The organism is Pirellulales bacterium (assembly GCA_035546535.1).
GTDB lineage: Bacteria > Planctomycetota > Planctomycetia > Pirellulales > JACPPG01 > JACPPG01.
In genome coordinates, this window is the sequence record DASZWQ010000022.1 from 1 (window position 1) to 57,671 (window position 57,671).

41 protein-coding genes and 1 tRNA gene (1 of these 42 running past the window's edge) are annotated in these 57,671 nt (G+C 62.0%); 17 read left to right on the forward strand and 25 right to left on the reverse strand.

The window, feature by feature from the left end:
* Positions 1 to 98: 98 nt before the first annotated feature.
* Positions 99 to 1,076, forward strand: coding sequence for an alpha/beta hydrolase family protein (locus VHD36_02190; protein HVU86101.1), 978 nt, complete (start codon positions 99 to 101; stop codon positions 1,074 to 1,076).
* Positions 1,077 to 1,228: 152 nt separating this feature from the next.
* On the opposite strand, the gene VHD36_02195 is transcribed toward VHD36_02190, so the two are convergent.
* Complete coding sequence (locus VHD36_02195; protein ID HVU86102.1) at positions 1,229 to 2,749, reverse strand: hypothetical protein; 1,521 nt, start codon at positions 2,747 to 2,749, stop codon at positions 1,229 to 1,231.
* Positions 2,750 to 3,118: 369 nt separating this feature from the next.
* Between VHD36_02195 and VHD36_02200 the strand changes: the two genes are divergently transcribed.
* Positions 3,119 to 3,805 carry a dienelactone hydrolase family protein gene (locus VHD36_02200; protein ID HVU86103.1) on the forward strand — a complete coding sequence of 229 codons (687 nt, stop codon included), beginning with the start codon at positions 3,119 to 3,121 and terminating at the stop codon, positions 3,803 to 3,805.
* Between the two features lie 13 nt (positions 3,806 to 3,818).
* Here the strand turns inward: VHD36_02200 and VHD36_02205 are convergent, their stop codons facing one another.
* From VHD36_02205 to VHD36_02255, 11 genes are all read right to left on the reverse strand, one after another.
* Entirely contained in the window at positions 3,819 to 4,937 is a 1,119-nt protein-coding gene (locus VHD36_02205) for a dockerin type I domain-containing protein (protein HVU86104.1), read from the reverse strand.
* Between the two features lie 540 nt (positions 4,938 to 5,477).
* Complete coding sequence (locus VHD36_02210; GenBank protein HVU86105.1) at positions 5,478 to 8,339, reverse strand: PVC-type heme-binding CxxCH protein; 2,862 nt, start codon at positions 8,337 to 8,339, stop codon at positions 5,478 to 5,480.
* A 74-nt stretch (positions 8,340 to 8,413) separates the two neighbouring features.
* Positions 8,414 to 9,088 carry a uracil-DNA glycosylase gene (locus VHD36_02215; protein ID HVU86106.1) on the reverse strand — a complete coding sequence of 225 codons (675 nt, stop codon included), beginning with the start codon at positions 9,086 to 9,088 and terminating at the stop codon, positions 8,414 to 8,416.
* Positions 9,089 to 9,154: 66 nt separating this feature from the next.
* Positions 9,155 to 10,195: a serine protease gene (locus VHD36_02220; GenBank protein ID HVU86107.1), complete on the reverse strand. Its 1,041-nt coding sequence runs from the start codon at positions 10,193 to 10,195 to the stop codon at positions 9,155 to 9,157.
* Positions 10,196 to 10,330: 135 nt separating this feature from the next.
* Complete coding sequence (locus VHD36_02225; protein HVU86108.1) at positions 10,331 to 10,465, reverse strand: hypothetical protein; 135 nt, start codon at positions 10,463 to 10,465, stop codon at positions 10,331 to 10,333.
* Between the two features lie 10 nt (positions 10,466 to 10,475).
* On the reverse strand, positions 10,476 to 10,727 hold the full coding sequence (locus VHD36_02230) for a hypothetical protein (protein HVU86109.1): 252 nt from the start codon (positions 10,725 to 10,727) through the stop codon (positions 10,476 to 10,478).
* A gap of 344 nt (positions 10,728 to 11,071) precedes the next feature.
* The gene (locus VHD36_02235) at positions 11,072 to 11,344 is read right to left on the reverse strand and encodes a DUF4242 domain-containing protein (protein ID HVU86110.1); all 273 of its coding nucleotides are present in this window, start codon (positions 11,342 to 11,344) and stop codon (positions 11,072 to 11,074) included.
* A gap of 134 nt (positions 11,345 to 11,478) precedes the next feature.
* Positions 11,479 to 11,829, reverse strand: a complete 351-nt coding sequence (locus tag VHD36_02240; GenBank protein HVU86111.1) for a hypothetical protein — start codon at positions 11,827 to 11,829, stop codon at positions 11,479 to 11,481.
* A gap of 400 nt (positions 11,830 to 12,229) precedes the next feature.
* Positions 12,230 to 14,821: a DNA mismatch repair protein MutS gene (mutS, locus tag VHD36_02245; GenBank protein HVU86112.1), complete on the reverse strand. Its 2,592-nt coding sequence runs from the start codon at positions 14,819 to 14,821 to the stop codon at positions 12,230 to 12,232.
* 196 nt (positions 14,822 to 15,017) lie between these two features.
* Positions 15,018 to 15,926, reverse strand: coding sequence for a FliG C-terminal domain-containing protein (locus tag VHD36_02250; protein ID HVU86113.1), 909 nt, complete (start codon positions 15,924 to 15,926; stop codon positions 15,018 to 15,020).
* 107 nt (positions 15,927 to 16,033) lie between these two features.
* Complete coding sequence (locus tag VHD36_02255; GenBank protein ID HVU86114.1) at positions 16,034 to 16,669, reverse strand: DUF1080 domain-containing protein; 636 nt, start codon at positions 16,667 to 16,669, stop codon at positions 16,034 to 16,036.
* A gap of 389 nt (positions 16,670 to 17,058) precedes the next feature.
* Here VHD36_02255 and VHD36_02260 point away from each other — a divergent pair, with 389 nt between their 5' ends.
* Positions 17,059 to 17,373 (forward strand): hypothetical protein, encoded by a 315-nt coding sequence (locus tag VHD36_02260; protein ID HVU86115.1) that lies wholly within the window; start codon positions 17,059 to 17,061, stop codon positions 17,371 to 17,373.
* Between the two features lie 262 nt (positions 17,374 to 17,635).
* The gene (locus tag VHD36_02265) at positions 17,636 to 18,610 is read left to right on the forward strand and encodes an energy-coupling factor ABC transporter permease (protein HVU86116.1); all 975 of its coding nucleotides are present in this window, start codon (positions 17,636 to 17,638) and stop codon (positions 18,608 to 18,610) included.
* Here the strand turns inward: VHD36_02265 and VHD36_02270 are convergent.
* A complete protein-coding gene (locus VHD36_02270; protein ID HVU86117.1) occupies positions 18,577 to 19,017 on the reverse strand; it encodes a VanZ family protein in 441 nt (146 codons plus the stop codon). The genes VHD36_02265 and VHD36_02270 overlap by 34 nt on opposite strands.
* A 697-nt stretch (positions 19,018 to 19,714) precedes the next feature.
* On the opposite strand from VHD36_02270, the gene VHD36_02275 reads away from it, so the two are divergent.
* Together VHD36_02275 and VHD36_02280 are read left to right on the forward strand one after the other, a co-directional pair.
* Entirely contained in the window at positions 19,715 to 20,479 is a 765-nt protein-coding gene (locus VHD36_02275; protein ID HVU86118.1) for a PEP-CTERM sorting domain-containing protein, read from the forward strand.
* A gap of 699 nt (positions 20,480 to 21,178) precedes the next feature.
* Entirely contained in the window at positions 21,179 to 22,516 is a 1,338-nt protein-coding gene (locus tag VHD36_02280) for an Lpg1974 family pore-forming outer membrane protein (protein ID HVU86119.1), read from the forward strand.
* 78 nt (positions 22,517 to 22,594) lie between these two features.
* On the opposite strand, the gene VHD36_02285 is transcribed toward VHD36_02280, so the two are convergent.
* Together VHD36_02285 and VHD36_02290 are read right to left on the reverse strand one after the other, a co-directional pair.
* Positions 22,595 to 24,604 (reverse strand): thioredoxin domain-containing protein, encoded by a 2,010-nt coding sequence (locus VHD36_02285; protein HVU86120.1) that lies wholly within the window; start codon positions 24,602 to 24,604, stop codon positions 22,595 to 22,597.
* Between the two features lie 7 nt (positions 24,605 to 24,611).
* Positions 24,612 to 25,841 carry an FHA domain-containing protein gene (locus VHD36_02290; protein ID HVU86121.1) on the reverse strand — a complete coding sequence of 410 codons (1,230 nt, stop codon included), beginning with the start codon at positions 25,839 to 25,841 and terminating at the stop codon, positions 24,612 to 24,614.
* Positions 25,842 to 26,231: 390 nt separating this feature from the next.
* Here VHD36_02290 and VHD36_02295 point away from each other — a divergent pair.
* From VHD36_02295 to VHD36_02315, 5 genes are all read left to right on the forward strand, one after another.
* Positions 26,232 to 26,304: transfer RNA gene (locus VHD36_02295), tRNA-Gly, on the forward strand.
* 128 nt (positions 26,305 to 26,432) lie between these two features.
* Positions 26,433 to 27,941: a trigger factor gene (gene tig / locus VHD36_02300; GenBank protein ID HVU86122.1), complete on the forward strand. Its 1,509-nt coding sequence runs from the start codon at positions 26,433 to 26,435 to the stop codon at positions 27,939 to 27,941.
* A gap of 321 nt (positions 27,942 to 28,262) precedes the next feature.
* Positions 28,263 to 28,898, forward strand: coding sequence for an ATP-dependent Clp protease proteolytic subunit (locus tag VHD36_02305; protein ID HVU86123.1), 636 nt, complete (start codon positions 28,263 to 28,265; stop codon positions 28,896 to 28,898).
* A gap of 62 nt (positions 28,899 to 28,960) precedes the next feature.
* Positions 28,961 to 29,563 (forward strand): ATP-dependent Clp endopeptidase proteolytic subunit ClpP, encoded by a 603-nt coding sequence (gene clpP, locus VHD36_02310; GenBank protein HVU86124.1) that lies wholly within the window; start codon positions 28,961 to 28,963, stop codon positions 29,561 to 29,563.
* Between the two features lie 355 nt (positions 29,564 to 29,918).
* Positions 29,919 to 31,262, forward strand: a complete 1,344-nt coding sequence (locus VHD36_02315; GenBank protein ID HVU86125.1) for a hypothetical protein — start codon at positions 29,919 to 29,921, stop codon at positions 31,260 to 31,262.
* Between the two features lie 58 nt (positions 31,263 to 31,320).
* Here the strand turns inward: VHD36_02315 and VHD36_02320 are convergent, their stop codons facing one another.
* From VHD36_02320 to VHD36_02330, 3 genes are all read right to left on the reverse strand, one after another.
* A complete protein-coding gene (locus VHD36_02320; protein HVU86126.1) occupies positions 31,321 to 31,668 on the reverse strand; it encodes a P-II family nitrogen regulator in 348 nt (115 codons plus the stop codon).
* Between the two features lie 933 nt (positions 31,669 to 32,601).
* Positions 32,602 to 34,071 carry an outer membrane beta-barrel protein gene (locus VHD36_02325; protein ID HVU86127.1) on the reverse strand — a complete coding sequence of 490 codons (1,470 nt, stop codon included), beginning with the start codon at positions 34,069 to 34,071 and terminating at the stop codon, positions 32,602 to 32,604.
* A 476-nt stretch (positions 34,072 to 34,547) separates the two neighbouring features.
* Entirely contained in the window at positions 34,548 to 36,980 is a 2,433-nt protein-coding gene (locus tag VHD36_02330) for a ComEC/Rec2 family competence protein (GenBank protein ID HVU86128.1), read from the reverse strand.
* Positions 36,981 to 37,315: 335 nt separating this feature from the next.
* Here VHD36_02330 and VHD36_02335 point away from each other — a divergent pair, with 335 nt between their 5' ends.
* Entirely contained in the window at positions 37,316 to 39,577 is a 2,262-nt protein-coding gene (locus tag VHD36_02335; protein HVU86129.1) for a S9 family peptidase, read from the forward strand.
* A 48-nt stretch (positions 39,578 to 39,625) separates the two neighbouring features.
* Entirely contained in the window at positions 39,626 to 40,201 is a 576-nt protein-coding gene (locus VHD36_02340; GenBank protein ID HVU86130.1) for a hypothetical protein, read from the forward strand.
* Positions 40,202 to 40,303: 102 nt separating this feature from the next.
* Here VHD36_02340 and VHD36_02345 read toward each other — a convergent pair whose 3' ends face one another.
* The 3 genes from VHD36_02345 to panB all read right to left on the reverse strand — a co-directional run bounded on the left by VHD36_02345 (position 40,304) and on the right by panB (position 46,456).
* The gene (locus VHD36_02345) at positions 40,304 to 42,676 is read right to left on the reverse strand and encodes a PEP-CTERM sorting domain-containing protein (protein HVU86131.1); all 2,373 of its coding nucleotides are present in this window, start codon (positions 42,674 to 42,676) and stop codon (positions 40,304 to 40,306) included.
* A gap of 770 nt (positions 42,677 to 43,446) precedes the next feature.
* Positions 43,447 to 45,525, reverse strand: a complete 2,079-nt coding sequence (locus VHD36_02350) for a thioredoxin domain-containing protein (protein HVU86132.1) — start codon at positions 45,523 to 45,525, stop codon at positions 43,447 to 43,449.
* A gap of 130 nt (positions 45,526 to 45,655) precedes the next feature.
* The gene (gene panB / locus VHD36_02355) at positions 45,656 to 46,456 is read right to left on the reverse strand and encodes a 3-methyl-2-oxobutanoate hydroxymethyltransferase (GenBank protein ID HVU86133.1); all 801 of its coding nucleotides are present in this window, start codon (positions 46,454 to 46,456) and stop codon (positions 45,656 to 45,658) included.
* Between the two features lie 415 nt (positions 46,457 to 46,871).
* Here panB and VHD36_02360 point away from each other — a divergent pair, with 415 nt between their 5' ends.
* Positions 46,872 to 47,687, forward strand: a complete 816-nt coding sequence (locus tag VHD36_02360; GenBank protein HVU86134.1) for a hypothetical protein — start codon at positions 46,872 to 46,874, stop codon at positions 47,685 to 47,687.
* Positions 47,688 to 47,708: 21 nt separating this feature from the next.
* Here VHD36_02360 and VHD36_02365 read toward each other — a convergent pair whose 3' ends face one another.
* A complete protein-coding gene (locus tag VHD36_02365; GenBank protein ID HVU86135.1) occupies positions 47,709 to 48,014 on the reverse strand; it encodes a DUF4404 family protein in 306 nt (101 codons plus the stop codon).
* Positions 48,015 to 48,324: 310 nt separating this feature from the next.
* Between VHD36_02365 and VHD36_02370 the strand changes: the two genes are divergently transcribed.
* A complete protein-coding gene (locus VHD36_02370) occupies positions 48,325 to 48,924 on the forward strand; it encodes a DUF4254 domain-containing protein (protein HVU86136.1) in 600 nt (199 codons plus the stop codon).
* A 4-nt stretch (positions 48,925 to 48,928) separates the two neighbouring features.
* Here VHD36_02370 and VHD36_02375 read toward each other — a convergent pair whose 3' ends face one another.
* Complete coding sequence (locus VHD36_02375) at positions 48,929 to 49,960, reverse strand: glycosyltransferase family 9 protein (GenBank protein ID HVU86137.1); 1,032 nt, start codon at positions 49,958 to 49,960, stop codon at positions 48,929 to 48,931.
* 283 nt (positions 49,961 to 50,243) lie between these two features.
* On the opposite strand from VHD36_02375, the gene VHD36_02380 reads away from it, so the two are divergent.
* Positions 50,244 to 51,248: an alpha/beta hydrolase family protein gene (locus tag VHD36_02380; protein ID HVU86138.1), complete on the forward strand. Its 1,005-nt coding sequence runs from the start codon at positions 50,244 to 50,246 to the stop codon at positions 51,246 to 51,248.
* A gap of 117 nt (positions 51,249 to 51,365) precedes the next feature.
* On the opposite strand, the gene ppc is transcribed toward VHD36_02380, so the two are convergent.
* Both ppc and VHD36_02390 read right to left on the reverse strand, forming a co-directional pair.
* Positions 51,366 to 54,200 carry a phosphoenolpyruvate carboxylase gene (gene ppc, locus VHD36_02385; protein ID HVU86139.1) on the reverse strand — a complete coding sequence of 945 codons (2,835 nt, stop codon included), beginning with the start codon at positions 54,198 to 54,200 and terminating at the stop codon, positions 51,366 to 51,368.
* A gap of 15 nt (positions 54,201 to 54,215) precedes the next feature.
* On the reverse strand, positions 54,216 to 55,595 hold the full coding sequence (locus VHD36_02390) for a 6-phosphofructokinase (GenBank protein HVU86140.1): 1,380 nt from the start codon (positions 55,593 to 55,595) through the stop codon (positions 54,216 to 54,218).
* Between the two features lie 463 nt (positions 55,596 to 56,058).
* Here VHD36_02390 and glgP point away from each other — a divergent pair, with 463 nt between their 5' ends.
* Positions 56,059 to 57,671, forward strand: the 5' portion of a protein-coding gene (gene glgP, locus VHD36_02395; protein HVU86141.1) for an alpha-glucan family phosphorylase. Its footprint extends 1,057 nt past the window's final position; the window shows 1,613 of its 2,670 coding nt (coding positions 1-1,613); its start codon is at positions 56,059 to 56,061; its stop codon lies beyond the right edge, outside the window.

Consider the following 57,671-nt stretch of genomic DNA (forward strand, 5'->3'; position numbering starts at 1 on the left):
TTCCGTTGCTTGACTGACCCTAGTCGCGGGCTAGGATAAGTCGCAGTTGGCCAGGAAATCGCTCGCATTCGCCCCCTATTTCTCGCGAGGAATCGACCATGCGCCGCTCCCTCTTTCGTGCCTTGGCCCTGTGCGTGACGCTCTGTGCCGCGGCGGCCACTGCCGCGGAACCGTTGCCGGTCCAGACCATCGAGCACGACGCACCTTCGGTCGGGCGGAAGATGAAATTCAATCTGGTTCTGCCTGCCGGCTACGACAGCTCGCAGGATCGCTACCCGGTGCTGTATTTGCTGCACGGCTTGACGAGCAATTACACGCTGTGGGCGGCGATGAACGTGCCGCAGTTCGCGGCCAACTACAAGCTAATCGTGGTCATGCCCGACGTCGGAAACTCGTGGTATGTCAACTGGGCCGAGAGCGACGCGAGCCAGAAGAACAATTGGGAAGATTACATCATCAAGGATTTGATCGGCTACATCGATGGCCATTACCGGACGATCGCCAGCCGCGCTGGCCGCGCGATCAACGGTCTGTCGATGGGCGGATACGGGGCCATGACGCTCGGTCTGCGCCATCCCGACATGTTCTGCACGATTGGCAGCCATTCGGGCGCGCTGGCCTTCGCCGAGCGCTCGGCCGAGAACGTAGCCAAGGGGGAACAGCCGGAGTTCCTGCGCCGCGAATGGTCGAAAGAATTGAACCCGAAGATCAAGATCGATGGCTTCAGCACGCCGGCCGAACGGACGCCGAAAGGAAAGATCTTTTCCAACACCGAACAATGCGACGCCCACGATCCGTTCAAGCTGGTGCTGAAAGTTGATCGCGCCGAGCTGCCATTTATCTACGTCGATTGCGGCACCGACGACGGCTTGATCACCAGCAACCAGCGCTTCTGCGAGCTCTTGATGAAGAACAATATCCCGTTCACGTACGGGCAATCGAAAGGGGGGCACGTGCCGCCCTATTGGGCGCGCGAGGTGGGCCAATCAATGGCCGTGCAGCATTTAATCATCCAACGGGCGCTAGCGGCGGCGGCGAAAGCTGAGAAGGCCGCCGGGAACGCCGGTGGCAATTAGCTTTCAGATATTGCTCTGTGATTTAGCTCTATGATCGCAGGCGAGACCGCATGCTTATTCGCTGCCGCGAAAATGCATGGTACGTGCGGCTATCTGTTCTTGGCTGGTAGCCCCGCAGCGCGAGCACGGCGCTTCGGTTGTCGGACGGTTGATTACACCTTCAGGGCCGCTCGCGACCGTTCGGCCAGGGCCGTATCGGGCGCTTGCGAGCCGCGTAAATTGTAAACACTTGCGGCCAGGTACTTGTCGCGCCATCCGGGCGATACGTGGTAGTAATCTTCGAGCACGGCCGAGCTGAACTTGTAGTCGTGCGAATCTTTCCCCTTCAGGAACACAAGGGCCCGCGCCGTGTTGATGAACCGCTCGGGGCTGGGATGCTGTCGCGCGTAGGCCAAAGTCTTGCGAGCCGCTCGCAGCCGATCCTCGCTGACGTCGACGAAAATATCTTCGACGCCGCCGTCGCCCGATGCCGGGGCCAGTGGCTCGAGCGTGTCGAGCTTGATATCGGCCAACTCGCCGCCGCGGCGCTTGACCGCTTCGCGGAACAGCGGCACAAACGCCGCGTTTTGCAGGAGCATCATGCGACGCGTATCGTCGTTGTCGCTGGCTTCATAGGCGAAACGCAATGCGTTGCTGCTCGTCACGGCGTGTAGCGCCACGATGCCCGGCGCCCGGGCCAGCAACTCGCCGGCCCCGACCAGCAGCGCATCCCAGATCGATTGCGGCGCTACGCCACGATTCAAGAGCGCCACGACCTGCCGGGGCACCTCGGTTTCGCTGGCGGTGCGCAGGGCAGTGAGCAGTTCGAGCGTCGCCGAGTCTTCCAGCTTGCCTTCCTGCCATTCGGCACGAATCTGCTTGGCTAGCTCGCTGTTTTGCTTCCAAGGACGATCGGCCGCGGCGTCGCTGTCGGGTGGACCGTCGCCGCCGCGATCCTGCAGCGCATAGGCGAGCGATCGCAGCACTGGCTCGGCGTACTGCCAGCCCATGCAGGAAAGAGCGCGCCAACTGTTGGCGACGAAGATCGCCTTGTGCCCAATGTCGCGGAAATCGCGCGCGCCGTAGCGGGCAAAGAGTTCAAAGATCTCGTTCGCGCCCGCCGAGCGCGCCAATCCCGCCACCGCGGGGTCGACCGCCTGTTCGTCCCAGCGGTCCATGGCCTCGATGAATGCCTGGCGCGCGTGGTTGCCATGCGGCACTGCCGCTTCGGCCACGGCTTGCATCGTCCAATTCCCTTCGCGGACGTCGGCGGCCTGCGCCACTTTGAAATAATCGAGCGCCCAAAAAATCGGCAACCAGCGTATTTCTTCGGGAGATGAGAGGCTAGCCAGGTGGGCCGAATTCACGACCAAGACGGCGTGAAATTTGAAGCCCACCGGGCGCGGCTGCACGTTGCGCACACCGGCCAGGAGCAGGGCCGTGAGGATTTCGCGATACGTGGTGCCGCTCTTGATGCGCGCCGCGACCTCTTCCAGCAGCCGCTCGCGAGGCGTGTCCTCCAGTAAGCGAACCAGGGGTTCGATCTCGGGTTGGAAGCGGACGATCTTGGGATCGACCTGCGCATCTTCGGCCGATACGACCGGCAAGCCGCGCAAAAACGTCAGGTCAGCCAGCGCGGCTAAGGCCCCGGTGGTGCCCTGCAGAAAGCGTCGACGCGAGGATCCGCCAAACATGGTCGCCTCCGTGTGCTAAGGACGTGGGCGGGCGAGGACCGACTTCGTTATCGCGCGCGGGGCGGCCTTTCGCAAGCTTGCCCAGGGAAATCATGCGGCGATTCGCCCGTCCGCGAGCCGTGCTACGGCACTTACCGAACTATAATTCTACGGACACTGCCATCGGCCCAATGGGGTTAGAGGCGCTAAAGAGAATCGCTCGCCAATCATCAACGTACGAATCACAAGATCATGGGACAGCGTATGTCAGTTGGCCAACTCACTTGCAAATGCCGCTTCGTGGCGGTGCTCTCCATTTTCCTTAGCGGCGTTATGATTCCTCGCCCCGTTACGGCGCAAGGAACCGCTCGAGCCCAGCAATCGGACTGGGTGCAGATCGCCTCCGCCTCGGGACGGACGCTGCGGACTTATGTGGCGCGGCCTATCGAAGGAAACGCCTCGCGCGCCGTCCTTGTTCTGCACGAGAACCGTGGTCTGACCTCGTGGGAGCAGGAGCTAGGCGATCGCCTGGCGTCGGCCGGTTTTCTGGTGCTGGCGCCCGACATGCTCAGCGAGCGTGGGCCGAAGGGAGGGGGATCGGACACATTTGATTCGGCCGCCGCGGCTCGCGAGGCGATTCACGCGCTTGCTGCCGAACAGATCCTTGCCGACCTGGACGCTGCGGTGACCATTGCCGAGGAACAGCTGCCGAGCGCGCGTAAGGTCGTGGTGGCAGGCTTTGGCTGGGGCGGCAGCCAGGCCTTTCGATACGCAGCACACAATCCTCGATTGGCCGCTGTGGTCAACTTCTATGGGGCCGCGCCTCATGAAGAGCAATTGTCACAGTTGCAAGTGCCGGTGTTCGCTTTCTACGGCGAGTTGGACGGAATCACCGCCGATGTTCCCCGGCTTAAGAGTCGTCTCAAAACGCTCGCCAAGGATTTCCTGCCCGTGACGTACGGGGGGGCGAGTCACGGATTCATGCGTACGGGCAAGGCCCCTGATGCGGGGCCCGCCGATCGCAAAGCGCACGACGACGCTTGGGTGCGATTCGCCGAATTACTGGCGACCCTGTGAAGCGATAACCAGGCTAGCGGCCTCGGTGCGTGCTTCGACGCCAAAAGTACAGGCCTGTCGCTGCCGTGATTGCGAGCAGCCAGCTGCCAGGCTCGGGGACGGTCGCCAGCGATCCCGAGACGCTAACGCCGGCGTACATGGCACTGGAGACAAGGGCGATATCCTGCGTGTTGACGATTCCGTCGTGATTGGCGTCGCCTACCGGGTCATTTGTGCCGGTTCCAGTTTTCATCCAATCGCTGACCACGAGCGCCAGATCCTGCGAGTTGACAATACCGTCGTGGTTCAGGTCGCCGGGAATCGTGATGGTTTGCTCGATCTGTGTGCGGTAAGCCGAAAGATCGGCAGAATAAGTGACATCGCCGAAAACGGACGTACCCCAAGGTTGACCGGGGAGCCCATTTATGGAGAACATGATTCCCGTCAGGTTCCAGGCTCCGGTTGCAGGGTCTTTATAAAAGACCCCTCCGCCCGAATCCCCGGGGGCGCCTTGCGCCTCGTAGGGAGTACCGTTCTGGCTGAACGAGGTCATGAACGCCTTCTCGGTATTGGTGCCCACCCCTTCAATGACCGAGGTCTGATCGATGACGTTCGTACCCCAGCGGAGATCGGGCATGTTTGACCAGATCTCACCGGCGTAGGTGCTGGGAGTCGCGGAAGGTTGCCACGACGAGGTCCAGTAACCGATTTGCGTATTGGATCGGTCGCGCCCGTTACCGATCATAGTTACGTCCGAACCGGCAGTCGGCGTGAGGGAGCTGATCTGCAGCGACGGGAGCGGTGGCGCGGTGGCCAGTTGGTACAGCTCGAGATCGGAGTATTGCGTGTAACCATCCCCTGGCGGATTGAGCAGTTGCACTCCCGAACCTGGCAAGTTTGCATATGAGGTGCCCTGGAACCACGTGACGGCGGGAACACCGCCACTGCCGTTGTAGACATGTGCGGCGGTCAGCACCCATCCGCCTCCGAGGTAAACGGCGCTGCCGCTGCCGAGAATCCCGACGTTGGCGAAACCCGGATCATCGGCCGGTGCAGTGGTATTGCCCTGGCCGTCTCCCGTACCGAGTATCACAGCATGGCTGGGACTTGTTAGGAATAACAATAGTCCCATGCCGACGTACAGATTTCGCATGCGGCTTTACTTCCCTGAGCCACCGAGCGCAACTTGTGAGCGTGTCTTACGCTCGTTGCAACACAGCCAGGCCCGAATCGTTCAGTTTTCGAGCGACTGTTCAGCCCGTGCTTCGGCAGGTCCAGCGATTTACGGCTAGCACGCACGGGCGTAGAGATAGCTTCAGCCGCAAGGCTCGAAGCTTCAATCGCCGAAATGAGCGCACACCCGGTTGCACCAGAACAGGATGACGGAGTCAGTCGATCGCAATCGGTTGCGCGGATCGCCCCCGGTCACCGCCGGAAACAGATCCGCACCTCTCCCTCAAGCGGTTACTCCGCTTGAGGCTTGCCCCAACGTTCCACAGCCGAAACGGCAACGAACCAAATGGAAATGTGACCTTCCCTGTTCCTAACGCCGTATTACCCGATGGCAACACGGATGGGAAGTAATTTTTTGGTGAAAATGGAGTTTTCTCGCGGGCCGACGGATGACACGCATTGAGAACGGTGGCCAGAATCCATCCCGGAACCGCCTGTTACAAAAGCGGAGGCGTGGTTGTTACTTCGCTCCCCGCAAAAATGCCACGAGGTCGGCCAGTTCCGCCGGCGTCATTTGGACACATAAGTCGTCGGGCATAATCGATTTGGGTTGCGTTCGCACCTCGGCCACGTCGGCGTCGCGGACCGTAATTGTCTGGCCGTCAGGCGTTCCATACTGCCGAGTGCCGTCCGGACCTTCGGACAGCATGATGCCGCTGAAGGTTGTCCCGTCGTGCCGTATCACAGTCCAAGAGGTGAACTGAGGTGCGATTTCCTTGCTGGGCACCAGGAGTGATTCCAACAGCCGCGCGGGGGATAACGCCCGCGGTGTTACCGACAGCTCCGGACCGATCGACCCGCCTCGTCCGTCCATTTGGTGACAGCGGTAACACGCCGGTCCGCGTGGATGAAAGAAGATTCGCTCGCCGGAGGCGGGATCGCCGTCGGCGGAAATTAGTGCTGCCCACCCGGGTCCGTCGGTTCGGGGCGGCCGTGATTGGGCGGCTTCGCCGAGCAGCCGGCCGATCATCTCGTGGTCCGCCTCTTTGGGACGCAGGGCCGCTAGTCGCGCCCGATCTGACGCGGAGAGCACGGCGCCGCGCAGCGAGCGGAGCGCCTCGCGCCGGAGGTGCGAATCGTCAGTGTCGGCGAGAGCCAACAGCAACTCGCGGCGTTTCTCGGTATCGGCCGTGATGCCGACGATCGCCTCGGCCCGCAATTCGACGGGCGCCTGGCCATCGGCGGCAAGGCGCTCGATCTCGTCGCGCGCTTCCGGCTCCTGTCGTTCGCGCAGGGAGCGAATTGCCTCCACACGCGTCGGAAGATCGGGCGCCGCGGCCAGCTTCGTCAGTAAGTCAATCGTCAGCGCAGGATGGTCTGCCCGGAGCGTGCGAAGTGCCCGGGCGCGCACGGCGGGCGCAGTATCGGGATTCTCGATGAGCGACAAGACGTATTGCTCGCCGCTCCATTCGTCTTTCACTTTGCGCTCTCGGCCATCGAGCCTTTCAAGTGCCGCGAGATAGGCTTCGAAAAGACTACGCGTCGTGGCGCCGCTGGCCAGGCCATTGGCAATCTGCTCGCGATATTCACTCAGGCCCGCTTCAGCCACCCATTGCACGGCGGCGAAACGCACGGTGGCATCCGGGTCGGCGAGCAATTTTGCAAGCGGTGCGCGGGCTGGCGACGCGGATGATTCGCGTAAAAGGAGAATAGCCGCCAGCCGTATCGGCGCGCTTTCCGCGGCGGTGAGTTGCAATCGCTCCTCAAGATTTGTCGAGCGAGCTAGCGCCGATCGGGCAGCTTGGGCGATAAAAGGATCTTGATCCGCCAACTCCTTCAAGAGCAGGGGCCGCGCGTGCGGATCGACTAGCCGGCGCAGTGCCTCGGCGCGAACTTCAGCCTCTTTATCACTCTCCAGCGTTCCCAACGTCGCCACGTCATCCACCCCCAGCCGCGTCGCCAAGGCGCGCAGGTCAGGCGATGCATCACGCTCGGCGATCTTTTTCGCTACCTTTGCAATATGGTCCGCGCGAGCCAGGCCAATCAAGGCGTCAGCGCGCACGGCCGGCGAGTCTTTGCCCAGCACGATGTCGGTGAGCTGCGACACTTGAACAGCAAGACGTTGCTCGGGGCTTGCGCCGCTTCGGGCATTCTGCTTTTTCGCGTTGTCGATGGATCGACGGATTGCCGCCTGTCGATCGGGGCGATGTCGAGAGTGCCGCGCGTCACGCAGCCGCGGCAAGGTCTCCCCATCGCGATTGCGGATGTGCCAGACACGCCCCTGGCCGTGCAGTTCGTACGACTTGTCGACCCAGTCACTTACGAAGAGCGACCCGTCCGGCGCAAGCGCGATGCCGACGGGTCGGAAGTTCTCGCCGCCGGTGATCACTGGTTCGGCCGTAGCCCGAAACGAGGCGCCATGCGGCACCAGCCGAAACCGCTCGATGCGATGATCGCCCCAGGAAGTTACCAATAGTGTGCCGCGGAACTCCTCAGGAAGCATATCCGAGTCGTAGGCCAGCACACCCGACGGTGCTTCGCCGGTTCCGGCGGTCATGGGCAGTGTGCCGGGCAGTTCGCCGTTCCAGGCCGTGAACGGATGCACCCCCTTGCGGCCGTTGCGGAAGCGATAGCCGTAATCTCCGCCAGGCACCACGTGCAACAACCGGCACGGCGGGCGCGAATCGGGATCGTTATCGACGGCGAACAGCCGGTCGAAGGCGTCGCAGCAGAGATGGAACGGGTTCCAGAAGCCCGTCGCCAGCCGCACAAGCTGTGAACCGTCGGGCCGGCAGCGGTAAATGCTTCCTCCTTCGCCGCCGCCGCTGAGTGTCGTACCGTCGGCGCCAATCAGCCGATAATCGGCGCCAAGGTTTTCGCCGAGTCCGAAATAGACGTTCCCCAATCCGTCGAAGGCGAAGCCCGACAGACCGTTGTGCGGATAGTTGCCGGCCGTCTCGAGCCGGGCGATCAATTTTCGATCGTCCGACACGCCGTCACTGTCGCGATCGGACAGCCGATGGATGTCCATCCGCGTGGCGACGAACACCGAGCCATCTTCGTAGACGGCCAGGTTCATCGTGGCCGTGCCCCCTTCGTAGAAATTCGTCACGCGATCGGCCCGGCCGTCGTTGTCCGTATCGACCAGCATGCGAATGCGATCGGCCGGCGGGCCGGCATAGTCGGGTGGACGAAAATGCGTGTGGCACTCGGCCACCAGCACCCGACCTTGCTCGTCGACCGCGAGCCCCGTCGGCGTGACGATATCCGGCTGCGCGGCGAATTCTTCGATGACGACGCGCGGATCGAGCGAGCGGGGCGGCGCCTCGGCAGCGGGGGCCGCGCCGATGAAACTCATGAACAGGAAGAGAGCGGAATGCATAGGAACTGCCAATCGATGGACTCTTTGATGAAGCCGGAGTAGCGCCGCGACCTCAATGGATCTCCACGGCAGACCTAGCTTAACAGCCGGCGCGCCCGGCGGAACACCGCGTCGAACATCGGTTCTGTCAGCCGGCCCGTGAAAGTGTTCTGCTGGCTGGGGTGATAACTCGCCAACAGGCGGCGGCCGTCGGCCAATCCTTGCTCGGCGCCGTGCTGAAACTTCGCCGCACGCCCGGTGAGCCAATCGCGCGAGCGGGCTTCGCGAATCATCGCCTGCCAGGCGATTTGGCCCAGCGCCACGAAAACCGTCGCGGGTAGCAGATCGATCGTGGCTGCAAGCCACTTGCGGCACTTGCGGATCTCGTCCGGGGTCGGTCGGTTATCCGGCGGGGCGCAATGCGCTACCGCCGTGATCGCGCAGTCAATGAGCCTGAGGCTGTCGCCCGAATCGGTCGAGGTCGGCTGGTTGGCAAAGCCGGCCTTGTGGAGCGCGCGATAGAGCCATTCGCCGCTTCGATCTCCCGTGAACATGCGCCCCGTGCGATTCGCGCCGTGCGCGGCCGGCGCGAGGCCAACGATCAAAAGGCGTGCTTTGCGATCGCCAAAATTCGGGACCGGCCGGCCCCAGTACCTGTGAAGCGCGAAGGCCTTGCGTTTTTCCTCGGCCACTTGCCGGCAATACGCGCGCAAGCGTGGGCAGGCTTCGCAGGCGATGATCTGTTCGTTGAGCGACTTCGAACTTTTCATGCGGCGCGCCGCGGCAGATTGACCGCGGAGAACTTCAGGCCAATGGAACAGGCAAAGACCTAGGTTCTACTTCGCCGGCATGAGCAGCCGCAAACCGTGCAGCAAGAGAGCCGCACCGCCGACGAACGCGAGGAACAACTCAATCTGTTCCAGCGCTCCCGGCTGGTCGGCGGTGGTGTCGCCGCTCGCCTCGGCCGTTGACGGCTGGTGCGCGGGTCCCGTGGCACTTGTCGCGACCGCTGATTGGCCCCCGGTTGGCTTAGCGATCGTCGCATGAGCGGCCGTCCAATGCTGGTCGGCGACGACCTTATCCGAACGGTTCGCCTGGGCCACTGGAGCGTTGTACTGCACAGGCACAAGCGCTCCGGCCGTTGCGGCCGGCGCCTGGGCGATTTGCACGTTGCGCTCTTCGCCAACTCCCGGGGGTGGCATGATCGCCGCGACGAACGAGGCGACTCGCCCGCAATAGCTTCCGGCAGTCGTGCCCCAGCCGGCGCCCCACAGGACACCCGCCAGTTCGCCCCGATCATTGAAGATCGGTCCGCCGGAATCCCCCTGCCGCGCGGCGACTGACAGCTCGACCATTTCATACGGGCGGTTCATTGCCGGGGCCACGTACTGCGTACACTTGCCGGTGACGGCGCGATATTTTCCCGATCCATAGCCGGCAATCGTCAACGGCTCGCCTGGCTTGGGAGGCTGCGAGGCCAGACGCACTGGCTCGACCGTGGGACGCCACACCGCCAGCGCCGCCAGGTCCCACGTGCGGTCGGTCGTGATCACGCGCGCCGCCGTGCGGAAGCCATCGGGAAAGAGAACTTCGATCGTGTGCGTAGCGTCGGCCACGACGTGCCAGTTGGTCAGCACCAGGCCATAATCGCCGCGGACGTCGACCAAGGTGCCCGAGCCGTAGGAGGTGCCCCCTTCCTCGGGAGCGATGACGCGCACCACGGCCGGGTGCGGTTTCTGCGCGACCTCGGGCGTTAGAGCTTGCGGAGTGAGCGCGCTTGGCCAGATACCGGCGGGCGCGGCGCCCGGCAATCCGACCATCGTCGCCAGAGCCAGAGCGAACGCCATCGAGCAACGCACGAATCGGAGCTTCAACACGTCTCGCACTCAGAGGGACGGTCTCGTCGGGCGCTGGCCTGCGGAAAACTGCGGGGCGCGCGATGCTGGCTCGCGCGTGAGCGGCGCGGTCTTGCGTTCGGCTGGCGGACGAGAGAACGGATCGTGGGAGGGCAGTTATCGCGGCACGGCCACGCGCAGGTTGCGCGCGGTGGCGGGGCTATTGTTCTTGACGATCATCCGCAGCAGTTCTTCACGCAGCTTTTTCAACTCAGTGGAGCTTTGCGAGGTCGTTTGCTTGGCCTCTGCCATGTTTGACACCTTATGCGGCGATCGGGCGACCGCCTTTGAGGTCTTCGTCGCGACGAGGAAAGTCCATTCCCGCGTTGTACCGCTCCTTGAGGCGCGCCAGTTCGGCCGCCAGGGCATTCTCGACCAGCTTCGTGAGAGTCATGCGCGCCGGGTAGCCTGCCAAATGAAAGGCGGCGTCGCGTGCCTGCTCCAGCAAGTCTGCCGAGACATACAGCGTCGCCCGCACTTTCTGACAGCCGTTCCGGTTCGCGCCGCTCTTCATGGTCTAGCGCACGATCGTTCTGAATGTTTCACGAGAAGCTGGCCGACTCTCGGCCCATCTGTAAAACATGTCGGACGATTGTGGACGATTGCTGAAAACGTATGACGTTTGCCCGCAAGTCTTGCCGGGGGGGCACAGGCCGCGCGAATCGGCACATGCCGCACGGCGAGAACACCTTATCGGCGCAACCGCCCCCAGCCGGCCCAGGATGTGACAGCCCGGCGGGTTCGTAGGGTGGGGTAAATCGTGCCGGCGGTGTCGATCGGTAAGAAATACCGGTTGCGCGGCGCGGAGCATGCCGCGCCCCGGGGCGCGAGGAAACGCGGAGAGAAATCCAGGTGCGGCTACTCGCTTGTCGTCGGATCGATGATCGAGCGCACTTCCGAAATCCGATTGGCAGGAAAGCCCCCTTCGCGGGCGTGCTGTTCGATCAGCGCCTTGTTCGGCGCGATGTACACACAGTAGATCTTGTCGTCGGTGACGTAGCTCTCGACCCATTGAATCGAGGGGCCGAGCTTTTTCAGCACACCGCAGGAAACGGCTGCCGCTTCGTGCAGCTCTTCTTTGCTCTTGGAACCGGCGCCTGGGATCTCGCGTTCGATGACGTACTTCGGCATGACTGCCCTCCTGGTTGATGCTGCCGGGTTTGAATGCCGCCAAGCTAATGCGCGGGGCCGGGTGTTGCAATCTTCACTGAGCAGCGAACACGAGGCACCCCGAGTGTCGGAGGCGTGAGTAACCGCGGAACCGTTTATCGCGGCTGTATGCAGCCTATGTGAAAAATCTTGAGCGGTGGGTCGTAGGCCATGACTAGTTCGGGGTGCTGGAGCAGATGCTCGAAATAACCCGGCCCCCACTCGTTTAGTCCGTTGTCATCGTGCGGAACGAAGCGGCCGCCGACGACGGATGGGACGTCTTCCCAGGCATCCACAGAGCCAGAGGCGTTCTCCATAGGGGAGAAAAACCGGACTTCCACCTTCTCGTCCCAGAGCTTTGCGATTCGTTGACGGTCGGCCTGGGAGAGCGCGGTCCACCATTCTTTGACGATCGGACCGGCCTCATCCGGAAGTAATCGCAATAACTCCGCCGGACATTCTTCCATTGTCTCGCCTCTATGCCCGAATTGAGGTCTGAGGACAAGTTTACGCACTCGGTATCGAAATGCAAAAGATAGGCAGTGCGGTAGTCGTTCACTCTGATCCGGTGGGCGTTCGCGTTCGGGCCCGCGTTGTGTTCGTTGTCGCGGGTCATGGGGCCTCACGACGGGGAAAGCTCAATCCCATAAACGAAAGGGCGATGCCCATTCCAACCTAGACAGCGATGGCGAGTGCTGCCCAGGCCGCGACCTTAATTGCACGACGGCGAAAAGACCTTGAATCCATGCCGTGATTCTACCACGCGGACATTGTCCCATCCCCTTCGGTTCGCCCCTCAGAGTGAACCACTACCGGCAGCGCACGTTTGCGCCGCGGCGACCAACAGCTGCCAGCTTGAGACGCTTTTCACTTTCGAGGGCCGAGCTTCGCCTGCCAATCGCCCAGGAGCGCGAGCGCGTCGAGCGGTCGGAGCTGGTTGACGTCGACCTGGCGAATCTCGTCCAACAGCGGATGCTCGGCCGCGGCGAAGAGCGTCAGTTGCAAATCCGCCACACGCGTCGAACGGCGGCGACGGGCAAGCTTTGCCCGGCCTCCTTCGTCGATGTGCTCGGCTTCGAGCTGCGCGAGAATCTGCTTGGCACGCTCCAGCACTTCGCGCGGCACGCCGGCCAGTCGAGCCACGTGAATGCCGTAGCTCTTGTCCGCCGGACCGTCGATGATCTTGTGCAGAAAGACGACGTCCTCCTGCCATTCGCGCACGGCCACGTTCAGGTTGCGCAACTGCGCGAGCGATTGCGTCAGGTCGGTCAGCTCGTGGTAGTGCGTGGCAAACAAGGTGCGGCAGCCCACCTGATCGTGCAGAAACTCCACTGCCGCCCAAGCGAGGGACACGCCGTCGTAGGTGCTGGTGCCGCGGCCGATCTCGTCGAGAATCACCAGGCTGCGATCGGTGGCCGTGTTGAGAATCCGCGCCGTCTCGGTCATCTCGACCATGAACGTGCTGCGGCCGCGCGAGAGGTCATCGCTGGCGCCCACGCGCGCGAAAATACGATCGGCGATCCCTATCGTGGCGGACTGTGCCGGCACGAAGCTTCCCATCTGCGCCATGATCGCCAACAGCGCCGTCTGGCGAATGTACGTGCTCTTGCCGGCCATGTTCGGCCCGGTGATCAACAGGACTAGCCCCTCGTCGGAGCCCATAGCGGTATCGTTCGGGACAAACGTCCCCTGCGACAACTGCTGATCGAGCACCGGGTGGCGTCCCGCCGTGATCTTCAACACCGGCTCCGCGACGAGCGTCGGCCGGCAGTACCCACCATGACGAGCAAGCTCGGCCAGCGCGGCGAGGCAATCCAGTTCGGCGATGACCTCGGCCGTCGTGCGTAGGCGGCGCGACTCGGCCGCCGTGGCGTCGCGTAGCTCGATAAAAAGGTCGTACTCCAACTGTTTGGCGCGCTCGTCGGCCGTGAGAACTTTTTCCTCGTATTCCTTCAACTCGGGCGTGACGTAGCGCTCGGCGTTTTTCACCGTCTGCCGGCGATGGTATTCCGGTGGAACTTTTTCGCGATGCGGGTTCGTGACTTCCAGGTAGTAGCCGAAGACGTTGTTGAAGCCGACTTTCAGATTCGGGATGCCGGTGCGCGCGGCTTCCGAAGCCTGATAGTTGGCGATCCACTGCTTGCCGCCCGTGGCCAACTCGCGCAATGCGTCGAGTTCCGGGCGAAAGCCGTCGCGGATGAAGCCGCCTTCGCGACTCAGGAGCGGGCAATCCTCGACGAGCGCCGCGTCGAGCCTCGATCGCAACTCCGGGCAAAGATCCAGCGCCGCTTCGAGTTGATTCAACCGCTCGCTTTGGCGCGCCGTTAGCTTTGCCTTGAGCGCTGGCAGGGCACGTAGCGTGCGGGCCAGGCAGCTCAAATCGCGTGGGCTGGCACGCCCGGTAGTTACGCGAGCTAACAGCCGTTCCACGTCGAACATGCTTTTCAACGATTCACGCAGGCCCGCCAGCAAGCCTGCATCGGAGATCAACTCCGACACGGCATCGAGCCGGGCGTTGATCGCCGCGAGATCTGTGAGCGGGTTGGCCGCCCAATGACTCATCAAACGCGAACCCATGGCCGTGACGGTGCGATCGAGGACGCCCAAGAGCGACCCCTGCCGGGCGCCGTCGCGCAGCGTGCGCGTGATCTCCAGGCTGCGGCGCGTGGCTTCGTCGATTTCGAGCACGGTGCCAGGCCGGTAGGGGATCAAGCGGTCGATATGCCCGATCGAGGCCTTTTGCGTCTCGACGAGGTAATCGATGATGGCGCCGGCGGCGCGAATGGCCGCGCCGTCTTCATCGCCAAAGCCGAAACCTTCGAGCGTGGCGGTGCCAAATTGTTTGCCGAGCGATTCCTGCGCCGCGTGCTGGGCGAAGGCCCAGTTCGGCCGGCGAGTAACGAGCATCCCGTCGGTTAGAACGTGCGCCGGCGGCTCGGCATCCTCGGCCAGCAGGCATTCGACGGGCCCGATGCGCGCCAACTCGTCAGATAATTGCTCGCTCGGCAACTGCATCGCGTGAAAGCGTCCCGTCGACAGTTCCACCCATGCCAGGCCGGCCGTTTTCCCGGGTACAAGCGCGGCGAGGAAATTGTTCTCGCGCGGGTCGAGCAGTGCGTCGTCGGTCACGGTGCCGCGCGAGACAATCCGCACCAGCTCACGCTTCACCAGGCCTTTGGCCTCGCGCGGATCTTCCACCTGGTCGCAAATCGCCACGCGCAAGCCCGCGGCGATCAGCTTGCCCAAATAGGCTTCGAGCTGATGATGCGGAAAGCCCGCCATGGGGATGGCGTTTTCCCCTTTTTCGCGGCTGGTGAGTGCCAGGTTCAGTACCTGCGCGGCGCGCTTGGCGTCGTCGTGGAACAGCTCGTAGAAATCGCCCATGCGAAACAGCAGAAGCGCATCAGGGCACGCCGCCTTGGCGTCCTGATACTGCCGCATCATGGGGGTGGCTGTCATCCGTGTGCCCGACTCGCGCGCTCTAGGGTGGCTGGTTTCCGTGGAGGCCAGCGAATGAGAGCGGTGTTTCCGGGAATCGCAGACCCCGGCTACGGATTTGGGATTCCCCGACTCGCTTCGCCGAATGCTAGCAAATCGTCGAAGTGTCACAAGGCCCGACTTGCTTTGAGCGCGCGCGGCGCAAGCCGGGAAGTCGCTAGGCGACGAGGCGACTGGTCGGTGGCAAGGGATCTAACGTGATCTTGCCGGCATTTTGCAAATCACGGAGCGTGGTGGCGATCGTATGCCGCGATTGCTCGACAATTGCCGGAGGGACGTTGCCTAAGTGTGCGACCGCATGACGCAGGCGCTCGGCGAATGGCGCCGGCAACAATTCGAGGATTTTGCGACGCGATTCGCTAGGTATCTGCTTGAGCGCGACGGCCAATGGTGGCGTCTCGATTTTGGCCAAAAGTATCTGGGCAGTCGCCCGCGACCAATCGAGTACATCCTCGATCGAGAAGGTGTGGCAGGCCACGGCCTGCGCCAGCTCCGGCTCGTTGCTGGCGAGGCCATTGAGCAGCAAACGCTCCGCGCCTCGATCGAGAGATTGCAGGATTTCGCCGAGTGCTGCGACACCATCGATCGCCGCAAATCGCGCGGTGGGCAAGGCCGCCAGTCGCTCGGCGAGCACCGCCTCGACCGCGCCGATTGTCGCTTCGTCGACGGATTCGATGGTGGCGATCCGCCGCGCGACATTGCCGCGCAAGTCGACGGGCAGCAGTTCCAGGATTTCGGCGGCCACCGCCGGCGCCAGGCGCGCGAGCACAAGCGCGATCGCTTGCGGATGCTCTTCGACAAGCACCGAGGCCAGGTGCGACGGGGCTGCCTTGGTCGCAAATCTTGCGTCGTCACCAGATGGATGCGACTGGTCGGCACTCAAGGCCAGCAGAAAATCGGTCACAGCGGCCGTGCGCTGCTCGGTGGGGAAGTCCATCGAGCGGGCGCGCTCGGACGCAATTAGTTGCCGTTCGTCGGCCGAGAGCTGCGCTTCGAGCGCCACGACGGCCTGCTCGGGCAAACCGTTCAACAAGGCGGCAACTTTGCGAAGGCCCAATTCGGACATCGCTTCGACCTTTGGTCGCGCGCTCGATCGCAAGCGCGCAATGTGGCCAAAGTTATCGACCGAAATGGGGCATTAACTTGAAACTGCCACTTACGACACGGTCGCTATCACAGCTCGCGAATGCGGATGTTGCGGTAATCGAGCCGTGAACCGTGGTTCTGCAGGCCCAAGTAGCCCGTCGTCCGTTTCAAGCCTGGATGCGTCGGCAGTTTATCGGGATGCGCCGTCAGATCGGCGTTGACAATTTGCGTGCCGTTCAGCGAGACCTTCACGCTGTTCCCGTTACAAATGATTTGCATCTTCTGCCACTCGCCGGCTTTCTTCGAGACACGCGGGCTGGCCGGTGCGACGTCGTACAAGCTGCCGCAATATTGCGTCGGTTTCAAGTTCGTATAGTCAGGGCCGTAGTCGTCGAGAACCTGGATTTCCATCCCCTCGAAGGCCGGGTTGCCCTTGTGCGGGGCTCTCAGGAACACACCGCTATTGCCGTTGGCGGGTACGCGAAATTCGAGCTCCAGCTCGAAGTTGCCGTATTCCTTGTCCGTGGACAGCCAACCCGATCCCTGCCCCGAGCAGAACAGCAGACCATCCTCGACCTTCCAACTGCTGGCAGGGCCGTCGATGGCTTGCCAGCCTCCGAGGTCCTTGCCATTGAAGAGCGATTTCCATTCGCCGGCACTCGAGGGGAGCGTCGTTAGCATGCAGGCAGCAAATGCAAAGGCAACTTGGAAAGAGCATTTCATCGGCGCGGGATCTCCAGGCGGGTAGGCGTAGCGGGTTTGCTTCCGGCGAGTTTAGCCCTCGTTCGGAATGAATCCAGACCCCCCAGCACACGAATTCGACCGTTGGCCGTGGGCATTGGCGTCAATTAACTCGAAGGTGGGCGACCGACCCGACGTTGAATGCCCGGGTGGACTGGGCGAGATGCGTCAACATCAGTTGCGTCTCGTTCTTCGAAAAGCCATCGGGGAATTGGAAAAAATACCGATTTCGCGGGTTGCGACAGCCGATGATACCGCTGGTACTGCGTTCCACAGTGGCAGGATATGCCGAAGGGGAGTCAGCAGCTGCTCGCAACAGGCTAGGAGAAGAGACGGCGAGCGGGGCCGGAACACGGGGAAAAGGACGTCCGATGCTGCGAACGACTGTTGCACTCCTGATGCTGGCGCTGGCGACTACGACCACCGGCTGCGCGATGTGCGCCGCGCCAGATGACTACATGGGCCCCACGCCTGCCGATGGGCTCGGCTTCAACGAGCGAGCCGGATCGATTCTCGGACCAAGTGGTCCCTCGAACATGGTCTTCGATCAAGAGGTCTCGCAAGAAGCGATCGGCGAGTCGGTCAGTGAAGGGGTGCCTGCCGAAGCGATTCCTCCGCAGCCGGTGCCGGCGGTTGATTACATTCCTCAATCGCGCCGGGCTGCGCCACAATCGCAGTGGCGGTAGGGGCCTATTTCCGGCCGCCGCGATAGTCTCGGCGTTGAGCTGTTGCACGCCGAGGCGGGTTGGGCACGACTGAGCCTCCTCCTGTCTCTCGGATTGCAACAGCGCGGCACATGAACCACCCCTTCGTTGCGCTGTCGCCCTTTAGCTTGGCCTGTTGGGGCGGCTCCGTCCCTGGTTTATATTGGGCGTGAAAGCACCAGGTCGGCTTGGCGCCGCACGTTTGCGTAGCGCCACTCGGTACTCACGTCACGGAATCCCGTCCATGCACCTTCTCGACGGCCTTTTGAGTGCCGGCACCTGCGCAAGTGCAGGAGTCGTGGCGGGCGGGACGTGTGCTTGGGCCGCGCGCCAGGCCCGCGCCGAAATTGGCGACCGCGTCGTGCCGCTGATGGGCGTCATGAGCGCGTGCATCTTTGCGGCGCAAATGGTCAATTTTCCGATTCTGTTCGGCACCTCGGGGCATTTGCTGGGGGGCGTGCTCGCCGGCGTCGTGCTCGGGCCTTGGGCGGGCGTTCTGGCCATGTCCGTGGTGCTTGTCGTGCAATGCTTATTGTTTGGCGATGGCGGATTGACGGTCTTGGGGGCCAACATCGTCAACATGGCGCTCGCCGGCTCGCTGGCAGGTTACGCCATCTATGCGCTCGTAAGGCGTGTGATTCGCTCTCCGGCCGGGGATGTGGCGGGAGCGGTCATTGCCAGTTGGTTCTCGGTGCAGTTGGCGGCTACGCTGTGTGCCTTGGAATTGTGGTGGTCGGGGACCTATCCACTCTCCGCCGTATTGCCGGCTCTGTTGATCATTCACAGCCTGATTGGCGTGGGCGAGGCCCTGATCACCGGAAGCGTCGTGGCATTTCTCTTGAGCGTGAAGCCGACGATGCTTTACGCTCTGCGCTCTCAAGAGCCTCGTTCGGCCGGCGTATGGACGTTGGCCGTCGTGGGGTTAGCGGTCGCGCTTTTTGTCGCCTTCTTCCTGTCGCCGTTGGCCTCGGCGGCTCCGGATGGCCTGGAGCATGTCGCGGAGCAACTTGGTCCCATCGAGGCGGCGGCGACACCCTCGCTCGTTCTGCTCCCGGACTATCAGGTGACGGCATTTGGCGGGTTGTGGATCGCGACCAGCCTGGCCGGGGGGATCGGCACGGTGGTTGTTTTTGCGTTGGCCTGGGGCCTATCGCGCGGTATCCACATCTGCAACCGCCCATCGTCTCAAGGGCTCAGTTCGGCGCCCGAGTCGTCGTAGTTTGCGCGACTCGACCGGGTCAAGTACCTGGTGGCCGCGATACCGAGGCCGACGCCGCTGAGCGCACCCAAGATATCCGCGACCCAATCCATCCATTCAAAATCGCGCGCCGTGAGGGGCTGCGTGATTTCATCGACGAAACCAGCCGTGACCGCCACCAGAAGTAAGGCCAGAATCGGTAGCGGTTTGCCCGGCCGGTTGCGGGTCCAAGCGACAAAAGTGAGCAAGAATCCCAGGCCCGCGTAAGCTGAGAAATGCAGCAACTTGTCGCTGGAAAGCATCGGCTGTTGCGCGGGGGGGACTTTGTACGGCCAATGAGTTGCGGTCAGGAGCGTCAGCCAATACAGCACCAGGGCGGCAGTCGCTGCGCGGCGCTTGAAATGTCCGGTCGTGAGCGGTTCCGGCACGAATCGATTCCGTGTTTTGGTCGTGCCGTAGACGCTGTTGAGAGTCGTCGCGGCGAAGCTGTAGGGTTATTGCCCCAGGCTGGGGCCAAGCCTGGTCCCAGTGGTTTGCGGTCGGTGAGCAGCCGCACCGGGGAGTCCGCCCCCTGTACTCTAGCAGGATAAATTTCTGCCGGATAATGCTTGACGTGACGGATTGGGTAGTTATTATCAATTGAGTAGGACCTTGCCGATGAGGCAAAGTGTCCGCACATTTTCCGCAAAATAAGCTTCTTTGAGAGGTCGCTAGTGCAGTTCGTCCTTCAGTCCTCGCCACCGGAAGTCCCGGCGCGATGACGAAGTGGACGTAATGCCGGTGGCCTCGCTCGGCGAGCCTCTCTGGCGTCGGGTCTCACTCGTCTGAAGTACGCGTGATCGCGTTCTGTTTCGCGCGCGTTGCTTCCCTTCCTGGCCTTGGACCAAGGCTTCGGTCCCATTTGCCGACCGCGCAGGTCGAGCTGTCTGCCGATCTGCGCGCGTAGTGCGAACACCCTGCGCAGGACAGCACGGTGACCAGGGACCCGCCGCACGATGTGGAGTGGGAGCATTGCACCGTTTTCGCATGGATGCGGAACACAACCGATCAGGCGAGTTGATGGACCAGCACTCGCCGCACGCATGTCTCGGATTGCGACCGAGAACCAGGTAGCACGAAATGACTTTGAGAAAACAGCTTAAGACGTTCCTTACAGCCGTCGCGGTTTTCGCCGTCGCGCTCGGCGTGCCCTCGCCTTCGGACGCCACGCCTGTGTCGACCGATGGATTTGCCATCAAGATATTTCCTAATATCGGCTCGATGGGCGGCCTGTCACAGTCGCTCTTCAACTCGCTTACTCTCGTGGCCGAAGATCGACCCACGATCTCGATTACCAATGCTTCGGTCACTGCCGACATCACCGGATTCTCGATCCAAATGGGCAACAATCTGTATGCCTTTGGTTCGGTGATCATCGATGCCCAGCAGGCCTCGACCGCCGTGGCAACGAGTCACTTGCCCACGAATGCGCCGGGAACGCACGCCAATAGTCCCACCGCCTCGTTGACCTTCAGCGGCTTTGCGCCCGAGCAGATCTACGATTTCCGGGTCGATCTCGACCGGGTGGCTGACGGTGGCGCGAGCCTGGTGGATTACAAGCAAGCCCTGGCGAGCGGGTCGAATCCGTCGAACTGGGCTTCGGTAACGGTTTCGTTCTCGGATGGTCAGACCTTGACCGAGCGCATCACGCCGGGAGACATCTCGGGCGCGGCGCAGAATCCGACCTACTCGTACTTTTATTGCCTGCGGAGTATCCCCTCGGCGGGCGAGATCAATGTGCAGAACTCGATACCCACGCCGGAGCCGTCGACCTGGCTCTTGGCAGCCTTCGGAGCGGTTGGACTAGCCGTCGCGGCGGTTCGTAGCCGTCGGCAGATGCCCGCGCGCTGAGTATTCGCTGACGCCGGTAGCGACGTCGCGTCAAGGGTCAGGCGCGACGTCGGGAAATTTCGGGCCTGGAATTTCAAGAAGCTGTCGGACCATCGCTCGCTGAGTTGACAGCGGCGGCGGGGCGACAGCTCTTTTCTTGCGCGCCAGGACATTCCTCCCCTCTACGGTGGCGGTGCGTCTTCATCTGCTTTCGAGCGCGTGTGCTTTCCCTCTCACACGCCGCTTGTGCCCGCTGGCAATGCCGGCATGAGGGCTCCTCGTCACCCTGGTACTCTGTTCCGGCTGGGGAAAGTTGCCCGGTTGTAAGGGAAAATCCGCAAGCGGTGACTCTGCGGATGCCGAAAAGATTTCCGGATCGTCTCACAGGAGGTGAGCGCGCAGCGTTAGGGCTGCTTGCGAGGAAGTCGGTGCACGGCTGGCAAACGAGGTGCTGTCATGAAGGTCTCGGGACGTGTCCTGCTTACGCTGGCGATTTTCGCCCTCGTGGCGATCGCTTGGAGCGGTCGGGCGGACCTGGCATCAGCAAAATCACCGGATGTTGACTCGAACGGCACGGCCGATGTCAACAACGCGAACGAGCCTTTGTTGTTGACGCCCCGAACGAACGCGTCGTCCACCCGGGCATCTGCGAGCAGGGCCGCGGGCGCCACTGCCGAGCCTCGCGCCTTGCCATCTGGTACACGTACGGCGAAGCCCCCGATGTCCGCGCCTGTCTCAGCAAACCGGCGGCCGGCCAAACCCAAGACGGTTTCAGCCGCTGCCTTCCAGGAGCAGCCGCCCGAGGAGATTCAACCGCCGAAGCCGGTCGCCGAGAGATCGCGCCGCGGCCCGCCGCGTGAAGAGATTGTCGAACAGGCCTATGAGCCAGCGTACGAGCCGGCGCCGTTCCCTGGACCAAACCCCGGCTATCATCCGGCCCGTGTGCCTCGCTACGGCGCAGGGTGGATACTGGCGAGTATGCAACCGGCGCCGCCAACGGGTGGAGAAATGATTCCATCGCCTGAGCCGATGGATGACTCGGATCCTTACATGCCCTACGGCGGCGGTGATAGCTTCGACGAGATGGCCGAAGAAGGCAACTTCTACGGCGGCTACGCCATGCCCGGCCGACGCTACGCCTGGCTGGCCGGTGGCGAAGGATTGTTGCTGCGGCCTCACTGGAGCCAGGCAACGGCGATGACGGAAACGACGTCATCGCAATCCGGCGCGACCACGATCTTCAACGAGAACTTAATCAACTTCAATCCTGGCTATCAGGGCGCGTTCCGCACCTACTTGGGCATCCGCAACTGTGCCTGCGGCGATGAAATTCGCTTCACATTCTTGAATTTCAACTCCGCCGAAAGCTTGAAGGGCACGGCCACGTCGAACATGAGCGTGTGCGACTTTTTGTGCAATACCACGCCCAACCCCGGCGACAGTGTGAGCACGTCGTTCGGTATGGGCATGAGCTTATGGGACATCGATTGCATCCGGCCGTTTTTCTGCGTGCCGCCGTGCAACAATCCGTGTGGCCCGCAATGCCATCCTTGGGACCTGCGGTGGTTTGCCGGTCTACGGTTTGCCTACATCAATCAGAACATCTCTTCGCTCGTGACCGATTCCGCAGCCGCCGGCGGTATCTTCGCCCAGGCGGGTGCGGCCAACAAGTTCACCGGCTTCGGTCCGCGGGTCGGCCTGCAGGGACGTAAATACTTCGGCCAGAATGGCCGCTTTTCGGTCTACACCCGCGGCGCCGGTTCGATCCTGGTCGGCAACGATTATCAGAGCGTCACCAACTCGACGCCCACCGGCGACCTGCCCACGGTGACGAATCTGGTCTCGCGCAACTCGCGTATCATTCCCGTGGCCGAGGTCGAACTTGGCGCCACGTGGTGGATGTTGCCGCGGTTTGCGGTCTCGGGCGGCTGGATGCTGATGAGCTTCTGGGATTTGGGAATGCAGGCGACGGGCAACATCGGCGCCACGCCCAACCTGGACGATTCGAACATTCTCGGCTTCGACGGCTTCTTCCTCCGCGGCGAGCTGGTGTTCTAAGCCAGGCGCCGTTGAAAAGAGGGAGCCTTGCCGGGACGCAATGCTTTTCACCGCAGGCGATAAGCATGCCAGGGGACCTCATTCGCCTCGCGCCTCGTCGAGCGCCGCCCACGATACGACCATTCGTGGCACGGCCGCCGGCGTATCGTTCATCATTGCGGCGAAGCAGTTGATCGTCTTTTCCGCGCGCTCGAGATACCCGGGCGTCCTCGTGACGCGACCGAGATAGACCAGGTTGCCGGCCGACACGGCATTGCCGGAGGGGAGCGCTCCGTCGACAGGATCCTTGCTGCGGGCGAGCAATTCTTCGTGATCGTCGGACGTGTAGTAAAACCCACCTTGCTCGGCGTCCCAGAAGTGTTCGATCTGCGTCTTCGTCAGTTCTTCAGCCGCGGCCAGCCAGCGTTCTTCCTGAGTGGCGCGGTGCAGCTCGATCAGCCCGTCTACCAGAAAGGCGTAGTCATCCAGATAGGCATTCAAACGTCCTTGCCCTTGGGCGAAGGAGCGGTAAAGCCGACCTTTGTCCGTGCGCAAATTCGCGAGGACAAAATCGGCGGCGCGGGCCGCGGTCGCGAGGTAGGCTTCGTGTTCAAAATGTCGGCCAGCTTGTGCCAGGCCGGCGATCATCAGCCCATTCCAGGCGGTGAGGATTTTCGTGTCGGTGAGCGGCCGTTTGCGCTTGTCGCGCGCGGCGAGAAGATCGCCCCGCATAGCATCGAGGCGAACTTGCAGCATATCGACCGACAGTTTTTCAGCCTTCGCCACGTCGGCCACCGGCGTCACGATTTCGAGCACGTAGCGCTCCTCGAAATTCGGCTCACCCGTGGTGCCGTAGACGAGGCCGAATAGTCGTGCGTCGTCCGGCCCAAGCCGGGCTACGATCTCGTCGCGCGTCCAGACGTAGTATTGACCTTCGTCGCCGTCGGTTTCGGCATCGAGCGCGGAATAAAAGCCGCCCTCGGGCGAAGTCAGCTCGCGGCTCACGAAGGCGAGCATTTCGTCCGCGACGCGGCGATATTCGGCGTTGCCCGTCGTCTTCCACGCCGCAGCATAAACGCCGGCGAGCTGGGCATTGTCGTAGAGCATTTTTTCGAAGTGCGGCACGCGCCAGTTGCGGTCCGTGCTGTAACGATGAAAGCCGCCGCCCAGATGGTCGCGAATGCCGCCACCGGCCATGTGATCGAGGGTGACAGCCAGCATCTTCTTCGCGGGTTCGTCATTTTGCCGGCGTATGCAATCGAGGAGTAGGACCAGGTTCGAGGGCTCGGGGAATTTCGGTCGCCGCGGCGTGGCTTCGCTATAGCTGAAGCCGCCGAATTTCGGGTCGAATTGCTCGGCCAGCTGATGGACCGCCGCGCTTGCGACATCGGCATTGACCGGCGCAATGGCCGCGCCACGCTGCCGCAGGCCGTTGCGCACGGCCACGGCGACCTTGTCGGCGTAGTCGCGCAGCTCTTGCGGATTCCTGCGCCAGGCATCCTGGACCAGATCAACGAAGCTCGTCAGCCCCGTCATTTTCTGCCTGGTCGTCGAGCCCGGCACCTCGACCTCTTTATCGCGCGGCGGGAAATAGGTGCCGCCGATGATCGGCCGCGCCTCGGGCGTGAGAATCATGGTCAGTGGCCAGCCGCCGCTGCGCCCCATGGTCTGGAGCGCCGTCATATAGATGTGGTCGATATCGGGGCGCTCTTCACGGTCGACCTTGATGCACACGAAATTCTTGTTGAGCGTCGCGGCGATCGCTTCGTCCATGAAAGACTCGCGCTCCATGACGTGGCACCAGTAGCAGCTGGAATAGCCGATCGACAGAAAGATCAGTTTCTTTTCCGCGCGGGCCTTGGCCAGCGCTTCGTCCCCCCACGGATACCAGTCGACGGGATTGTGGGCGTGAAGTAACAGATAGGGACTGGTTTCCTTGGCCAGCCGATTCGTGGCACGTGCGCTCGCCTTGGCTTGCCCGGCCTTGGCGACCGGCGCATCGTCCGCGCGCGCCGTTGCGACCAAGGCGAATGAAAGCAATGAACAGCCGAGGGCAAAAATGCCACGACGGCGACGCCCGCTACGGATTGCCGGCGTCGTACGCATCATGCGTCCTTCACAGGCCCAGTTCCTTCATGAACCGCGACATCTCGGAATCGCCGGCAGGGCCCTTTTCCTCGCCGAGTTTCAGCTTGCTGCCGGCGTCTTTCGCGGGTTCATCCGGACCTTCTGCGGTCACCTCAGATTCGGCCAGATCGAACGTCATGGCGTCTTCGTCCGCGGCTTCGGCGGCAGGCGCCGCTTCGGGGGCTGCTTCCGCGGGCGACTCTTCGAGGTCTTCGAGCGTGAAGCCAAGATCATCACCCGCTTCGCCGGATTCGGTGCCCGCGGCCGCCGGCTCCCCGAGATCCTTGAGATCGAATCCCAAATCGTCGTCCAGCAAATCATCGAGCGAATCGGCCGATTTTTTGGCCGCCGGAGCACTGCCTTCGGAAAGACTGTCTCCGGAAAGACTGTCATCGGAAAGATCGAAGTCAGCGACCGCGTCGTCACTGTCGGCCGCCGCAACAGCCGGCGCCGGTCCGTTCGGTTCTTTCGCCGCAGATGCTGGCTCGGCGGGGGCCGCGCCCAGATTGCCATCCGCTAGGTCCGCTTCGCCCAGATCATTAAGGTCGAACTCGACGCTCAAGTCGTCGTCGAACGAGACTTCTTCGTCGGCGGCCGCAGCCGGCGCTACGGACGCGGCCTGTGCCGGCGCGGGCGCCTCGTCGGCGATCGCCTCTTCCGCGCTCTCGTCGCTACCGATCTCCGCCGGCATATCAAGCTCGGCGAGATCGCTGACGCTGAACTCCTCGAACTCCAACTCGCCGGGAGTGTCCGAGGGCTTCGCAGTTTGCGTAATTGTCGCGGGAGCCCCTTCTTCCGCCGCTCCAATATCTCGGGTAGCTTCTTCGGCCGTGTTGACCATTGCAGTTGCGGCCGTGGCGATGCCAGCATCGGTCGCTGCGCCATTGGCCGCGGGCGCGGGTTCGTCCGAACTCATGAACGAATCAGCCGGCTCATAGTCGGCGCGGAAGGTCAGGGGGCCGATGGTCAATGTATGCCCCGGCTTGACCATCGCCTCCTTCTTGATCGGAGCGCTATCGACCAGCGTGCCATTCCGCGAGCCGGTGTCACGGACGAATAGCATGCCGTGCCGTTCGAATAGTTCGCAGTGCCGGCGGCTGACGGTCTTATGGGCGATCATCAAGCCAGCATCGTGCGTGCGGCCCACGATGGTGGGCAACTTGAGGCGGATTTCAGCCTTATCCGCCTTACCTGCAACGAGAACTAATTTCGGTCGCATGCCAGGTGTCGCTCCGCTGGCCAAGGGCAATCGGGCAAGGGTCGCTGCGCGCACAATGTTTGCGTCGCAAACCCTTACTATAAATGGACAAAAACCCGACCGCAACTATTTCCTGCAGTTGTTTCGCAAGGGCCGGAAGTACGTGCAGCGGGCCGAGGGCGTGGGTAACGCGCGCGTGGGACTTACGAGCGGCTTGTCGTCGCTGCGGAGCCTTCGCGAGCCGGCGTTCGACGATTATGACGAATACGACTGCAAGTCGTTGCCAGCGTGTCGTTCGACCGAGGTTCAACTGCCCTTGCATGGTACCTAGTCGAATCTATAATCCGTTGGTCCCAGGGGGATTACGATCCAGTGGCGCGTGCCTCAACGGGCGCTTTTGGGTGTGTCCGCGCGGGTGTAGCTCAGTTGGTAGAGCACGACGTTGCCAACGTCGTTGTCGTGGGTTCGAATCCCATCACCCGCTCTTGTAGTAGCATTCTTGAGGGCAAGATCGACGAACGAGTCCCGCGTGGCCTTCGCCGCGCCGGTGGCGATTTTGCCGCAGACCAGCAAGTGTTGCCCAGCAAGTCACCTGTTGACAATCGAGGCGTCATGTCCGAGAGCGAGGATGAAGTACGGGGCGAGGAAGCAGCCGGCGGCGCGGAAGTGTCCGGTGAGGCGCCAAAGCTGAATCTCGGCGTGCAGGTCGCCAAGAAAAGCGCGTGCGAGCGCCACGTGACGGTCACCGTTCCGCGCGAGGACATCGACCGCTACTTCGATAATTCTTACTCGGAGCTGATGGGCAAGGCCGAGGTGCCGGGCTTTCGTCATGGGCGCGCTCCCCGGAAGTTGGTCGAAGCACGCTTCCGCAAGGACGTCGGCGACCAGGTGAAGATGTCGCTGCTCATGGACAGCATGACGCAGATCTCCGAGGACGGCAGCCTGTCGCCGATCAGCGAGCCCGATTTCGATCCCGTGGCCGTGTCGATCCCCGACGAAGGACCGATGACGTTCGAGTTCGATATCGAGGTCCGCCCCGAATTCGATCTGCCGAAGTGGCAGGGGCTGTCGATCGAGCGGGCGACGCACGAATTCACTGATGCCGAAGTTGAGAAGCAGCTTAAGGATCTGCTGGCGCGGCGTGGCCGGCTGGTGCCCTTCGACGGCGCCGCGCAGGCCGGCGACTACGTTACGGTGAACCTGGCGTTCCAGGACGCCGACGGCAAAGAGATTTCCAGTGCCAAGGAAGAGACCATCCGCATTCGCCCGGTCTTGAGCTTCCGCGACGGCAAGGTCGAGCGTTTTGACAAGTTGATGAAGGGAGTCAAGGCCGGCGAAACCCGTGAAGGGGAAGCCAGGCTATCGGCCGACGCCCCCAACGAATCGTTGCGCGGCAAAACGATCAAAGCGGTTTTCGAAGTGCTGGAAGTCAAGAAGCTGGAGTTGCCGCAACTTACGCCAGCGCTACTTGAGGAGCTGGGCGGCTTCGGATCCGAAGCCGAGTTGCGTGACGCCGTAAAGGAGCAGCTCGAACGCCGTTTGCAATACGAGCAGCAACGCCGGGCCCGCGAGCAAGTTCTTGCGGCCTTGACGGTGGCGGCGAATTGGGATTTGCCCCCCGAATTGTTGCGTCGACAGGCGCGGCGCGAGTTGGAGCGGAGCGTGCTCGAATTGCGTCGCAGCGGATTCAGTGACTCCGAGATTCGTGCCCACGAAAACGAACTGCGACAAAACAGCAGCGTTGCCACGGCTCGGGCGCTCAAGGAGCACTTCATTCTCGAGCGCATTGCCGAGGACGAGAAGATCGAGGACCTGCCCGAGGACTACGATCTGGAGATCGAGTTGATCGCACAGCAGACCGGAGACAGCGCGCGGCGCACCCGGGCTCAGTTGGAGAAGCGTGGGCTGATGGACGCCCTGCGCAATCAAATCATCGAGCGCAAGGCGATCGACCTCATTCTCTCCCACGCCAAGTTCAAGGACGTGCCCTTTAAGATGGAGGGGACCGAGGCCGAGGCCTTGGATCAGGCAGTCGGTGGTGAGGAAGAGGAAGCAGACATCCCCGAAGCCAAGCACAGCGGCGGTGCCGAATCGTTGAAGCAGCCCCAGGAACGTGGCTGAGTTCTGGTTTATGTCGGCGTAGCGGACAGTTTAGTCGGCGTAGCGTACGGTATTTGTCAGCGTTAGGGACAAGGAAGTCCGTCAGGACGCTGTCGCCCTGGCAAGTCGTCAGGGGCCAGCATCATCTCGAACCAAAATCAGGGAAGTTTTTCGGTTAGCGGCAGTGTCCCGGTAGTATTGGCGCCCTGGCAGGGCGAAACGGTGGCCGAAGCGTCGCACGGGGCACGCGGTCGAGCGGCGTCCCGCAAGGCAACACGACAACTTGCCAGTCCGCGCCTACAATTCCTCGCTCATGGTCATCGTGCTCGAAAAGGATTATTCATGAACTACAACTCAGGCCATTCAAAATTCGAGCCCAGGGCGAGTTATCGCGACTATCAACGTCAGCGGCAGTTGACGCTGGGTGACTTGTTGCTGGAGAACCGCATCATTCTGTTGCAGGGCGAAATTCACGACGGCAACGCCAACGAATTGGTGATGAAGTTACTCTACCTGCAAAGCGAAAACCGCCGCAAAGGAATTCATTTTTACATCAATTCCCCGGGAGGCAGCGTCAGTGCCACTCTTGCCATTTACGACACGATGCAGATTTTGACGTGTCCGGTGGCTACCTACTGCGTGGGCCTTGCCGCTAGCGGGGGCGCGGTGCTCTTGGCCGGTGGTGCTAAGGGAAAACGCTACGCATTGCCACACGCGAAGATCATGATTCACCAGCCCTATGGGCAAGTAGGCGGACAGGTCTCGGATATCGAGATCCAGGCACAAGAGATTCTCAAGACGCGCGACGTTTTGAACAAGATCCTGGCCGATCACACCTCGCAACCGATCGATCGCATCGCCAAGGATACCGACCGCGATTTCTACATGAGCGCCGCGCAGGCCAAGGAGTATGGCGTCGTCGATGAGATTCTGACGAAGCCGCCAGGCGACACCAGCGACGAAGACAAGGCCGATTGACGCCAGGGCCGCAATCGCCCGTATCACAATGCACAATAAATCACAGCCAGCGAGTTTTTCCGATGCCACTGATTCCCTACGTGATTGAAAAAAGCGGCCGCGAAGAGCGGGCTATGGACATCTATAGCCGGCTGCTCAAGGACCGCATTATTTTCCTTGGATCGGCCATCAACGACGAGGTCGCCAACTCGATCGTGGCCCAGTTGCTATTCTTGCAGGCCGAGGACGCCAAGGCCGACGTGCATTTGTACTTGAATTCGCCTGGCGGCAGCGTCACGGCCGGCATGGCTATTTACGACACCATGCAATTCATCACCTGCGACGTGGCAACGTACTGCATTGGGCAATGTGCCTCGATGGGGGCTGTGCTGCTGACGGCCGGCGCCGCCGGCAAGCGCAACGCGCTTCCCAATGCCCGGATCATGATCCATCAGCCGCTGGCCGGCATGGAAGGCACGGCCGAAGAGATCATGATTCACGCCAAGGAGTTTCAGAAGGTGAAGGCCAAGCTTAACGCGATCCTGCTAAAGCACACGGGCCACCCCTTGGACAAGATCGAGAAGGATACAGATCGCGATCGTTTCATGTCGGCCGAAGAGGCTCAGGAGTATGGCTTGATCGACCGGGTCATCGAGCACATGTCGCCCGCCCAGGCGGCGGTGTAGTTGACCGTCGAAACGCGGCATCAACGCGTCTCCGTGAGACGCCGCCCGCCAATGCGTTTCGCATGATCGAAGAACAGGGCAACGGCCTCCCATCCCGCTATCAAGTCGTTGCTCTGGTAAGTTTTGCAATCCCATCAAGAACACAAGGATGTGAATCGGTAAGTGCGTTGCTAGCCCGGGACATGGATCGCCCCTTGCGCATACTCGGGGCGAATGTGTCGCGCGGCAGCGTGCGTTTTGCCGCGACATGTCTGCGGTGCCGAGTCGGCGCGACCAACTAAACTTTCCAGGAACGGGACGAGCGCTCGTCTTCCAGGACGTGCGCGCCACATCCGATTTCTGCGCGAGGCTGCACATGATCCGATGGCAGATACTGGCCGCAGTGGCCCTGGTGTGCTCGACCGGCGGTTGCCAGTTGAAGCAACTGCGCCGGGCGAATGAGGATCTGGAGCGAGAGAATTTTCAGCTCGAACAGCGGCTCGACGAGCTGACCTGGCAGCTCGAGGACGCCAAGGCGGCCCTGCAAACGTGCCAGAACTCGCTGTGTGCCACGGGCACGGGATCGTCGTCATCGCCGCGGTCCTCGTCCGATGCCGGGCCGACGAGCAAGCCACGCCGCTCGTCGATTTTTTCCAGCCCATCGCGCCAGGACGCCGGGCCAGCGGCCGTCGATACCGAGACCGAAGCGCCGCGCGTGGAATTGCCCGACGAGGAGACGCGTCCCGGCGCTCGGCGTCCGCCGCGGGCACGTGAACCCGTGCCTCGATATACCGGGCCGCCGATCATCAGCCCGCCTGACCCGCAGGTCCCTGACGGTGTGCTGCGCGAAGCACCGCGCGTCGAGGACGCGGCACAACAACGCGATCCGCGCGATGCCGACGCGGGGCGCTATGCACCAATTTCGACGCGCCCGAACGCGCCGCCGCCATCCGAGGCACCATCGTCGCCGGAAGAAGTTCTGCCGCAGCCCGAAGCGCGTGACTCCGACGCTCCTCCCTATGCGCCCATGGCAGCTCCTGGCAGCGATGCGGCGCGCACCGGTCCAGAAGACGGTCCCCGCGCGCAGTTTGCCTCGCAAACGCCACGCGTCGCGGCGCTGGCCGTGAACCCCAAGCTCACCGTGTGGCGAAAAACGACCGGCGATAAACCGGTCGACGAAGGATTGCGGGTCGTTGTCGAGCCGCGCACGGCGCAAGGACAGATTGTGCCAGCGCGTGGAATCATGGCCATTGCGGTGATCGATCCGGCGGAAGAGGGAGCGGCCGCGCGCCTAGCGCGCTGGGATTTTACGGCTGAGCAGACGGCCGAGCATTTCCAAGGTTCGGAGTCGGGCGGTGGACTCCATTTTTCTTTGCAATGGCCCCACGCGGCTCCGGCGCGAGATGACTTGCTGTTATTCGTCCGCCTGACGACCGACGAAGGTCAGCAATTCGTCGCGGAATTTGCCCTACATCCCACCTCCGCCAATACTCCCGCCGCATGGACCGAAGCCGTCGCCGAACCGCGAACCCCTCAGGCGAACTCGAGCTTGGCCAATGTGGCGTGGAAACGGGCCGTGACGCCGTTACCGCCGCCGCCTGCGACGGCGGATTCGACTCGCAGCGCTTTGCCTGCGGCGCTCGAGGCGCCGCCGTCAACTGGTGACGAGGCCGAGTCGAAGAGCGCGCCGCCGGGGCCGACCTGGGAACCGTATCGCTGACCGAGCCGCTGGACGGCCAAGTTTGTGGCGAGCCACCGGAACGATCGCACTACGATCGTCAGATCGCTTCGTTGCCACGTTCGCCGGTGCGGATGCGGATACAGTCATCCATGGGCAGAATGAAGATCTTGCCGTCGCCGATTTCACCGGCGGTCCCGGAGCGTCCGCCCTTGATGATCGCCTGGATCGTGGGTTCGACGAAGGCTTCGTTGACGGCGATCTGCAACTGCACCTTGCGCAGCAGATTGACCGAGAACTCATGGCCGCGAAAGACCTCGGTGTGCCCCTTCTGACGCCCGAACCCCTGCACGTCCATAACCGTCAGTCGAAAGACCTCGACCTCGGTGAGCGCCGCCTTGACGGCTTCGAGCCGACTGGGCTGGATAATCGCGATAATCAGCTTCATCAAACGGCTCCGCGCGGGGCATGAATACGGATTTGATATTAGCCGCGCCGTTACGGCCCCTCAAGAGCAGCGCGGGCGAGCCAGGCCTCCGTGAATGAAGATCCGGCGAGAAACGGCCGCTCGTGATTCAATACGAATTCGATGTGCGTCGCGCATGGTCAATGATCGTCAACCGGCGAACGACCGCCGGTGCGAGCACGGTCGCGCGGGTCAGCGAATGCGACTGGCGGGCTTACGAATCGGATCCTGTCGAGAGAGAAATGCCGTTACGACAGCAGGCGATTGTCAGGGCTGAAGAGACGCCCCAGCTTGGGTGAGCTAGGCGGAGCGCCCACCCAAGCCATTGGGGCATCCTTCTGGACGGACGGGAACGCGGTGCAGTCCGTTGGGTGCTATGCCTTACGAGCCGCGACAATCGCGAAATCGTTTGACATAGCAACGCTTCCATGCACTTCCACCAGGACAATCGCCGGCATTCCCTTTCTCGGCGACCGCGACATCTGAAGATTGTCAACCTGCCCCGCGACCGTTGTTTGGTTTCTGTTGCGGCGAGAAAAAGTCACTCGCGGGTGAGGGCCCTTCACCCGCGAGTCACGCATCGCACGCCCACCTCGCCTTAAGCAAGCGGTGTGCCGAAACCGGTGACCGGCGACTGGATTCGTTCTAGAGCCTTGGCCTGCAAGGGTTTTTAGAATCATTCACGACAACGCCATGGAAGCACAAGGCACGATTGTCGACGTTATGTGCCTGTCAACGAAGCACGAGGCGTCGCGCAAGCATGCAGAGTGCAAAACAGCGGGCAGAATCTCCGTTTCGATCGCGCGCGTCGCGATGATCCGGCTCGGTTACCCCCATCATGGGCGCAAGGAAAAGGGCCGCCCACGCTGAGGGAGCGTGGGCGGCCCCAAGGACGATCTCGACCCGGAACTGGAGTTAGTAGATCAGCGACACGTCGGTGCCCCAGATGAACTGCTGGCTACGGGTACCGCTGTCATACGGCAACTGGCCCGAAGCGTTGCGTGGGCCGTTGTACCAGTCCCAACGCAGGTTGGGTCGGATCAACAGGTTCTGGCTGCCACCCGGACGCCACTGCGGCCCCCAGGTCGTTTCGCAGAAGTTGCCCGCGAAACCGGGACCGACGGCGTTACCGCTCGAGTTCGGGCTGAACACGCTCGGCACGGCTGCACCGACACGGAAGCCTTCCTCGTCACGGAACCACTCGTAGCTGGCACCCCAGGTCCAGGCATTGTTGACTTTATAGAAGAGGTACTGATTCAAGCCATACCAACGAGCGGTGCGGGTGCCCGGCCCGAAGGCGGCACCTTGCACGCCCAAGTCACTTTGCGCGACCCAGGTGACCTTATCGGTAATGGGCCTGGTGTAAACCAAAGTGTGCAAGTAGCGCGAGCTATAGACGCGGCCGCCCGGCGGAGCGACAACGCCGCTGGAGTTGGCATCCGGTTCATGGCCTTGCACCCAGACCCACGCGAACGAGTCTTTGTTATCGCCCGTCCAAGTTGCTGTAGTGATCGATCCGAGGTGTGGGTTCGGACCGCCGAAGAAGCTATCCCAGCCTTGCGTAATACCGCCGCCGAAGGTCCAGTGCTCGTTGGCCGTCCAAGTGGCCAACATGCCGGAGTGAGTGAACGGCTCGCCGTATTGGAACGTGTAAGGCAGGGTGTTGAAGAAGTTGTTAATCGTCGGCACGACGAAGTAGCCTACCGGCGAATAGAAGTGACCCAACTTGACTTTCAAGTTGTTGACCGCCACTTCGCCGTAGAACTGCGGAATCGCCAGGCCCATGTACGGATTGTTGGGCGTGTTGATCTTGTTCTCGAGGCCCGCTTCGGTCGTAAAACGATAGTCCGTGCCGTACAGGAAGTCGGCGCGACCACCAAAATCCCAGCCGTCGCCGCCCGTGTTCGTCGGGCGTTCGAAGTACAGGTACTGCTGGTTCAACTGATATTGATTCGCCTGGTCTGTCCACGTGACCGGGCCGTTAAAACGATCGGCCGGATTGCTGGTGTTCCAGGTGAAGCTCTGGGTTGTCCAGCCACCAATGTTCAAGCCCCACTTCTTCGTAAAGCAGCACTCGAACAGGTGGCACATTTCCGGCGCTGCATCGTCGCCGCAGGCGTCGGCGCAACCGGAGCTCTCGCCGCAGCCATTCTTCTCGCCGCAACCGCTGGCGCAAGCGTCATTGGCAGGAGCAGCAGGTGCTTCTGCCGCGGGCGCCGCGGCCGCCGGCGGAGAATCTTCCTGTTGCGCGTAGTAGCTGTCGTATTCATAGGCGGTTGTCCGCGCCGGTGGCGCCAGCCTCTGCGGCTGCTGCGCCAAGGCGGTCTGGCCCGCGGCCAGTATCCCGGCAACGGCAAGCGCCATTGCTCGCTTGGTAAACCTCATGACCCACACTCCGTTAGTCCTGGGTTAGGAGAAAAAGCAGGGAGCCCGCCTGGCATCCTGCCGAGATCACAAATCCGTAAGTCGCCGGGCCATTACAGAGCGCGATCCGCGCGCAGTGACCGGCGATAATACTGCTATCGGAAGTGCCAACCAGAATGGTTCACGCCAAGAAATGCATATCTGGCTTGCTAGTCACGATTTACGTCGCGTCGTTGATAAGCGGTGCCGGTCGCAGAAAGTCTGCCGACGGTGCTGTCGTCTCCGGCAACCCGTGCCGGAATCGACCATGACAAAACGTCGTAGCAACCGATCCTAGATCGCCTGTGCGAAACCTGTGGGTTCGCCCCCCGACAGATGAGGATGCACGCGCGTTTCGGGATTTGGCGTTGATAGCCGCTGCTCTCCCGCGCTCAACGGCGCCTTTTGAAGGTATCGCTGTGAGACCACTTTGTGACACCTCTCCGAGAATACTCCGATCAATAGTCGTCGTCCGCAGCGAACCATGTCGGCTCCCTGGAGGAGTGTCCACTGCGCCAGGGCGAGACGTTGAGCGCCGATCGATCGATCCTCACCGTCACCGCGCCGGACTGCGACGTATTGAGCACCGTCGCGCCGCGGCGGCGATAGGCGTCTGCTACAGCAGGCCGATTCGAACGGCTGTCACCACTAATGATCGTCCATTCCGGCGTCGTCCAAGCGACAAAGCCCGGCGGATCGCTTTGCGTGCTGCCGTGGTGCGGCGCGAGCACGACATCGCAATCCAACGGGCTTTCGGCCAGCAGTTCGTCGAGTCCCGGTGACTCCAAGTCGCCCGGTAGCAAAATGCGACGGCCATAACAAACAACTTCGAGCACGACGCTGTTGGAGTTATCGCTGCCGAGCGTGCCGCGCGACGGTGGGTGCAGCACCGTCAGCAGGCAATCATCGCTGCCGTGCAACCGGTCCCCGGCGTAGATCTCGCGCAAGGGTACGCCTGCTCTGTTGATGGCGCCACGTAACTCATCGAGCGCTGCGCCGTCCCCGTCGAACATAACCGGCGACACGTAAATCGCACCGATGCGGAAACGGCGGAGCAACTCGGGAAGGGCGTTGAAATGGTCGATATCCGCATGTGAGATCACGACGGCGTCGATCCGTGTTCTCCCGCGCGACCAAAGATAGCCTGAAATGGATCGTGCCGCCGCCGCCGGAGAGCCAAGTTGTCCCGCGTCGTACAGCACGGTCGAACCATCGGGCAGCGACATTACCGCCGCGCAGCCATGGCCCACCGAGAGAAACGTGCAATCGAACGCGTCGCGCGTCGATTGGTGCAGTTGTGCGGTGATTAAGCCCACGGCTGACCAGCCGGCCAGGATTGCCACACACCAGCGTCGCGGCGGCCGCCACCGATCGCTTGCCGCCCATAATGTCAGCAACGCATAGCAGCCAACAAGCCACCACCACGACGGACCTGGCAGCCATAGATGGCTGCCGGGCACTCGATCAACGAGCGCCACGCCATGGTTTACGCATGCCAGGCAGGCGTCGCACATCCATCCCAAGGGAATCGATAGAGGCCAGATCAACCAGCCCACCGAGACGAGCACGAAGCCCGTGAACAAACCAAGCGCGATCGGAATGGCCAAGAGCGGCGTAAGCAAGAGCGATGCTGGCGAGATCAAATTGAAACGCGCGAGCACCAGCGGCATCGAGACCAGCCAAATGGTCGAGGTGAGGACCATCATCCGTGCTATTGAGGTTCCATACTTCTTGAGCATTCGTGCCGGCCAGGGGCGCGTTCGGGCGATCAGTCGCGTGAGCGGATCCTGTATGCCTTGGGGCGCCAGACGTTGCCCCAGCCAAGCCAATGTGGCGACGGCCAGAAACGAAAGCTGTGTGCCGGTGCGAAACAATTCGGCTGGGTTCATCGCGACGACCACGATTGCGGCCATAGCGAGCAAGTTGAACATGGAAACTGGCCGGCCACTGTAGAGTGCCAAACACACCAACAGCACCATGACCGCGGCGCGGACTGCCGGCGGCTCGGCATCGATCACAAGCGCGTAGAACGTCGTGATGGCCGCGACAGCAGCCAGTGCTGGACCGCGCTGCAGGAAACCGAGTTCCAATCCGCGAAATAGCAAAAAAGCCAACAGCCCGACATGTAGGCCCGAAATCGATAGAAGGTGAACCGTACCGGACTCGTAGAAGTGGCGCGTCGTCGTCGCGTCGAGCTGTTCGCGCTGCCCGAGGATGAGCGCCAGCGCCAGACCTGATTGCGCGCGGCTGAGCGAGGACCAGAGGGCATCGTCGCCGGCTCGTCGCGCGCGATCGAGCCAGCGCCGCGGCTGCCAGGTCGAACCCGGTGCGACAACTGTCACGCATTCCGGGTGATCGGCGGTGAGGCGACACAGGCGTCGGTCGGCCCGCTGGTATACGGCGAAATCAAATTCACCGGGATTTGCTGGCGGAGTTACCGCGCGCAACTGGCCGAAAATCTGCAGTCGATCGCCTGCCTTCACTCCCAGCAGATGACCGTTGACGTCGAGTGTGGTTTCGCCCGACGCATCGAGCCAGCGATCGCCGTCGCGCACTGCTGTTAATCGCAATATGAGCCGACTACGGTCCGCGGTTGTGATCGGCCGCAACGGATCGAACTCCGGCGCCGGCATGCGGCGCGGACTGGCGCGCGCGACGGCTTGCAGGCAGGTGGGCTGCGCGACGTCGGCGGCGAATGCACCAAGCTCGTCCGTCGAGTACAAAGACCAACAGGCCTGGTGCCAGGCCGCGCCGACCGCGGCGAGGGACGCCAGGAGCATCATCGACGCCCAGGCGCGACGCCCGCTGCCCCAGGCGGCGCACCAGCCGCACCACAGCACGACGGCAGCCAACCACCAGACGACGAACCGCGCCGGCGAGTAGCGATCCACCACAATTCCCGCGCAGACGGCGGACGCGACGACAACCAGCGGCTGATAAGCGCGGGGTGGCGACCGGCGTGATTTGCTCGCGGGCAAGTTCACGTTGCCGTCCTTCGAGCCAACAAGTGAGCCAGTGGGTAGGTGTCGTCAGAGTCACTGACTTTAGGCAAAGCACGGCGCGGAAGCCAGTATTCGCCGGCAAGATCGATGGCAGGAGTCGAGAGCCGATTGCGGGGGCGCAAGTGGCGATTTCGTCGGTAATCCGCTATGTTGCCACACAGCCTCAGAGGACGAAACAGTTCACTGGCGAGCGGATTTTGCGCATCTCACAAGGAGGAACAACTATGCGGCTCAGCCAAAATAACCTGTTGCGATGGGTCTTCGTGTTGGCTCTTGCACTTTGTCCGGCGTGCAATCCCGCGGTCGCGGAGAAGGGCAAAAAGGGAGTGGACAACAAAGCCGCCACAGAAGAAATTTCCCCACCCGCAGAGCCGATGCCGGTCGAAGCCAAGGCCGAGCCTGCTGCGACGGCTAAGTCCGCCGAGACGCCGTCCGTCGAAACCGCGGCACCAACGAAGATCGAAAACCCCGGGCCGGCAAAGGTCGATGATCAACCAGCCGCGGCGGCGAAGGCGCCTGCTCCTCCGAAATATCTGGCGGGCGTTCCGCTCATTCCGCGCACCGCGCTGTTTGGAAATCCTGACAAATCGAGCCCACGGATCAGCCCTGATGGCAAACGGCTGGCCTACCTGGCACCGGTCGAAGGGGTAATGAACGTGTGGGTCGGTCCCGTGGACGATCCGTCGGCCGCCAAGCCCGTCACTGAGGACAAAAAGCGTGGCATCCGCGCCTATTTCTGGGCTTATACGAACGACCACGTGTTGTACGTCCAGGATCAAGACGGCGATGAGAACTGGCACGTGTACGCCGTGAACCTGGCGGACAACAAGACGAAGGACCTCACGCCCCTGGCGAATGTCGCGGCGCAAATCGAAGAAGTCAGCGAGAGAGCGCCTGATGAAATCCTGATCGGTTTGAACGATCGGGACCAGCAGTTCCACGACATCTATCGCGTCAACATCGTCACCGGCGAGCGCCAGCTCGTCGAACAGAACAAGCAAGGGTTTGCGGGGTATTTGACGGATGATGATCTGAAAGTGCGCTTCGCCATGCAGTACATGCCCGATGGCAGCAACGTGATTCTCAAGCCCAACGGCTCGGGTGGTTGGGATGACTATATGAAGATCCCCATGGCCGACACGCTGACGACGCAGCCGGCCGGTTTCAACAAGTCGGGGGACGTACTGTATTTCATCGACAGCCGCGATCGCAACACGGGGGCCCTGACGACGATCGATCTCGGAACAGGCAAGCAAAGTACGTTAGCCGAGCATGGTAAAGCGGACGTGGCGGGCGTGATCGCGCACCCGACCGAGAAGACCGTTCAAGCCGTGGCTTTCACCTACACGCGCAAAGAGTGGCAAATCCTCGATCCGGCCATCAAGCCAGACCTCGATTATCTGGCGACGGTGACGCGCGGCGATGTGGAGATCACGAGCCGTTCGCTCGACGATCGCCTGTGGACCGTGGCTTACCTGACCGATGACGGACCGGTGAGCTACTACTTGTACGACCATGAGCAGAAGAAGGCGACGTTTCTTTTCAACAATCGCAACGACCTCGACGGCCTGCCGCTGGTCAAGATGCACGATGTGGTCGTCAAGGCGCGCGACGGCTTGGAACTGGTGTGCTACTTGTCGCTACCCAAAGGAACCGATCCAGATGGTGACGGCCGCCCCGATCAGCCGGTACCGATGGTCCTGGATGTCCACGGCGGGCCGTGGGCGCGCGACGATTGGGGCTACGACGCCACGCACCAACTGTGGGCCAATCGTGGCTACGCCGTGCTGAGCATTAATTTCCGGGGCTCGACCGGCTTCGGCAAAGAATTCGTTAACGCCGGCAACAAAGAATGGGCTGGCAAGATGCACACCGATTTGCTCGACGCCGTCGACTGGGCCGTGACGAACAAGATTGCCGCCTCGAAGCTTGTCGCCATCACCGGTGGAAGCTACGGCGGCTACGCGACGCTGGTCGGCATGACGTTGACGCCCGATGTATTTGCCTGCGGCATCGATCTGGTAGGACCATCGAACATCATCACACTTTTGCAGTCGATTCCGCCGTACTGGCAACCGCAGATTCAACTGTTCAAGGATCGTGTCGGAGATTTTACGACCGATGCTGGAAAGGCCATGCTCACCGACCGATCACCGCTGTCGCACGTGGCCAACATCAAGCGGCCGCTATTGATCGGGCAGGGGGCCAACGATCCACGCGTCAAGCAGGCCGAAGCGGATCAGGTCGTCTCGGCCATGGAGGCCAAGAAGATTCCCGTGACGTACGTGCTGTACCCCGACGAGGGGCACGGCTTTGCGCGTCCGGAGAATCGCATGTCGTTTTACGCCGTGAGCGAGGCGTTTCTGGCCGTGCATCTGGGCGGCCGGTACGAGCCCATCGGTACGGCCTTCGCCGGTTCCAGCATCACGGTGCCCGTCGGAGCTGACGAGGTGCCGGGTTTGGCGCAGGCTCTACCCCAGAAGTAACGGTGCGGGAAGGTCCAAGGTCCATCGGTCGAATCGAGGAGACTGATTATGTTTCGCGCGATCAAGCCGGGCGAACGTGCAACGCGGGCAGCGCTGTTTTTAGCAATGGTCGGCGAATTGAGCGTGCTCTCGTCGCATTCGGCGCTTGCCCAGGCGCCGGCAGCCAGCGACGCAACGCCGCCGGGCGAAGGACGCCTGTACAATCTCATGCAGCGCCCCTTCGTCGTGCAACTCCACCGGGCCGACGGCGTGAAGTGGTCCGACGGGTTTGTGATTCAACCAGGAAAATTCTACGCGGTGCGCGTACCGCGACCCGGCGAGCGCAGCGACATTATGGGGCTTTCCGGTAACGGGCAGGGATTCGTGATCGTGCGCTTCAAAGATCCCAAGCTCGGCGGCTTTCGCACGCTGCGCCTCACGGCAACGAACGCCAACACCATGAAACTCGAGCCCAACTGGTTTGCCGTTGAAGACTCGAATGGAATCATCAACCTTCTGCAAAACGCTAACTTGGCCGAGGCCAAGGCGGCCCAAGAGAACCTTTTGAAGGAACCCGCCATGACTCCCGCGGAACTGCAGAGCATGAAGCGCACGTTGCGGGCGAACTATGTGCTCACCGATTAGTGACCACGTTGCAAAGGCAAAACATTCGCGCTAAAAATCGCCGCCGACGGATCCTCGTAACATCCGCCGGCGGCGATCTCGTTTTCTTGGGCCGTTATCGACCTATGCTCTGGCGCCCGAACTACGCCGACAACGTGCGCAACCCGCGATCACGACGCCCAACCCGGCCAGCACGAGAGTCGAAGGCTCGGGCACCTTGTAATTCACGATCAGTGAGTCGCCGGTGGCCATGACGCTGAAATGGCCGATCAACGGGTTTTGGAAGCTCGAGGTATCGACCGTGAATCCCGCGGCACCAGACAGCGTTAGGCCGCTGGTAAGAACCGTCCAACTGTAATTGTGCGTTGGATCAAAATCGGGAACGAGCCCGGGCTGATTGCCAGCCGTCAACGACTCGAGCGAAATGGTGTGGGGAAGTGATCCCAACAGGACACCTGCGCCGACCGACATCAGGCTCCAGCCCGTGGTGCCACCGGCGGTGCCAGTGGCATCGTTGATGGCAATCTTAAGAATGCCGCCCGCGTTCCAAATTAGCGATCCGGCGGTGAGCGTTCCGGGGCTGTCGCCCGGGGCGAGCGTGCCGGAAAACGTCAGGCCGCCCGTAATTTGACCGGTGCCTGACACGTTGCCCGTTGAGTTGACGCCGGACGCTTGCAAGACGCCGTCGACGTGCAGCATTCCGCTGTTCTGTACCGAGAGCACGTTGATCGAACCCTGCTGGATGTCCACGGTTCCCAGGGGGCCGACACTGAGATGGCCCAGAGCGATGCCATTTTGGACGCCGATGTTTACCGTACCGCCGTTGGTAACGGAAAGCTGGGCGGTCCCGTTAAAATTGCCGCCCAAGGAGATCAGGGATTTGGCTCCCTGGATAACGTTAAACGACGAGCCCGCTCCATCCACATCGAGTGCCCCGTTGTTTCCGGCATTGGGAGCAATAACAACCTTCTCGCTCCCCAAAAGGGCATTTACGACCGCTCCGTTTTGGACGTGAACTGCGCCTTGAAAAATATTGAAACTTCCATTGTTGCCGTCGGTGAAATTCCCTGTCGTGCCGGCTCCATCGAAGGTCAGGTTATTGTTGTTGTTGATATTGCCGCCGACCCCCAAGGCAAGTTGAGAGGCGCTCAGCGTTGCTCCGTTTTGCACCGTGACGGACGCCGTTGCGCCGCTGCCATTGCTTCCTAGTGTCAAAAAGCCATTCGGCACCGACAGACGGGATCCGGCCCCATCGACGGTTACCGTTCCCGAAGAGCCGCCGGTGACCGCGACCCCCACGTTTCCCAGAGTGACCTGCGCGCCCCCCGTGACGGAGAAGCTGCCGGTTCCGGCGTTGCCCACGGTGGCAGAACTGATGGGATTGTTGGTCGCAGTCGAAATGAGGGACGACGTGGCGCCGTCGATCGTCAACGAGCCATTCGAGCCGGCCACATCTCCGATGATGAGGGGCTGGCCCTGGGTATCCAGCTTTCCGCCGCCGGTGATCGAAAACTTTCCGGTACCGCTTTCGCCGATGAAAAGTGAGCCGTTGGAATTACCCAGTTGGTAGGAAGAGCCGGCGCCGTCGATCTTCATCGTGCCGTTTCCACCGCTTTGAAAGCCGAGATAGACCGGTGCTCCTACCGACCTGCCGGTGGCGCCGGCGGTGAAATCCATTTCACCTGTGCCGCCGTAGCCTACATAGAGCTCGTGGCTATCGTTCGAACTCGTACCGTTGGTCCAGGTCGATCCGGTGCCGGTGACCGAAAGCGTTCCTTGCGAGCCGGCCGCGTAACCGATGTACTGCTTTGTGAGCGAGTTCCCCGCGGCTCCGTTCTGAATCGTGACACTGCCGGTTCCACCATAGCCCAAATACGTATCAAACCAGGTCGATTTTGCCCCCGAGGCGGTGACGGTGCCTTGCGACCCGGGTTGGTTGCCGACGTACGTTGCGCCGGCGCCGCCGCTGAAGACGTTGACCGTGCCGGTTCCGCTGCCACCGATGCTGCCCGTGCCGAAGAAGGTGCCGCTGGGGCTGGAGCCGTTGACGATAACGGTCCCCGTGCTGCCGGCCGCGTTGCCGACCGCACCGTTTTGACCGGCCAATTCTCCGAGCAGAAGCGTAACGTTGCCGACGTCGCCGGAGGTATTGCCCACAATCACGGTGTTGGCCATCGAATCGATCGTGGGGATTTGGAACGTTACCGTGTCGTTATCGACTTCGATCGCGTTAATGTCGAACGCAATCAACGACGGTGTTGACACGGTGTAACCGCTCGACCCGAGATTGTAGATGGCGCTATCGCTGATGGTCTGAGGAACGCCGACAGGGCTCCAGTTCGTGGCCACCGTGGGATCTCCCGAGACCGGCGCCGCCCAGAAAAAATCGGTTGCACGAGCCTGACGGGCAAGCACAAGCAGCCCGAAGAGAATGGCAACAAATGCCGAAATCGTGCGCGAAGCCGCGCGGTCACGGACGCGTTGAGTGCGTTGCATTAGTCGATCTCCCTGTCCAATGAATGTCGAATGATCGGATAACATGCGCGAGGCGTCGTGCCCTCGCCGATCCGTCACGCGGATCGGGTTGTCCCGAAGAGCGCCGAGAAACGGTGAGGACCGTCTGCAGAAGGTCGCAACTTGCCTGGGACCTCAGGGGCCCGTGCGTGGGCGACGAGCGGCTGTCGACAAACAGAAAACAGGATAAGAGCTAAGCGAGCCGGTCCCGACGCGAGTTGCCTGCGAACGTTCTTTGGTTTTCTGGCGCTAAGATTGCTCCCACGTCAGTAGCGTTCTCCACGGGTGCACAAGGCAGCGATCGGCATTTGCATGGGTGCTGCACGAAGGCCCATGGCGCGGGGACCATGTCGCCAACGTCCCGTGTGGGCTCGCCCCGGATGAAGAAAATAAAGTGGGACGAGCGGGACCAGGCTGGTGCGACAATTCGGGCGGTGCGAATGGCACCGCAGCCGCGCAAACAAATTGGATTCGTCGGCAAAAAAACTGCTGCTGCGCCACAAAGGGCGCAGCGCAATCACCGAACGTTAGAAGTGCCTCATTAGCGTACTCCGCCCGCAACGCGCTCTGTTCCGCAAAGCGCGGCGCCGCAACCATTCGGCCACGACGTTACCACCCGGAAGTGTAGAAAGGCCGCCGGACGAACGCAACAAGATTTTCCCAAAAAGTAATCTTCCGACTTCGGCTAATACTCAAACAGGGAGAGAGCCTTGTGTATTTCCGGGGAATTGCACGTCCAGCCAACGCGAGGATTAGCGGTTCCACCGATCGAATTCGGCCGTGATGGCCGCGGCATCGGCGATTGGCTCGCGGCAGGCGAAGTTTTCGCAAACGTACAGGACCGGTTCGCCACCATTTTCTTGTCCAGCGCCCGCCATGCCTTTGCCCTCGAACAAGGGGGCGAGAACCGCGCCTTGGTGTTCGGTCGGGCGAGCGGCCACGACCTTGGCGGGCCAGAATCGTCGCCGCAAATCGGCCAACACATTGCTAACCGCTGCGCTACGCGAATCGCCGATCAGGACTAGCTCGGGAGTCGGCCCTTGCGCGAAATCAAACGCGATCAGCATCTGCGCCGTGGCCATTGGGTGCTTTTGCATCAGATCGGCGAACAGCCGTAGCGTCTTGTCGGCCGCTTCCAGGTAATCCGTCCTGCCCGTCAACTTGCCCAGGCGTAATAGCGCCGTGACGGCCATGGCCGTGGCGCTGGGAGTGGAACCGTCCTGGATCTCGGCCGGCCGGGCGACCAGCGTCTCGTGATCGTCGGCGGTGAAGAAAAAGCCACCACGCGCCCGATCGGCGAAGCGAGCAAGAATAATATCGGCAAGGACGACTGCTTCGGCAATCCAGCGTTCGTCGAAGTCGGCTTCGTACAACGACACAAGCGCATCGGCCAGGCAGGCGTAATCGTCCAGGTACCCATCAAACCGCGCGGCGCCGTTGCGGTACGCGTGCAAAAGACGGCCATCGTCGCGCCGCATGCGCTCAAGAATAAAATTTGCCGCCTGCGCAGCGGCCGCGACATACGCAGGCACTCCCAGCGCAGCGCCGGCTTGCGCCAGCGCCGCGATCATCAGCCCATTCCAATTCACGAGAACCTTGTCGTCGAGCGCCGGCGCCACGCGTTTGGCGCGAGCGGCCAGCAATTGCTTGCGGCTGTTGGCTAACTCTTCCTCCAGGTCATCCGGTTCGCGATGGAGGACACGTGCGCACTGATCCAGCGGTTTCGGGCGGTTGAGGATGTTGCTCGCTTCGAAGTTTCCGGCGTCGCTGACGTCGTAAACGCAACAAAAGGTTCGCGCGCGATCCGTGCCGAGAACTTCCTCGACCTCGGCCGGCTTCCAGACATAGAACTTCCCCTCTTCGCCTTCGCTGTCGGCGTCCTGCGTGCTGCGAAATCCGCCGGCCGGATCGCGCATTTCGCGCAGCACGTAATCGAGTGTTTCGCGCACGACCTGGGCGTAACGTTCGTCGCCGGTCGCCTGAAAGGCTTCGATATAGCACGAGGCCAAAAGCGCGTTGTCGTAGAGCATTTTCTCGAAATGGGGAACGAGCCAATGATCGTCGACCGAGTAGCGGTGGAACCCGCCCCCCAGATGATCGTAAATGCCGCCGGCCGCCATCTTGTCGAGTGTCAGCCGCACCATGTCGAGCGTTTTCGCGTTGCGGTCGCGTTGCCACAGTCGCAGCAGCAAACGCAGGTCGATGGCGTGCGGGAACTTGGGCGCGCCGCCAATTCCGCCTTCGCGGGGATCGAACAATCGCGCCAGCTCGCCTTGGGCTGCGGCGAACGCCGCCGCCGTCGGAGCCTCGGCGGGCACAGCTAATTGCGTCATCGAAGTTAACTGATCGGTCAGTCGTTGCGCGGCGCTGGTTACCTCCGTACGGCGGTTTTTCCAAGCGTCGAGCACAGCGGCCAGTACCTGGTCGAAGCCCGGCATGCCCATGCGCGCATGGGGCGGAAAGTAGGTGCCGCCGTAGAACGGCTTCAACTCCGGCGTCAGGAATACCGACATCGGCCAGCCGCCGCGGCCTGTCAGCATCTGCACGGCGCTCATATAGATTTGATCGAGATCGGGACGCTCCTCGCGGTCGACCTTGATCGATACGAACCCGGCATTCAGCTGTGCGGCGATCGCCGGGTTTTCAAAGCTTTCGTGCTCCATGACGTGGCACCAGTGGCATGCCGAGTAGCCAATCGACAGAAAAATCGGTCGATCGTCTTGGCGAGCCCGTGCGAGCGCCTCGCTTCCCCACGGATACCAGTCGACCGGATTGCCCGCATGCTGCAAGAGATAGGGACTGGTTTCATTGGCCAGGCGATTGGGCATCATGGACACTCCTGCGAGAAAGCCAGACGCATGCGGTCAGGCCATTGAAGGCACGACCGCGAGCCGAAGCGAGCAAATCGTGGGCCGGAGCAAAGACGCCGGCTTAGCACGCGGTGACGTGGAACGTGCCGCCTTATTTGAACGAATGCCCGGCGTCCGGGTAAGTGCCGTCGCGCACTTCTTGCTGGTAGCGCTTGGCCGCCTCTTGAATATCGCGCCCCAGGTTGGCGTAGGTCTTAACGAAGCGCGGCAGGTAGCCGCTGGTGATACCCAGCATGTCGTTCACGACCAGCACTTGTCCGTCGCAGCCGGGCCCGGCGCCGATGCCGATCGTGGGAATGGCTAGCGCCTTCGTGATCCGCTCGGCCATGCCCATAGGGATGCACTCCAGCAGTACCGCAAAGGCTCCGGCGTCCTGGGCGGCTTGGGCATCAGCGAGGAGCTTTTCTTCGTCGCGCTGGACCTTGTATCCCCCCAGCACGTTCACGCTCTGCGGTCGCAGGCCACAATGCGCCATCACGGGAATTCCGGCTGATACCAGGGCCCGGATCGTGTCGGCCTGCTCGGCCCCCCCTTCCAGTTTGACCGCTCGGCAATGGGTTTCCTTGAGGATGCGACCGGCCGACTCGACCGCCTTGCAGGCCCCCAGGTGACACATCGGGAAAGGGAGGTCGACGATAACCAGGGCTCGTTTGACAGCCCGCCCAACCATCTCGGCATGGTAGATCATCTGGTCCAAGGTGACGGCCAGGGTCGAGGGGTGCCCCTGCACGACCATCGACAGGCTGTCCCCTACCAGGATGGCGTCTATGCCTGCCTCGTCGAGCAAGGTCGCCATCGCGTGGTCATAGGCCGTCAATACGCAGATCTTCTGACCAGCGGCCTTCATGGCCACGAATTGCGTCACGGTCATCGGGCCGGCGCTTGTACTCATGAGCAACTTCGAACCTGGAAGGGCGGGCAGTGGACGCAATCAACCCCATGGAACAATTACCACAGGCGTCGTTGGCATTGTTACGGTGGTCGCCCTAGCTGACAACCGCAGTCAAGCGCGCCGTCCTTGCGCACTGGATGCGATTTCTGCGTTCGGTCTGGTTTAAAGGGAGGGCATGACCAAGGAACGTAAAAGCATAGGTCGCGAGGAAAACCGCGGCAAAACGCCGCATTTCTGCGCTGCAGCGGCAAGGCCTGTTGCCGTATCCAGCCCGCGACCCGCTCCATCGGGTCCGACGGATGGGGTAGCAAAACAGTTGGCGTTCGACCGCCGAGACGATATCGTGGCAAAGAGGGAAGGGCGGCTGAGCGAGGGCAATGGAAGAGATGAGTTCCAGGGGGGAGAGGTGGCGAATATGACGCGCTCGACTGGTTTGATATCCGGATTTGTCCTGGCAGTGGCCGTTTGGTGCTCGGCCGTTTGGTCCTCGGGCGAGGCCCGTGCCCAATACAACAATGCGCAGCTCAATCGCAAGGCGCAACTCTTGCAACTGCCGGTCGTCGACCTGAAAGGGACGGTCGAGCAGGTTGGCGCCGACGGAATGACCATCAAATGCGAGGGGCAATCGTTCCTGCTGGCGGTCGATCCGTCGCATACGAAGATGGTATGCAGCGGGACGGCCGAGCGCTCTTACCTGAAGCCCGGCGTCATGGTGCGCTTCGAGGGTGAATTCGATCGCCGCATGCAACTCAAGGGAGGGCCGCTGGAAGAGGTTTGCGTCGTCACTCCCTCGGAGACCTCGCAGCCGGGCATTCACACAGATTCGGAGGGTGGTTCCGGGGGCGAGGGGGACGAGTACGAGCGACGTCCCAAGCAACGCGGCGCCAGTGAAAACTGCGTCGTGATTGGCGTGATCAAGTTGATCAAGGACGGCCAGTTGCAGGTCGTGGCCGATGGCAAGCCAGTAAAGGTCCCGTTAGCCGACGACGCCGAGATCAAGGTCGAGGTCGACGACTATTCGCTGGCCGCTGCCGGCGATGAGATCGTCGTGCGCGGCCGCACCGTGCAGCCTCCGCAAGGACAGCAGGCGGGGCAGGTCTTTGGCGAGGACGTGGCCATCACGCTGTCTCAGCCGCTGGAATCGACCACGAAGGCGCCGGCCAGGAAAAAGAAATCTGGCAAGGGGGCCCGGCCGGTCAAACGGGCCGTCGATCCGGATAATTTCGAGTAGCGCCTTGGAATAGCGCTACGATCAGATTCCCATCCGCCCCAGGGCGTCGATGATGCTGCCGACGATGCCGGCCAACGTGGGGTGAGTGGCTTCGAATACGCGCTCGGCGCCACCCAGCCGCGCGAGGATCGATTCTTGCCTGAGCGCCCTTAGCGGCCCGGCCGGAGAAGCGGACCCGGCGGGCGGCTTTTCCTCCAGCAGCGCCTCGATGTCCGAGGCGACGCCCTGCAGCAGCGCTCGGTTCTCGGCACTGAGGTCCGGAGCGGCGCGCAACTGCTCTTGGAGTCGGCTGAGTGTTTCCCGCAAATTACTCGACGCTTCCGTCATGGTCGCTCCGGAGCTCTAGTCGCTGAACGGACGCGTTCCCACTCGTTCCATTGACCCCAAGATTACGGCTGTTGACGCTGCGGAACAAGTAGCAGCGCGTCGGAAAACGGATGTCGGCTCGCTTGCATCCTCGGCCACCGGTTGGATCAGTCCTTTCCAGGAATTCGCCTTGGTCGAAACTGGGCTGCCGACCTATAATCTCCGCGTCCCGGGGCACTTCGAATGGACCGGCAAGCCACGTCGATGAAAATCGTGGCACGGCGCCTCGCATGGAGCGTAGTGTGCCCCTTTCAACAGCAAGGAATGCGCCATGTTTCGCGTCCAGGACGTTCTCGATCTCCACGAAAGCACCGTCGCTCTCTGGCACCAGCAGGATATTCACAACCCGTATCATGGGTTCTTGCAGCTGGTGTGCGAGCAACACCGCTTCAATTACTTGCTGTGGCACGAGGAAGATATTGCCCGCAGCCCGGACGTGAGCGACGCCCGGATTGCCGAGGTCAAGCGCGCCATCGACCGGTACAACCAGCAGCGCAACGATCATATCGAGCGGTTGGACATGTGCTTCATGGACTGGCTGGTGCGCGAAGGGATCACGCCGCAAAAGGGAGCCCGCCTCAATACCGAGACTCCCGGCAGCGGCATCGATCGACTGTCGATCCTGTCACTGCGCCTTTACCACTTGCAGGAGCAGATCGACCGTGCGGACGCGACCGAAGAGCATCGCCAGAAAGCCGCCGATCGCCAGGCGGTGTGTCTGCGGCAGCGCACGGATCTCTCGGGCGCGCTTGCAGAATTGGTCGACGATATCGCGACCGGCCGCAAGCGCCTGCAACTGTATCGGCAGATGAAAATGTACAATGACCCGACGATGAACCCGTACCTGTACGGCGCGAAGAAGGTTGCGTAGCCGCTTACGCTGCCTTGGCCCGACGTCCCAGCACACCTTGGCATGCCCGCGCGACGTCTTCGACCGTGATCGCGAGCATCGATTCGGGACCGGCCTTGCGGCGGCCATGCCGTGTAGCGTTGGGCGCTATTTTCTGCACGGCCACGTGGCCCATGCCGTAGGGCCCGTTGCGCTCGGCGGGCATTGGTCCAAACAGAGCGACGCAGGGCGTTCCCACGGCTGCTGCCAGATGCAGGGGGCCCGTGTCGCTGCTGACAAACAATCGCGCCCTGCGAATAAGGGAAGCCAGCTCAGTGAGCGTCGTGGGGGGCGCCATCAGAGCGTGACCTTCCGAAGCCGCGGCGATCGATTCTGCCATCGCCCGTTCCTTCGCCCCGGCCCATACGACGAGGCTCGGCAATCCGTGATCGTGCGCCAGGCAACGGGCCACGGCGGCGAAGCGCTCGGTCGGCCACAGCTTCGAGGGCCAGCCGGCGCCCGGGTTGATCATAACGAAGCCAGAGGTCAGCTCGGCCGTACGGACGATCTGATCGGCCCGCGAGTCATCGAGCGCGCTGCGTGGAATGTCGAATTTCACCGCGGGAGCCGTAATGCCCAGCGGCCGGAGCAACTCCAGGTTGCGATCCACCACGTGCTTGCTAGCAGGCTCGATCAGCACGTTGTTGAAGAGCGTGCTGAATTCACGGCCGTCGACTCCCTTCATGCCAATGCGCGTCGGCGCACCTGAGAGCCAGGCCGCGATGCCGCTTTTTGTCAGGCCCTGCACGTCGATGGCCACGTCAAAACGAAGCTGACGTAGCTTGCGCCGCAGTTGCCACACTAGCCGCGGCGATTTGAGCCAGCCGCGCGGGACAATCACCAGCTCGTCCAGGGCGGAGTGCTCGCGCAGCAGATCGCCCGACCGTCCCTCGACGACCCACGTCAGAAAGGCCTTCGGCATTCTCTCCCGCAGCGCGCAGACAACCGGCAAGGCATGCAAGCAGTCGCCGATGGCACTGAGGCGTACGATCAAAATGCGGGGGGAAGCATCCAGCATTTCCCTTTTTCCTCCGTGATTGCCGCGTTTTGGCGTGGCCAGGCGGGAATTTATAGCCCGAGGGTCGGTCGACGGCCAATAGAGCTTTGCCAGCAGACCCTCGGTCGGCAGCTATCCCGCGAGCGGACCCGGCTGCGGCCGCCACCCTCCGTTCCCCACCACTGTGCGGTCCGGCGGGCCGCTTGCTATAGTGGTCCTGGGAAAGCAAGGTGGCCGCTCGCTGCTGCTTTCTAACATCGGCCGTTCCTGGCAAAGTTTTCCGTAATTACGAGATTTTCAGACCGTGAAAACGATTCATCGCTCGTTCGTCGTGTTGGCCGTCTGCTCGTTGTTCACCTCACCGGCCGTGGCGCTGCCGCCGCCGCGCGAAGGTGAAATACGCTTCGAGACGACCGACAAGGAGCCGGCGGTCGCCAAGATATTTCAGCTCGAGCCGCATACATTCCACTTTCAGCAGGAATTCCAGAAAACGGCCTCGACGGCGTTTGAAATCTCGCTCGTGACGTTTCCCTCGCCCGTTGTCACTGCGCATCCCGAGAACAACACGGTTCATTGCGAGTATTTTCGTTGTTTGGCGCCGGGCAAGCATCCGGCCGTGATCGCCTTGCACATTTTGGGGGGCGACTTCGATCTGTCGCGCTTGTTCTGCCGGCAATTGGCCCAGAACGGGGTGAACGCGCTCTTCTTGAAACTGCCGTACTATGGTCCGCGCCGTCCGGAGGGGGTCGAAGTGCGGATGATCAACGATGATCCCCAGCAGACCGTTAACAATATGCGGCAAGGAATTCTGGACATTCGCCGCGGCGCCGCCTTCCTGGCCGGGCAGGACGATGTCGACAAAAACCAGCTCGGCGTCTTCGGGATCAGCCTGGGGGGGATCACGAGCGCCCTGGCCAGCACGGCCGAGCCGCGTTTTCAGAAAATCTGCTTGATGCTAGCGGGCGGCGACATGGCTAAGATCGCTTGGGAGTCGCCCGAGGTAAAGGACGTGCGCGAGCGCTGGCTAGCGCGTGGCGGCAAGAAGGAAGATTTCTACGACATCATCAAGCAGATCGATCCGGTCACCTACGGCGATCAGGTGCGCGGACGCAAGATCCTGATGCTCAACGCAACGCACGACGAGATCATTCCCAAGGTTTGCACCGAATCGCTGTGGCATGCCTTTGGCGAGCCCGAGATCGTCTGGCTCGACGCCGGACACTACTCGGCGATGCGTCATATCTTCGACGCCCTGGGCCGGGTCACGAAGTTCTTCCAGGACGACTCGCGGAAAAGCGCGGCGAAATAAGCCTTCGAGGCGAACGGATAAAACCTCGCTGGCGCTTCGGGCTAGTAGGTGGGGGAAAAACCCGAGGGTGTGCCATGCTTTTTCGCCGGAGGCGAATCAGCATGCAAGCCGTGGCCTTCACCCTGTATTCTTCAGTCCGGAAGCGATGCCGTTGACGCTTTCCAGGCACGCGGTCAGCAGTTCGCCGTGCGGTTCTTCGCCCGCGCGCAGGCGTTTGAGCAGCACCAACTGAATGAAGCTCAGCGGGTCGACGTAAGGATTGCGCCGATCGATCGATCCTTGCAGCACCGGCACATTATCCAACAGGCGCTGCTGGCCGGTGATCTTCAGCACGAAGTCGACCGTGGCGTGAAATTCGGTTTCGATGCGGCGATAAATGTCGTCGGCCAGTGACTGGTCCGGAACCAGGTCAGCATAGAGTCGGGCGATGGTCAAATCGGCCTTGGCCAGGATCATCTGCGTGTTGTCGATCAACGTTCGCCACAGCGGCCAACGTCGATACATGTCCATCAGTTGCCCGACATCCCCGCCGTGATCGAGCAGAAAGTCACCCACGGCGCTACCGAAGCCGAACCAGCCAGGCAGCGTGTGCCGGCTTTGCATCCAACTGAATACCCAGGGGATAGCGCGCAATTGATCGATGGTCCGCGTCGTACCGCGGAAGGCCGGCCGCGAGGCGATCTTCAACTGGCTGATCTCGCCAAATGGCGTCGCGTGCTCGAAGTAGGTGAGGAACTCGGGCGTTTCGTAGACCAGCTTGCGGTAATGGCGCGAGGCACTGGCGGCCAATCGCTCCATGGCCCAATCCCAACTCGGATCGACTTGTTCTTCTTCGGGAAAGCTGGCGAGCAGGACGGCGTTTATCAATTGTTCCAGGTGCCGATCCGCGATTGCCGGCCGGCCATAGCGGTCGGCGATCATTTCGCCCTGTTCGGTAATGCGAATCCGACCGTTCACCGCGCCGCGCGGCTGGGCCAGGATCGCCTGGTTGGCCGGGCCGCCGCCGCGTCCGACCGATCCGCCACGGCCGTGGAAAATCTGGATCGTGACGCCGGTGCGGCGCATCAACTCGCCCAGGTCGCGGTGAGCCTTGTAGATCGACCAGCACGACTGCAGGAAGCCGGCTTCCTTGCTCGAGTCGGAGTAACCGAGCATCACTTCCTGGATATTTCCGCGCAGCTCCAAATGACGGCGATAGACCGGCTGGCAGAGCAGTCGCTGCACGAATGGCACCGCGCCGCGCAGCGGATCGAGCGATTCCAAAAGTGGAACGATCTGTAGCCGACTGATTTCGTCGGCCGGCCGGAACAGCCGCGCCTCGCGCGCGAGCAACAACACTTCCAGCATGTTGCCAGGCTCGCTCGTGCCGCTGGTGATGTAGGTGTCGATGGCCTCGCTGCACTGCCCTTCGAGGATAGCGGCAATGGTGCGGAAGGTTTGCACGACTTCGCGCGTCTCGGGCGTGAACGGCAGATCGACGGGAACCAGCGGCCGGTTCTGTGAAAGCTCGCCTTCCAAGAGCTCGAACCGTTCATTCGGCGTGAGCTTCGAGTAGCGCGGGCAAACGCCGGCCCAATTGAAAATCTCGTCCAAAGCCCGACTGTGTCGCGTGGCGTGCTGCCGGACGTCCAGTGTCAACATGTGCAGCCCGAAGACGTCGACCTCCCGTGTCAGGTCGCGGACCAGGCCCGCAGCGAGGTGCGAGACGCGCGACACCTGCAGATCGTCGGCAATCAGCGTGAGGTCGGCACGCAACTCGGCGGGCTCTCGATAGATGCCCGGAGCCGCCGGCGCCGCATCACCGTACCAGTCGGGCGCGTTTTTCTTGAGGTTGTCAAGGGTGCGCTGCAATCGGGCGACGATGTAGCGACACTTTTGCCGATACGGCTCCAGATCTCCCGGCCGTCGCGCCTCCGGTAATAGCACCTCGTCAGCCGCAAGCGAGGCGACCAGCTCGGCGCCGGGCTCGAGAAAATGCCGCGAATGGCTCAGCCGCCGGCCCAGCTCGCGTACCTGTCCCAGGTAATGCTTGAGAATCGTTTCCTGGTGCAGCCGTACGGCCTCGCGCGTGACTTCGGGAGTAACGTGCGGATTACCGTCACGATCGCCGCCAATCCAGGAGCCGAACCGCAATAGCGGCGGTATGGCTTGCTTGTCATCGGGGAATGTCCGCTCGAGCGCTTCTTCGACGTCGCGATAAACGCGAGGCACGGTCGCGAAAAGCGTCTCGCTGACCAGGCCTAGTCCATGGCGGATTTCGTCGAGAACGGTGGGCCGCTCATTGCGCACGATATCGCTGAACCAGCAAGCCTCGACCTCGGCCGTAATTGCCGCGAGGGCCTCGGCACGCTCGCGAGCGAGTAATTGGCAATACTCCAAACGATCGAGCTGGCCGGCGATCGCGTCGAGCTTTTCCAGGATGGTGCGTCGCCGGGCCTCACTGGGATGCGCCGTAAACACCGGGCGGATCAGGGCTCGACCGAGAAGCGCCGAAATCTTTTCTGTTGCAAAGCCTCGATCGCGCAGGCGGCACAGCGCCATTTCCACCGATTCGGGCAGTGGTTGCCCCGGATTCTGTTCGGCCCGATTGCGAAGCGCGCGCACGCGGGCCTGCTGCTCCGTGAGATTGATGAGGTCGAAATACAGGCTGAAAGCTCGCGTTAGAGTGCGCAAACGGCGCAAGTCGAGCGTCGTCAAGCGATCGCGCAGCGCGCGCGCCGCGTCGACCGAAGGCGAGGCGCGCAATTGCTGGCCGGCGGTGCGGATTTCGTCCACCAGCCGAAAGGCTTCCTCACCCTCCAGCCGCAGAATCGTTTCGTCGAGCACTTGATCAAGCATGCGCGTGTCAAACTCCAGGCCCGGTTCGTCCAACAGCACGTCGCCTGGGACTGGCTCCTTGTGCAGGTTGAACCGGACCGCCAATTCCGTTTGGGTAATCAAGGCTTCCGACATCAAAACGTCTTCCCGTTAGTCGAGGTAACAGATGCGCTTGTTGACGTCGACGTTGACCGAGTGGTAGGGCTCGGCCAGATTGCTACGTCGGAACATCGTCTGGCGAACGTGTTCCAAGTCGTCCAGGCCGATCGCGTTGTTGAAGATCGGCAGCATGTAGTCGATTCCCATGCGCGACAGGCCCAGTCGTTCCGGGTCGTAAAAGGAAGCATGGGCCTGGCGGGCGTGAATCACGCCCCAGCGATCGCGGAAATCGTTGCCGTTGATGCCGCTGACGAAAAACCCCTTTTCGCGGTCGTACTGCAGAATCGCCACGCCGTTGACCTGCCCTTCGAGCAACAAGTCCAGGGCATGCCCACCTAGCTGCGTACCGTAGAAGGAGTCGAACAGGATCGGCCGGCCGCCACGCTGCGTGTGGCCGACTTTTCTGGTAAAGATCGCGGCCCGGGCTGATTCGTTGCGCCGTTTGCTGGTGAAATAGCTGTCTCCCATCCGCTCAATCAATATCTGCCGCAGCGCTTCGGCCGCGCCGGAAAGAATTTTGTTGCCGGCCGGATCGGTCGAATTGTGTACGGCGCCCAGTTCGCAGCCGTGTTCGTCGACAATTCCCTCGGCGCACACGATGACGACGTTTTTCTGCAGTTCGTAAAGTTCAATGACCCGTTCGACGACACGCTCAACATTGAGCGGAATCTCGGGAATGAGCACCATGTCAGGTTGCCCATAGGCGGCGCCCAGGGCCAGGTAGCCGGAGTGCCGGCCCATGACCTCGACGATGGCGATCCGCCGATGGCTCTCGGCCGTGGTGCGGATGCGCTGGACGCCGCCGGCCGAGACATATACTGCCGTGGCGAAACCGGGGGTCACATAGTTGATGATGTGGTCCAACTCGAAGCGAATACGCGAAGGAGCGCGCACGTAGCGATATCCGGGCGCAGCTTCACACGGCTCGCGTTGCCATTCGTCGGGCTCGTGCCGATAGTTGAGCCCCAAATCATTGTCGATCGTCTTGGGCGCGAGCACCGTGGGAAAGAATTCCGACAGGACCTGCATGCCGCTCAATGTGCCGTCGCCCCCAATGCAGATCAGCCCTTCGACGCCGAGCCGCTTCATTCGGTCGGCGATTTCTTCGATGGTGCCGCGATCGCGTGGGTCGACATAGTCGCGCGATGCGCCAACGATCGTTCCCCCGTAATTGGGGTTCAACTCGGGGATTGTCGTGAACAGCGGGTTGAGCCGAAGGTGTGGAACGCGCGGATTGAAGAGACTGCTGAAGCCCTTGATGAAACCGAGGACCTCGACCTTCAACTGGTTCGCGCGGACCACGGCCCCATAGATCGTGGCGTTCAAGGCCGGAGTATCGCCGCCGGCGGTGAGGATGCCGATACGTTTCATGCGTTTCTTTTGAGGGGGGCGACGTCTGCAGGGTGAAATAGCAAAGCCCGTACCATGCCCCCTCGCCTCGCCCAGCGAGGCATGTTCGAGGCAGCCCAAGCCATCGAAGCCCGAGAATCTGCGGCGCGAGGGTCGAATTCTTCGGTACGGTCGACGGGAACCACCGTCGCGCCATCTCTTTGCACGGTGAAGATTTGTGCGATGACTGCCTATGGCTTTGGCACTCGTCGGAAAGGAAGCACGAAGTCGCCAATCTCGCTACGGCCGCACTCCGCCGTCTGTGCCCGCAGCGGATGACTATTTGTTCGTTGCACGTCTAGCTTTAGGACGACGGAGCAAGGCCTTCGAAGAGCCGGAGCGAAAATGGATTTAATCGCGCGGCATGTAAAGTGCCTGGGGAGACCAAGGCGCATGGCGCGCCGCATTGCGCCTGATTCCCTTATCCTTCGGGGAAGCATCCACCATGAGCCTGCTCGATCATCCCGCCGTGGATCAAACGGCCGCGGCCAATCTAGACCCGCTCGCTATCCCCGCTCTTAGTCAACTTGCACCCGGCGTTGGCGATCCGGCGGGCACGCTGAGTAACGTCGTGCGGCTGATTCAGGAGCACTTTCAGACTGACGTTTGCTCGATTTACCTGATCAAGCCCGACCGGGCCAACCTGGTGCTCGCCGCCACCGTGGGCCTGCGGCCCGAGAGCGTGGGCCGAGTGTCGATGAAATTACACGAGGGGCTGACCGGGCTGGCGGCCGAGCAACTGCGGCCGATCGTCGTTGACGATGCGCCGCGCCACCCGAGATTCAAGTACTTCGCCGAGGCGGGCGAGGAGCCTTACCGTTCGTTCGTCGGGGTGCCGCTCTTGGACCAGGGGGTCATCCAAGGGGTGCTCGTGGTACAGACGCGCGAGCCGCGCAGTTTTTCGCGCGAGGAAACCTCGATGATGGTTGTGGCGGCCAACCAGGTCGCGCCGATCGTCAGCGAAGCGCGGACGCTCGAACAGTTTATCGCGCCGGCGTACGAGCGGATTTGGGCCTTGGCCCGTAACCTGTGGTGGAGCTGGGACCCGGTCGCCGAATCGCTCTTTCGCGAGCTCGACCCGGTACGATGGCGCGAGCTGGATCACAATCCGATCGCGCTATTGAGCGAGATCTCGATGGAGCAGCTCGAAGAGCGTTCGCGCCGGCACATGCTGCACAGCAGCCTGAACTATACCTATCGCCGTTTTCAGGAATACGTGAAGTCGGACGAAACGTGGGGCGCGGCCCATGCCGGCGTGTTGCGGGCGCGGCCGGTCGTCTATTTTTCCGCCGAGTTCGGTCTGCACGAGTCGCTGCCGATTTACTCCGGCGGCCTGGGCATCCTGGCTGGCGATCATTTCAAAAGTGCGAGCGACCTGGGCGTACCTTTGGTCGGCATGGGTTTGTTCTACGATCAGGGCTATTTCCGCCAGCACCTCACGACCGAAGGTTGGCAGAGCGAAGATTACTTGGAAGTCGACGTCAAAAAACTGCCCATGGAACTTGCGCTGGGTCGTGACCAACGTCCGATTACCGTGACCATGGAAACGCGCACCGGGCAGCTGTACGCACGCGTGTGGCGGGTCACGGTGGGGCGCAATACGTTGTACTTGCTCGATTCGGACGTCGACGGCAACGCGCCCGAGGATCGCGACCTGACCGCCCGTCTTTACGGTGGCGACCAGCGCGTACGGATTCGCCAGGAACTGTTGCTGGGTGTTGGCGGTGTGCGCGCCTTGGAAGCGCTGGGCATCGTGCCCGGCGTTTTGCACCTCAACGAGGGGCACAGTGCTTTCGCTTGTCTGGAAATGGTCCGCCAGCGCATGCAGCGCGAAGGGATCGCCTTCGACGAAGCTCGCCGCCGCGTCGCTCGGCAGGTGGTGTTTACTACGCACACACCGGTGCCGGCCGGGCATGACCGCTTTTCCGACGCGCTGATCGAAGAGCATCTTGGCCCGCTTCGCGACGGCTTGGGAATCACCTTCGAAGACCTGATGTCGCAAGGACGCGTTAACGTCCACAACCCGGAAGAAGATTTCTGCATGACGGTGCTAGCGCT

Coding starts and splice junctions, on each gene's coding strand:
- VHD36_02375 (HVU86137.1), bottom strand. CDS start 49,960: ATGCTGGATGCTTCCCCCCGCATTTTGATCGTACGCCTCAGTGCCATC.
- VHD36_02315 (HVU86125.1), top strand. CDS start 29,919: ATGATCCGATGGCAGATACTGGCCGCAGTGGCCCTGGTGTGCTCGACC.
- VHD36_02345 (HVU86131.1), bottom strand. CDS start 42,676: ATGCAACGCACTCAACGCGTCCGTGACCGCGCGGCTTCGCGCACGATT.
- VHD36_02335 (HVU86129.1), top strand. CDS start 37,316: ATGCGGCTCAGCCAAAATAACCTGTTGCGATGGGTCTTCGTGTTGGCT.
- VHD36_02285 (HVU86120.1), bottom strand. CDS start 24,604: ATGATGCGTACGACGCCGGCAATCCGTAGCGGGCGTCGCCGTCGTGGC.
- VHD36_02390 (HVU86140.1), bottom strand. CDS start 55,595: ATGAAACGTATCGGCATCCTCACCGCCGGCGGCGATACTCCGGCCTTG.
- VHD36_02225 (HVU86108.1), bottom strand. CDS start 10,465: ATGGCAGAGGCCAAGCAAACGACCTCGCAAAGCTCCACTGAGTTGAAA.
- VHD36_02240 (HVU86111.1), bottom strand. CDS start 11,829: ATGGAAGAATGTCCGGCGGAGTTATTGCGATTACTTCCGGATGAGGCC.
- VHD36_02190 (HVU86101.1), top strand. CDS start 99: ATGCGCCGCTCCCTCTTTCGTGCCTTGGCCCTGTGCGTGACGCTCTGT.
- VHD36_02365 (HVU86135.1), bottom strand. CDS start 48,014: ATGACGGAAGCGTCGAGTAATTTGCGGGAAACACTCAGCCGACTCCAA.
- VHD36_02260 (HVU86115.1), top strand. CDS start 17,059: ATGCTGCGAACGACTGTTGCACTCCTGATGCTGGCGCTGGCGACTACG.
- tig (HVU86122.1), top strand. CDS start 26,433: ATGTCCGAGAGCGAGGATGAAGTACGGGGCGAGGAAGCAGCCGGCGGC.
- panB (HVU86133.1), bottom strand. CDS start 46,456: ATGAGTACAAGCGCCGGCCCGATGACCGTGACGCAATTCGTGGCCATG.
- VHD36_02210 (HVU86105.1), bottom strand. CDS start 8,339: ATGCATTCCGCTCTCTTCCTGTTCATGAGTTTCATCGGCGCGGCCCCC.
- VHD36_02290 (HVU86121.1), bottom strand. CDS start 25,841: ATGCGACCGAAATTAGTTCTCGTTGCAGGTAAGGCGGATAAGGCTGAA.
- VHD36_02350 (HVU86132.1), bottom strand. CDS start 45,525: ATGATGCCCAATCGCCTGGCCAATGAAACCAGTCCCTATCTCTTGCAG.
- VHD36_02255 (HVU86114.1), bottom strand. CDS start 16,669: ATGAAATGCTCTTTCCAAGTTGCCTTTGCATTTGCTGCCTGCATGCTA.
- clpP (HVU86124.1), top strand. CDS start 28,961: ATGCCACTGATTCCCTACGTGATTGAAAAAAGCGGCCGCGAAGAGCGG.
- VHD36_02230 (HVU86109.1), bottom strand. CDS start 10,727: ATGAAGAGCGGCGCGAACCGGAACGGCTGTCAGAAAGTGCGGGCGACG.
- VHD36_02195 (HVU86102.1), bottom strand. CDS start 2,749: ATGTTTGGCGGATCCTCGCGTCGACGCTTTCTGCAGGGCACCACCGGG.
- VHD36_02235 (HVU86110.1), bottom strand. CDS start 11,344: ATGCCGAAGTACGTCATCGAACGCGAGATCCCAGGCGCCGGTTCCAAG.
- VHD36_02320 (HVU86126.1), bottom strand. CDS start 31,668: ATGAAGCTGATTATCGCGATTATCCAGCCCAGTCGGCTCGAAGCCGTC.
- VHD36_02305 (HVU86123.1), top strand. CDS start 28,263: ATGAACTACAACTCAGGCCATTCAAAATTCGAGCCCAGGGCGAGTTAT.
- ppc (HVU86139.1), bottom strand. CDS start 54,200: ATGTCGGAAGCCTTGATTACCCAAACGGAATTGGCGGTCCGGTTCAAC.
- VHD36_02265 (HVU86116.1), top strand. CDS start 17,636: ATGCACCTTCTCGACGGCCTTTTGAGTGCCGGCACCTGCGCAAGTGCA.
- VHD36_02250 (HVU86113.1), bottom strand. CDS start 15,926: ATGTCCGAATTGGGCCTTCGCAAAGTTGCCGCCTTGTTGAACGGTTTG.
- VHD36_02280 (HVU86119.1), top strand. CDS start 21,179: ATGTCCGCGCCTGTCTCAGCAAACCGGCGGCCGGCCAAACCCAAGACG.
- VHD36_02325 (HVU86127.1), bottom strand. CDS start 34,071: ATGAGGTTTACCAAGCGAGCAATGGCGCTTGCCGTTGCCGGGATACTG.
- VHD36_02205 (HVU86104.1), bottom strand. CDS start 4,937: ATGCGAAATCTGTACGTCGGCATGGGACTATTGTTATTCCTAACAAGT.
- VHD36_02215 (HVU86106.1), bottom strand. CDS start 9,088: ATGAAAAGTTCGAAGTCGCTCAACGAACAGATCATCGCCTGCGAAGCC.
- mutS (HVU86112.1), bottom strand. CDS start 14,821: ATGACAGCCACCCCCATGATGCGGCAGTATCAGGACGCCAAGGCGGCG.
- VHD36_02340 (HVU86130.1), top strand. CDS start 39,626: ATGTTTCGCGCGATCAAGCCGGGCGAACGTGCAACGCGGGCAGCGCTG.
- VHD36_02360 (HVU86134.1), top strand. CDS start 46,872: ATGACGCGCTCGACTGGTTTGATATCCGGATTTGTCCTGGCAGTGGCC.
- VHD36_02370 (HVU86136.1), top strand. CDS start 48,325: ATGTTTCGCGTCCAGGACGTTCTCGATCTCCACGAAAGCACCGTCGCT.